This is a genomic window from Shewanella eurypsychrophilus (genome assembly GCF_007004545.3).
GTDB classification, from domain to species: domain Bacteria; phylum Pseudomonadota; class Gammaproteobacteria; order Enterobacterales; family Shewanellaceae; genus Shewanella; species Shewanella eurypsychrophilus.
On the sequence record NZ_CP045503.2, the window covers coordinates 5020172 to 5077842 of the forward strand.

Annotated in this window: 61 protein-coding genes (2 of these 61 running past the window's edge); 17 read left to right on the top strand and 44 right to left on the bottom strand. The window is 43.7% G+C overall.

The features are described from left to right. On the bottom strand, window positions 1–579 hold the 5' end (the start) of the coding sequence (locus FM038_RS21455) for a methyl-accepting chemotaxis protein (protein WP_142873930.1). It extends 999 nt beyond the left edge of the window; 579 of the gene's 1578 nt are visible here — the first part of the coding sequence; its start codon is at window positions 577–579; its stop codon lies beyond the left edge, outside the window. A 262-nt stretch (window positions 580–841) separates the two neighbouring features. On the opposite strand from FM038_RS21455, the gene FM038_RS21460 reads away from it, so the two are divergent. Then, window positions 842–1033 carry a bacterioferritin-associated ferredoxin gene (locus FM038_RS21460; protein ID WP_142873929.1) on the top strand — a complete coding sequence of 64 codons (192 nt, stop codon included), beginning with the start codon at window positions 842–844 and terminating at the stop codon, window positions 1031–1033. A 79-nt stretch (window positions 1034–1112) separates the two neighbouring features. On the opposite strand, the gene parC is transcribed toward FM038_RS21460, so the two are convergent. The 7 genes from parC to nudF form a co-directional block, all read right to left on the bottom strand. Then, window positions 1113–3386 carry a DNA topoisomerase IV subunit A gene (gene parC / locus FM038_RS21465; RefSeq protein WP_142873928.1) on the bottom strand — a complete coding sequence of 758 codons (2274 nt, stop codon included), beginning with the start codon at window positions 3384–3386 and terminating at the stop codon, window positions 1113–1115. Next, a complete protein-coding gene (locus tag FM038_RS21470; protein WP_223293109.1) occupies window positions 3383–4510 on the bottom strand; it encodes a PQQ-dependent sugar dehydrogenase in 1128 nt (375 codons plus the stop codon). Before FM038_RS21470 ends, parC begins: the two co-directional genes overlap by 4 nt. Window positions 4511–4593: 83 nt before the next feature. Next, window positions 4594–6480, bottom strand: coding sequence for a DNA topoisomerase IV subunit B (gene parE, locus FM038_RS21475; RefSeq protein ID WP_142873926.1), 1887 nt, complete (start codon window positions 6478–6480; stop codon window positions 4594–4596). Between the two features lie 55 nt (window positions 6481–6535). After that, on the bottom strand, window positions 6536–7108 hold the full coding sequence (locus FM038_RS21480; protein WP_142873925.1) for a YqiA/YcfP family alpha/beta fold hydrolase: 573 nt from the start codon (window positions 7106–7108) through the stop codon (window positions 6536–6538). A gap of 213 nt (window positions 7109–7321) precedes the next feature. Continuing rightward, window positions 7322–8161, bottom strand: coding sequence for a 3',5'-cyclic-AMP phosphodiesterase (cpdA, locus tag FM038_RS21485; protein WP_142873924.1), 840 nt, complete (start codon window positions 8159–8161; stop codon window positions 7322–7324). Between the two features lie 12 nt (window positions 8162–8173). Further along, the gene (locus FM038_RS21490) at window positions 8174–8620 is read right to left on the bottom strand and encodes a DUF1249 domain-containing protein (RefSeq protein WP_142873923.1); all 447 of its coding nucleotides are present in this window, start codon (window positions 8618–8620) and stop codon (window positions 8174–8176) included. Between the two features lie 237 nt (window positions 8621–8857). Continuing rightward, entirely contained in the window at window positions 8858–9466 is a 609-nt protein-coding gene (gene nudF / locus FM038_RS21495; RefSeq protein WP_142873922.1) for an ADP-ribose diphosphatase, read from the bottom strand. A gap of 333 nt (window positions 9467–9799) precedes the next feature. Here nudF and tolC point away from each other — a divergent pair, with 333 nt between their 5' ends. After that, complete coding sequence (gene tolC / locus FM038_RS21500; protein ID WP_142873921.1) at window positions 9800–11128, top strand: outer membrane channel protein TolC; 1329 nt, start codon at window positions 9800–9802, stop codon at window positions 11126–11128. A 142-nt stretch (window positions 11129–11270) separates the two neighbouring features. Here tolC and FM038_RS21505 read toward each other — a convergent pair whose 3' ends face one another. The 3 genes from FM038_RS21505 to FM038_RS21515 are packed head-to-tail and all read right to left on the bottom strand — an operon-like array spanning window position 11271 to window position 13509. Then, window positions 11271–12020 carry a TIGR04219 family outer membrane beta-barrel protein gene (locus FM038_RS21505; RefSeq protein ID WP_142873920.1) on the bottom strand — a complete coding sequence of 250 codons (750 nt, stop codon included), beginning with the start codon at window positions 12018–12020 and terminating at the stop codon, window positions 11271–11273. Window positions 12021–12027: 7 nt separating this feature from the next. Next, window positions 12028–12999 carry a DUF2333 family protein gene (locus FM038_RS21510; RefSeq protein WP_142873919.1) on the bottom strand — a complete coding sequence of 324 codons (972 nt, stop codon included), beginning with the start codon at window positions 12997–12999 and terminating at the stop codon, window positions 12028–12030. Between the two features lie 30 nt (window positions 13000–13029). Then, window positions 13030–13509 (bottom strand): copper chaperone PCu(A)C, encoded by a 480-nt coding sequence (locus FM038_RS21515; RefSeq protein WP_142873918.1) that lies wholly within the window; start codon window positions 13507–13509, stop codon window positions 13030–13032. 31 nt (window positions 13510–13540) lie between these two features. Between FM038_RS21515 and FM038_RS21520 the strand changes: the two genes are divergently transcribed. Next, complete coding sequence (locus FM038_RS21520; RefSeq protein WP_142873917.1) at window positions 13541–14278, top strand: enoyl-CoA hydratase-related protein; 738 nt, start codon at window positions 13541–13543, stop codon at window positions 14276–14278. 78 nt (window positions 14279–14356) lie between these two features. On the opposite strand, the gene FM038_RS21525 is transcribed toward FM038_RS21520, so the two are convergent. The 4 genes from FM038_RS21525 to dusA all read right to left on the bottom strand — a co-directional run bounded on the left by FM038_RS21525 (window position 14357) and on the right by dusA (window position 16685). Next, the gene (locus FM038_RS21525) at window positions 14357–14758 is read right to left on the bottom strand and encodes a hypothetical protein (protein ID WP_223292939.1); all 402 of its coding nucleotides are present in this window, start codon (window positions 14756–14758) and stop codon (window positions 14357–14359) included. Continuing rightward, window positions 14755–14967: a PspC domain-containing protein gene (locus FM038_RS21530; protein WP_142873916.1), complete on the bottom strand. Its 213-nt coding sequence runs from the start codon at window positions 14965–14967 to the stop codon at window positions 14755–14757. The genes FM038_RS21525 and FM038_RS21530 overlap by 4 nt, the downstream gene beginning before the upstream one ends. A gap of 144 nt (window positions 14968–15111) precedes the next feature. Beyond that, window positions 15112–15411: a hypothetical protein gene (locus FM038_RS21535; protein ID WP_142873915.1), complete on the bottom strand. Its 300-nt coding sequence runs from the start codon at window positions 15409–15411 to the stop codon at window positions 15112–15114. Between the two features lie 272 nt (window positions 15412–15683). Then, window positions 15684–16685, bottom strand: coding sequence for a tRNA dihydrouridine(20/20a) synthase DusA (dusA, locus tag FM038_RS21540; protein ID WP_142873914.1), 1002 nt, complete (start codon window positions 16683–16685; stop codon window positions 15684–15686). Window positions 16686–16937: 252 nt separating this feature from the next. On the opposite strand from dusA, the gene FM038_RS21545 reads away from it, so the two are divergent. Beyond that, window positions 16938–17402 carry a chemotaxis protein CheX gene (locus tag FM038_RS21545; protein WP_142873913.1) on the top strand — a complete coding sequence of 155 codons (465 nt, stop codon included), beginning with the start codon at window positions 16938–16940 and terminating at the stop codon, window positions 17400–17402. A gap of 59 nt (window positions 17403–17461) precedes the next feature. On the opposite strand, the gene FM038_RS21550 is transcribed toward FM038_RS21545, so the two are convergent. From FM038_RS21550 to dnaB, 3 genes are all read right to left on the bottom strand, one after another. Further along, entirely contained in the window at window positions 17462–18724 is a 1263-nt protein-coding gene (locus FM038_RS21550; RefSeq protein WP_142873912.1) for a BamA/TamA family outer membrane protein, read from the bottom strand. Window positions 18725–18886: 162 nt separating this feature from the next. After that, a complete protein-coding gene (alr, locus tag FM038_RS21555) occupies window positions 18887–19963 on the bottom strand; it encodes an alanine racemase (protein ID WP_142873911.1) in 1077 nt (358 codons plus the stop codon). Window positions 19964–20147: 184 nt separating this feature from the next. Continuing rightward, a complete protein-coding gene (gene dnaB / locus FM038_RS21560; RefSeq protein WP_142873910.1) occupies window positions 20148–21554 on the bottom strand; it encodes a replicative DNA helicase in 1407 nt (468 codons plus the stop codon). Window positions 21555–21692: 138 nt separating this feature from the next. Here dnaB and FM038_RS21565 point away from each other — a divergent pair, with 138 nt between their 5' ends. Further along, a complete protein-coding gene (locus FM038_RS21565) occupies window positions 21693–23888 on the top strand; it encodes a S46 family peptidase (protein ID WP_419555653.1) in 2196 nt (731 codons plus the stop codon). A 638-nt stretch (window positions 23889–24526) separates the two neighbouring features. Here the strand turns inward: FM038_RS21565 and rplI are convergent. Genes rplI through rpsF form a run of 4 tightly spaced genes read right to left on the bottom strand, consistent with a single transcriptional unit; the run spans window position 24527 to window position 25988 of the window. Further along, a complete protein-coding gene (gene rplI, locus FM038_RS21570) occupies window positions 24527–24979 on the bottom strand; it encodes a 50S ribosomal protein L9 (protein WP_142873908.1) in 453 nt (150 codons plus the stop codon). Window positions 24980–25006: 27 nt separating this feature from the next. Beyond that, a complete protein-coding gene (gene rpsR, locus FM038_RS21575; protein ID WP_142873907.1) occupies window positions 25007–25234 on the bottom strand; it encodes a 30S ribosomal protein S18 in 228 nt (75 codons plus the stop codon). Between the two features lie 11 nt (window positions 25235–25245). Then, window positions 25246–25551 carry a primosomal replication protein N gene (gene priB / locus FM038_RS21580; protein WP_142873906.1) on the bottom strand — a complete coding sequence of 102 codons (306 nt, stop codon included), beginning with the start codon at window positions 25549–25551 and terminating at the stop codon, window positions 25246–25248. 8 nt (window positions 25552–25559) lie between these two features. Next, window positions 25560–25988, bottom strand: a complete 429-nt coding sequence (gene rpsF, locus FM038_RS21585) for a 30S ribosomal protein S6 (RefSeq protein ID WP_142873905.1) — start codon at window positions 25986–25988, stop codon at window positions 25560–25562. A 380-nt stretch (window positions 25989–26368) separates the two neighbouring features. Here rpsF and FM038_RS21590 point away from each other — a divergent pair, with 380 nt between their 5' ends. Then, window positions 26369–27130, top strand: a complete 762-nt coding sequence (locus FM038_RS21590; RefSeq protein ID WP_142873904.1) for a DUF481 domain-containing protein — start codon at window positions 26369–26371, stop codon at window positions 27128–27130. Between the two features lie 121 nt (window positions 27131–27251). Continuing rightward, the gene (locus FM038_RS25340) at window positions 27252–27374 is read left to right on the top strand and encodes a hypothetical protein (RefSeq protein ID WP_272877519.1); all 123 of its coding nucleotides are present in this window, start codon (window positions 27252–27254) and stop codon (window positions 27372–27374) included. 551 nt (window positions 27375–27925) lie between these two features. Here the strand turns inward: FM038_RS25340 and FM038_RS21595 are convergent. The 11 genes from FM038_RS21595 to zapE all read right to left on the bottom strand — a co-directional run bounded on the left by FM038_RS21595 (window position 27926) and on the right by zapE (window position 38702). Continuing rightward, entirely contained in the window at window positions 27926–28216 is a 291-nt protein-coding gene (locus tag FM038_RS21595) for a hypothetical protein (RefSeq protein WP_142873903.1), read from the bottom strand. Window positions 28217–28413: 197 nt separating this feature from the next. Continuing rightward, the gene (locus tag FM038_RS21600) at window positions 28414–28641 is read right to left on the bottom strand and encodes a DUF7669 domain-containing protein (RefSeq protein WP_142873902.1); all 228 of its coding nucleotides are present in this window, start codon (window positions 28639–28641) and stop codon (window positions 28414–28416) included. 150 nt (window positions 28642–28791) lie between these two features. Next, a complete protein-coding gene (locus FM038_RS21605; protein WP_142873901.1) occupies window positions 28792–29649 on the bottom strand; it encodes a hypothetical protein in 858 nt (285 codons plus the stop codon). A 918-nt stretch (window positions 29650–30567) separates the two neighbouring features. Further along, on the bottom strand, window positions 30568–31317 hold the full coding sequence (gene rlmB, locus FM038_RS21610) for a 23S rRNA (guanosine(2251)-2'-O)-methyltransferase RlmB (RefSeq protein ID WP_142873900.1): 750 nt from the start codon (window positions 31315–31317) through the stop codon (window positions 30568–30570). Window positions 31318–31332: 15 nt separating this feature from the next. Continuing rightward, a complete protein-coding gene (gene rnr, locus FM038_RS21615; protein ID WP_142873899.1) occupies window positions 31333–33834 on the bottom strand; it encodes a ribonuclease R in 2502 nt (833 codons plus the stop codon). 68 nt (window positions 33835–33902) lie between these two features. Then, window positions 33903–34559, bottom strand: a complete 657-nt coding sequence (locus FM038_RS21620) for a tetratricopeptide repeat protein (RefSeq protein ID WP_142873898.1) — start codon at window positions 34557–34559, stop codon at window positions 33903–33905. Window positions 34560–34785: 226 nt separating this feature from the next. Further along, the gene (locus FM038_RS21625) at window positions 34786–36081 is read right to left on the bottom strand and encodes an adenylosuccinate synthase (RefSeq protein WP_142873897.1); all 1296 of its coding nucleotides are present in this window, start codon (window positions 36079–36081) and stop codon (window positions 34786–34788) included. A 66-nt stretch (window positions 36082–36147) separates the two neighbouring features. Next, window positions 36148–36336 (bottom strand): DUF2065 domain-containing protein, encoded by a 189-nt coding sequence (locus tag FM038_RS21630; protein WP_142873896.1) that lies wholly within the window; start codon window positions 36334–36336, stop codon window positions 36148–36150. Between the two features lie 168 nt (window positions 36337–36504). Further along, window positions 36505–36897: a 30S ribosomal protein S9 gene (gene rpsI / locus FM038_RS21635; protein WP_142873895.1), complete on the bottom strand. Its 393-nt coding sequence runs from the start codon at window positions 36895–36897 to the stop codon at window positions 36505–36507. Window positions 36898–36911: 14 nt separating this feature from the next. Then, the gene (rplM, locus tag FM038_RS21640; RefSeq protein ID WP_013049718.1) at window positions 36912–37343 is read right to left on the bottom strand and encodes a 50S ribosomal protein L13; all 432 of its coding nucleotides are present in this window, start codon (window positions 37341–37343) and stop codon (window positions 36912–36914) included. Window positions 37344–37595: 252 nt separating this feature from the next. After that, window positions 37596–38702, bottom strand: a complete 1107-nt coding sequence (gene zapE / locus FM038_RS21645; protein ID WP_142873894.1) for a cell division protein ZapE — start codon at window positions 38700–38702, stop codon at window positions 37596–37598. Window positions 38703–38803: 101 nt separating this feature from the next. Here zapE and FM038_RS21650 point away from each other — a divergent pair, with 101 nt between their 5' ends. From FM038_RS21650 to degS, 3 genes are all read left to right on the top strand, one after another. Next, window positions 38804–39178 carry a ZapG family protein gene (locus FM038_RS21650; protein WP_142873893.1) on the top strand — a complete coding sequence of 125 codons (375 nt, stop codon included), beginning with the start codon at window positions 38804–38806 and terminating at the stop codon, window positions 39176–39178. Between the two features lie 157 nt (window positions 39179–39335). Further along, window positions 39336–40688 carry a Do family serine endopeptidase DegQ gene (gene degQ / locus FM038_RS21655; RefSeq protein WP_142873892.1) on the top strand — a complete coding sequence of 451 codons (1353 nt, stop codon included), beginning with the start codon at window positions 39336–39338 and terminating at the stop codon, window positions 40686–40688. A gap of 172 nt (window positions 40689–40860) precedes the next feature. After that, window positions 40861–41943 (top strand): outer membrane-stress sensor serine endopeptidase DegS, encoded by a 1083-nt coding sequence (gene degS, locus FM038_RS21660; RefSeq protein WP_142873891.1) that lies wholly within the window; start codon window positions 40861–40863, stop codon window positions 41941–41943. Between the two features lie 381 nt (window positions 41944–42324). Here degS and FM038_RS21665 read toward each other — a convergent pair whose 3' ends face one another. From FM038_RS21665 to FM038_RS21715, 11 genes are all read right to left on the bottom strand, one after another. Continuing rightward, window positions 42325–44022: an Ig-like domain-containing protein gene (locus tag FM038_RS21665; RefSeq protein WP_142873890.1), complete on the bottom strand. Its 1698-nt coding sequence runs from the start codon at window positions 44020–44022 to the stop codon at window positions 42325–42327. A gap of 197 nt (window positions 44023–44219) precedes the next feature. After that, complete coding sequence (locus FM038_RS21670; RefSeq protein ID WP_142873889.1) at window positions 44220–44852, bottom strand: response regulator; 633 nt, start codon at window positions 44850–44852, stop codon at window positions 44220–44222. Continuing rightward, window positions 44845–46248, bottom strand: coding sequence for a sensor histidine kinase (locus FM038_RS21675; RefSeq protein ID WP_142873888.1), 1404 nt, complete (start codon window positions 46246–46248; stop codon window positions 44845–44847). Before FM038_RS21675 ends, FM038_RS21670 begins: the two co-directional genes overlap by 8 nt. Before the next feature lie 568 nt (window positions 46249–46816). After that, window positions 46817–47692: a DMT family transporter gene (locus tag FM038_RS21680; protein ID WP_185965831.1), complete on the bottom strand. Its 876-nt coding sequence runs from the start codon at window positions 47690–47692 to the stop codon at window positions 46817–46819. 343 nt (window positions 47693–48035) lie between these two features. Next, window positions 48036–49295 carry a UDP-N-acetylglucosamine 1-carboxyvinyltransferase gene (gene murA / locus FM038_RS21685; protein WP_142873887.1) on the bottom strand — a complete coding sequence of 420 codons (1260 nt, stop codon included), beginning with the start codon at window positions 49293–49295 and terminating at the stop codon, window positions 48036–48038. 13 nt (window positions 49296–49308) lie between these two features. Next, on the bottom strand, window positions 49309–49599 hold the full coding sequence (locus FM038_RS21690; RefSeq protein ID WP_142873886.1) for a BolA family protein: 291 nt from the start codon (window positions 49597–49599) through the stop codon (window positions 49309–49311). 4 nt (window positions 49600–49603) lie between these two features. Beyond that, window positions 49604–49906, bottom strand: a complete 303-nt coding sequence (locus FM038_RS21695) for an STAS domain-containing protein (RefSeq protein ID WP_142873885.1) — start codon at window positions 49904–49906, stop codon at window positions 49604–49606. Beyond that, complete coding sequence (locus tag FM038_RS21700) at window positions 49907–50569, bottom strand: MlaC/ttg2D family ABC transporter substrate-binding protein (protein WP_142873884.1); 663 nt, start codon at window positions 50567–50569, stop codon at window positions 49907–49909. Between the two features lie 71 nt (window positions 50570–50640). Continuing rightward, entirely contained in the window at window positions 50641–51105 is a 465-nt protein-coding gene (gene mlaD, locus FM038_RS21705) for an outer membrane lipid asymmetry maintenance protein MlaD (RefSeq protein ID WP_142873883.1), read from the bottom strand. Window positions 51106–51159: 54 nt separating this feature from the next. Then, the gene (gene mlaE / locus FM038_RS21710) at window positions 51160–51942 is read right to left on the bottom strand and encodes a lipid asymmetry maintenance ABC transporter permease subunit MlaE (protein ID WP_142873882.1); all 783 of its coding nucleotides are present in this window, start codon (window positions 51940–51942) and stop codon (window positions 51160–51162) included. A gap of 61 nt (window positions 51943–52003) precedes the next feature. Further along, entirely contained in the window at window positions 52004–52822 is an 819-nt protein-coding gene (locus FM038_RS21715; protein ID WP_142873881.1) for an ATP-binding cassette domain-containing protein, read from the bottom strand. Between the two features lie 170 nt (window positions 52823–52992). Between FM038_RS21715 and FM038_RS21720 the strand changes: the two genes are divergently transcribed. The 7 genes from FM038_RS21720 to FM038_RS21750 form a co-directional block, all read left to right on the top strand. After that, window positions 52993–53952: a calcium/sodium antiporter gene (locus FM038_RS21720; protein ID WP_142873880.1), complete on the top strand. Its 960-nt coding sequence runs from the start codon at window positions 52993–52995 to the stop codon at window positions 53950–53952. A 39-nt stretch (window positions 53953–53991) separates the two neighbouring features. Then, window positions 53992–54969 (top strand): KpsF/GutQ family sugar-phosphate isomerase, encoded by a 978-nt coding sequence (locus tag FM038_RS21725; RefSeq protein WP_142873879.1) that lies wholly within the window; start codon window positions 53992–53994, stop codon window positions 54967–54969. Between the two features lies 1 nt (window position 54970). Further along, window positions 54971–55528, top strand: coding sequence for a 3-deoxy-manno-octulosonate-8-phosphatase KdsC (kdsC, locus tag FM038_RS21730; RefSeq protein WP_142873878.1), 558 nt, complete (start codon window positions 54971–54973; stop codon window positions 55526–55528). Further along, window positions 55525–56112: an LPS export ABC transporter periplasmic protein LptC gene (gene lptC, locus FM038_RS21735; RefSeq protein ID WP_142873877.1), complete on the top strand. Its 588-nt coding sequence runs from the start codon at window positions 55525–55527 to the stop codon at window positions 56110–56112. Before kdsC ends, lptC begins: the two co-directional genes overlap by 4 nt. A gap of 98 nt (window positions 56113–56210) precedes the next feature. Next, window positions 56211–56789, top strand: coding sequence for a lipopolysaccharide transport periplasmic protein LptA (gene lptA / locus FM038_RS21740; RefSeq protein ID WP_142873876.1), 579 nt, complete (start codon window positions 56211–56213; stop codon window positions 56787–56789). Beyond that, entirely contained in the window at window positions 56786–57517 is a 732-nt protein-coding gene (gene lptB, locus FM038_RS21745) for an LPS export ABC transporter ATP-binding protein (protein WP_142873875.1), read from the top strand. Before lptA ends, lptB begins: the two co-directional genes overlap by 4 nt. 153 nt (window positions 57518–57670) lie before the next feature. After that, on the top strand, window position 57671 holds a 1-nt sliver of the coding sequence (locus FM038_RS21750; protein WP_142873874.1) for an RNA polymerase factor sigma-54. 1478 nt of this gene lie beyond the right edge of the window; only 1 of the gene's 1479 nt is visible here; only part of the start codon is in view: it crosses the right edge, with 1 base visible at window position 57671; its stop codon lies off the right edge, out of view.

Genomic DNA, 57671 nt, shown 5'->3' on the forward strand with positions numbered 1-57671 from the left:
AAAGAGCAGGTTACCACCGATAAATAACATGATTAAGGTGACAAACAGTAACCCAAAACCCACCACTCCAGCCTCCATGGCGAGATACAACATAGGCAACATAGAAAGACTAACCAAGAGCGCTAATTTAGCGGGTAGGCTTAACACTTGCTTAAGTTTGCTGATCCCTCCCTTATCATTAAGTTCCTTGTAAGCCTGTTCTGCCCTATGAATTTGCTCATTCTTAGGTTTAGTTCTAATAGATTGGTATTCCACCACCTTGCCATTTTCTGAAATCGGGGTAACAAATGCATCAACCCAGTAGTGATCACCATTTGCGCATCGATTCTTTACTAGCCCTTTCCAAGGGTGCCCAGCCTTTATTGTGGTCCAAAGATCCTCGAAAGCTTGTGGGGGCATATCAGGATGACGAACCACATTATGGGGCTCGTCTATAAGCTCATCTAGACTGTACCCTGCGACTTCACAGAAAGCATGGTTAGCATATTTAATCTGGCTTGAGGTATCGGTTGTCGATAACAAGATCCAATTTGAAGGGTAGTCATAGTTTTTTTGAGTTACTGGCAGGTTTTCTCTCATGCTCACTCCAATCATCGCTCGATGTGATTTGCTTCATCCTTGAGTCAATGTCGGTCACACCTTTTCATATAAAATCGTAAAAGGGCTATAACAAATTCTATATCTAATGGACAGAAGTGCCAGTTTTTACGGTTTTTAGAAGTGGTTCACATTTATTGATAACGCCCATCTAATAATCCCATTTGACTTATGCGCTTTTGTTATTAGCATTGAGAATCGTTTTCATTTATACTTCGGTCATCTATTTAGGGAGACCTATAAAATGTACGTTTGTCTTTGCTACGCTGTTACCGATACGCAAATTAAAGAAGCCGTTAGTCAGGGTGATATGTCACTTGCTGACGTAAAGAAACGTCTAGGCGTCGGCAGCCAATGCGGTAAATGTACAAAAATGGCCAGCCAAATTATTGAAAGACAACTCGACGTCGAGCCGAATTATTACGAAGTGGCTTAATACCATTCCGAGTTTTCCTATAAAAAAATCCCATAAAAAAAGCTGCCAATGGCAGCTTTTTTTATGCACGAGAGTTCAGCTAGTCAATCACTTCACTACTACCATCGCCTAACTCAACGCTATCGACACGCTGCAAACCTCTAGGGAGCTTAGCCCCCCTTCTGCCACGCTCGCCGCGGTAATGCTCTAAATCACTCGGTTTGAGTGTTAATTTACGTTTTCCAGCCCACAAGGTTACCGAGGTATCTTCGGGGATAACATGCAGATGGGTTAGCAACTCTTCACGATTTTTTGCCCTTTCGGTCGGAATGCCAATAATCTTGTTACCTTTGCCTTTTGATAGCTGAGGAAGTGCTTCTAAGGAAAACAGTAACATTCTGCCTTCGTTAGTGATCGCAAGAATCGATTCAGCTTTCGATTTATCTACCGTCTGAGGTCGAATGACCTTAGCGTTTGCGGGTAGGCTAAGCAGCGCTTTACCCGCCTTATTGCGAGACACCATGTCTTTGTAGGAACCAACAAACCCATAGCCAGCATCTGAAGCCAGCAAGTAAAATTTGTCATCGTCACTTAATATTACATGCTCTATCACCTCACCGGGTGATAAATTGAAGCGTGTGGTGATCGGCTCACCTTGACTTCGGGCCGACGGTAAAGTGTGGGTATCTGTCGCAAATGCGCGCCCCGTCGAACCAATAAATACCGTAGGCTGATTGCTTTTACCTGAGGTAGAACAAAGGAAACCGTCACCCGCTTTATAGGAGAGTCCACGACCGTCGATGTCAGTACCTTTAGCGCAACGCACCCAGCCTTTCTCTGACAAAACGACAGTCACGGCTTCTACTGGTGCTAGCTCTTGTTCTGTCAGCGCTTTCGACTCGCTACGCTCAATAAGAGGAGAGCGCCTATCATCACCATAGTTCTCAGCATCTTGCTTAAGCTCTTTTTTGATAAGGGTCTTCATGCGTCTATCTGAACTCAGTAACAACTGCAACTTATCTCGCTCAGTTTCCAATTCACCCTGCTCTGATTTGATTTTTACCTCTTCAAGTTTGGCTAAGTGACGCAATTTTAGATCTAAGATCGCATCCGCTTGAATATCAGTCAGGCTAAACCGAGACATCAACTCAGCCTTGGCATCTTCCTCATAACGAATAATCTCTATCACTTCATCAATATTGAGGAAGGCGACCATCAAGGCATCTAAGATATGCAACCTTGCTAAGATTTTATCAAGTCTATGGGTCACTCGTCGGGTCACAGTGTTGAAGCGGTATTCCAACCACTCAGTCAAGATCTGTTTCAGCCCTTTGACCTGAGGACGACCATTCAAGCCGAGAATATTCAGGTTTACACGGAAGCTTTTCTGGAGATCCGTTGTGGCAAAAAGGTGTGCCATAAGCTGGTCACAATCGACGCGGTTTGATTTTGGTACTACAACAATACGAACCGGGTTTTCATGGTCCGATTCATCTCTGAGATCGACCACCATTGGCAATTTTTTCGCCTGCATCTGCGCCGCGATTTGTTCTAGAATCTTGCCGCCACTTGCTTGATGAGGTAGAGCAGTGATGACGACCTCACCATTTTCAATGCTATACACCGCGCGAGCTTTTATTGAGCCACGACCCGTAGCGTAAATTTTAGCAATATCAGCCTTTGAGGTGATAATTTCAGCTTCTGTTGGGTAGTCGGGGCCAGGAACTATCTCCATCAATCGTTCAAGTTCTGTTTTAGGGTTTTCTAATAACTCAATACAAGCCGACACTAGCTCTCGAGTATTGTGCGGTGGCACATCTGTCGCCATACCAACAGCAATACCCGTAATACCATTAAGTAAAATATGAGGTAAACGAGCAGGTAGCACCAATGGCTCTTTCATGGTGCCATCGAAGTTAACGCCCCAATCGACAGTTCCCTGACCTAATTCACTGAGTAAAACCTCGGAGAATTTGGACAACCTTGCTTCGGTATATCGCATTGCAGCAAATGATTTGGGATCATCCGGAGCGCCCCAATTACCTTGACCATCAACTAATGGATAGCGATATGAAAAAGGCTGTGCCATCAATACCATGGCTTCATAACAGGCACTGTCACCATGAGGGTGATACTTACCCAACACATCACCTACAGTACGAGCGGATTTTTTATGCTTAGATTGAGCCGATAACCCAAGCTCACTCATGGCATAAATAATACGACGTTGAACCGGTTTTAAACCATCACCAATATGTGGCAAAGCTCGGTCCATAATCACGTACATGGAGTAGTTTAGATATGCGTCTTCCGTGAAGCGGCGCATAGGCATCTGCTCTACACCATCTAGACTTAAATCTATCGCATTACTCATTTTTCAATATCCTGTGCTTGAGCAGCTTGTTCTGGTTCTTTCTCAACAATATGTTTGTAATACAAACGATAAATATTGCCTTTAAGATCATCTGATATATACATGGCTCCATCGGGAGCCGTTAATAGGGCATAAGGTCTGGCCACTGGGAATTCACCATCCAAAAAGCTAACAACGGTACTGCGCTTAACAATTTGTTGGCCTTCTAGCTCCAACATCACCACCTGATAGCCAATCTTGCTAGAGCGGTTCCATGAACCGTTTTCTGCAACAAACATCTGATTATGGTATTTAGCAGGAAATTGCTGGCCTCGATAGAAGTGCAACCCCATAGGGGCTACGTGAGCAGGAAGCTCGAAGTTTGGCAGAGTAATTTTTAGATTTTTAGGCTTGTCGTATGCAGGCTCGATAACTGAAGCGGCATGAATATAGGGGAAGCCAAAGTGCTCACCCGTTCTCTCCACTCGGTTTATCTCATCAGGCGGTAGCCTATCTCCCATCCAATCGCGCCCCTGATCGGCAAACCATAATGCGCCATCAATGGGCGACCAATCTAACCCAGTGACACTGCGAACACCTAAAGCAACTTGCTCACTACTACCCGTTGCTATATCTATAGCGATAATACTGCCAAAAGGGGCTACAGGCTCACAGACATTGCATGGAGCACCGATCGAAACATACAGGCGCCCATCGGGTCCGAAATGCATGGCTCGACGGCTCTTGTTGGTTTTTCCCGGTAAGCGATCGTAGACCTCTTTACCTCGTCCAGGGCGACGAAGACGGTTTTCAATATCGACAAAGCGGATAATCCTTTCATCGACAGCCACGTAAAGATCACCACGATGAAATGCTAGCGCTTCAGGATGTTCCAATCCTTTTGCCACCACATAACGTTTATCGACTCGACCATCGGCATTACTGTCAACTAAGGCATAAATGGTGCCTTTCTTATGGGAGCCTACAAATAGGGTTCCTTTATCACCTAGCGCCATCTGTTTAGCATCACCGAGTTCAGATGCATAAAGGGTGATACCAAAGCCTTTGGTCACTGTGATCATCATCGGCTCAGATGCTGCTAGTAATTGCTGACTCCACAATATTACGCCACAAGTCAGCAGCATCTGCCACATTCGTTGATTTTTTTTCTGATTCAACAACATTATTATTATTTAAGCCTATTTATTCTAATAGTAGTGGCTGCCCACTAAAAATCGGCAAGATTGCCTTTAGTTTCAAGCCAGGTTTTCCGGTCACCAGAGCGCTTTTTCGCCAGCAACATATCCATGATTGCTATAGTTTCTTCAACATCATCAATAGTGAGCTGTACTAACCGACGAGTATTTGGATCCATAGTGGTTTCTCTTAGCTGAAGTGGATTCATCTCACCCAAGCCTTTAAATCGAGTTACCTGAACTTTTCCTCTCTTCTTTTCAGCGACAATACGATCGAGTATGCCTTGCTTCTCTGCTTCATCTAAAGCATAAAAAATCTCTTTGCCCACATCCACGCGAAACAGTGGCGGCATTGCCACATAGATATGACCTTTTTCCACCAGCACCCTGTAATGCTTCATAAATAGCGCGCATAACAAGGTTGCAATGTGCAGACCATCAGAATCTGCATCGGCTAAAATACAAATCTTACCGTATCTTAGCTCAGAAATATCTGAGCAATCAGGATCACAGCCTATCGCTACCGATATGTCATGAACTTCCTGAGAGGCTAATACCTGAGTGGCCTCGACTTCCCACGTATTCAGAATTTTGCCACGCAGCGGCATAATTGCCTGAAACTCACGATCTCGAGCCTGCTTAGCACTGCCACCAGCAGAGTCACCTTCCACTAAGAATAACTCTCCGCGCATAGGATCTTGACCACTACAATCAGTCAATTTACCCGGTAATGCGGGGCCTGAAGTGACTTTTTTACGCGCTACTTTCTTAGCCGATTTTAGGCGTTTATGCGCATTATTGATGCACATATCAGCCAGAGCCAGGGCCTGTTCGGTATTCGTGTTGAGCCACAGACTAAATGCATCTCTGACAATGCCGGAGACAAAGGCGGCACTCTGACGACTGGAGAGCTTTTCCTTAGTCTGACCGGAAAATTGCGGGTCAAGTAGCTTTATCGATAAGATAAAACTGCTGCGCTCCCAGATGTCCTCAGGGGTTAGCTTAACGCCTCTGGGCATAAGATGGCGGAACTCACAAAATTCACGCATAGATTCAAGCAGGCCTTGCCTGAAACCATTAACATGAGTGCCACCTAAAGGTGTCGGGATCAAGTTAACATAACTCTCGTTAAGGTAATCTCCTCCTTCAGGTAACCAGGTAATCGCCCAGTCCACCGCTTCATTATTACCTTGTAAGCTACCTATAAATGGCTCTTCAGGCAGCATTAGCGCATCTTTAGCAGAAGATTTGAGGTAATCGGTTAAACCACTTTCATAGAACCACTCGTGAACTTCATCCGTCAGCTTATTCGTAAACTTAATTTTAAGCCCTGGACAGAGGACTGCCTTAGCTTTTAACAAATATATCAGCTTTGATGCGGAAAAATTGGCGGAATCAAAATAACTTGGAATTGGCCAGAAATGAACTCTTGTACCGGTATTTCTTCGGCCACAAGTCCCCGTTTCTGTGAGTTCTTCAACCATGTCACCATGTTCAAAGGCAATATCATAGACAATACCGTTGCGTCTAACGGTGATCTCAACTCGACTCGATAATGCGTTAACAACAGAAATACCGACCCCATGCAAACCACCAGAGAACTGATAATTATCATTGGAGAACTTGCCCCCCGCATGAAGCTTCGTCAAGATAAGCTCTACACCGGATATCCCCTCTTCAGGATGAATATCCACAGGCATACCACGACCATCATCGGTAACTTCTAAAGAGTTATCTTTATGCAGGATAATTTCGATCTTACTGGCATGCCCAGCCAAGGCTTCATCGACACTGTTATCGATAACTTCTTGCCCTAAGTGATTTGGACGAGTGGTATCGGTATACATTCCAGGGCGACGTTTTACAGGGTCGAGTCCATTTAGGACTTCAATGGCATCTGAGGTGTATTGATTAGTCATGGCACACACAATTTATAGTTATTAAGACCATGTTGCGGTCCTATATGGTTACTTGTCAAGAAAACAGGAATTGGCAGATTGATTGCATCTGCTTATCATAGCCAACAAAGCTATGATCGCCACCAGGCTGAATAATAAGCTGGCAACAATGGTATTTCTTAACCGCTTGTCGATAATCGAGCACTTCATCACCTGATTGTAACAATACTAAAAAGCGGTCTGGATTAAGGATAACTTCAGTATTAAATGTTGCAACTTGCTCTTTATGCTCAGGTAACACCTGATAATGCTCATCGGTGTATGGGTTGTATTGCGGGCCGATAAAATCATCGAACAGCTCAAATGGTGTCACTGCAGGATTAATTAATACCGCTTTGCCACCATATGTCTCAGCAAGATAACTTGCAAAGTAGCCCCCGAGTGATGAACCGATATATGCAAGTTTCTCACCTGCTTTAATTGCAGACTCGACTTCAGCTGACAATAATGTCATCGCCTCTTTAGGATCCGATGGTAACTGTGGCTGATGAAAATTTAGTTCAGGATAATGCTTAGCTAAATATTGCGCCGTGACAACTCCCTTATCTGATAATGGGGAGCTATTAAACCCATGGATATAAAGCAGCATACTACCTCAAATAAGAGTTACCCTTCGATAAAGCACCATCTCGAGGATCGCATTGAGACAACTAAAAGATAATATTAAAAAAATGGTCAAGAAGATGTTAACACTTGCTAACACTTCTACCAAGCAGTTAGCTATTTAATAGGGAGGTTAACCGTTAAACTTTATGATGAATACTAAAAGTATTCATCTTTTCACTCACGCCAAGCTCAAAAATTAATAGCCCCTAGCACCTCTATCTGGAAAGAATTTATCACCAGGAACTCGATACACATTCGTCAACATACTGCCATCGGCTTTTAGCTCTAGCAATCTGTAACCAGGCTGTAGCGCATCCAACGAAAAATAGGAAGATAAAGGTTTAAATTGGATACACGTCGAAGGTGTAGCCATGAGGCTAATAGCACCATGTGGGCCAAGGTGTTTTTTATCCAGCTGCTGATGAACATGCCCCCACAACAAGCCTTTAACCTGTGGGATCTGAGAAACCTGCTCGATAAAGTCACTACCATTATCCATGCAATGCTGATCGAGCCATTGGCACTTAACTAAAATAGGATTGTGATGCATAACGAGTAAAGTATGACGATCTGGCTGATCTGCAACAGCACTTTTAATCAAATCAATCTCAGAATCAGCCATATGCCCACCAGGCTTACCTCTAACGGTAGAGTCCAACATAATGATCTGCCAGCTACCCGCTAAGATTCTTTGCTGACCATAGATATTAGGCCCTTGCATATTCAGACGCATAATCCGAGGATCATCATGATTGCCAGGTAAATAGTGGCAAGGAAAATCCAGAGGAGCGATGGCGCGTACAAAGTTATGATAAGACTCGCCCGAGTAGTCCTGACTAATATCACCGGTAGCCAACATAAAATCAGCTGGATATTGCACAGCCTTGATAGTATTAAGTACAGACTCTAGGCTCAGAGCGGTATTCACACCTAAAAGCTGCGCGCTCGGATCGGCAAAAAGATGAGGATCAGTAACTTGTACGATTCTCACACTTGCTCCCGCTGCAAGAGAATAAGAGATTGCCTCTTTTAACACTATAAATAGACCCTAAGATTCAGCCAAACAAACAGCACTCGTGTAGTTATCAATCCTTAATAACTCTTCAAGAAAAGCGTTAACTCGATACTTCTCGTCACGATGGTGCATACGTATATTTGGATAATCATATACTGGACTCAGTTGATAAATCTGTCGACTAGTTAACACTTCTGCTAATTTAGCATCATGATAAACACGAACAGTAATCTTGGGGCTATCAATATAATCATTTTGGCCAACATGTCTTGAAATCTCGATAAGCTGGGTATACCTAGTATTTTCAAGCAGCCGTATGAACAAACAACCATGTTCTCCTTCAACTTGCCAGGTCTCACCTTGCTGTACACCATCGGGCAGCCAACGAAGAATAAGAAAGTAATTACGCCCACAAAGCGCTAGAAACCGATTAATATTCGGCTGATATCTCTTTGGGTTTAAGCTACTTGCATTACTCACTTACCAATTCATCCTCAAATTTACTCTTTAGTTCCTAGGGTTTAGTTCCTAGGGTTTAGTTCCTAGGGTTTAGTTCCTAGGGTTTAGTTCCTAGGGTTTAGTTCCTAGGGTTTAGTTCCTAGGGTTTAGTTCCTAGGGTTTAGTTCCTAGGGTTTAGTTCCTAGGGTTTAGTTCCTAGGGTTTAGTTCCTAGGGTTTAGTTCCTAGGGTTTAGTTCCTAGGGTTTAGTTCCTAGGGTTTAGTTCCTAGGACCTAGGGTTTGATAATTCAGTTGTAACCACTGCAGTCCTATTACGGTAGATGCATTATTAATTGTACCATCATTTACTAATTTATAAGCTTGCTCTCGACTGAACACATGCACCTTGATATCTTCATCTTCATATTCAAGTCCATGTATTCCCTTGGCTTCACTGGCATCGACTTCGGCCCAAAAAAAATCAAATTTCTCACTTGTACCGCCAGGGCTAGAAAAAAAACTCGAAATTGACGATATATTGCGTGCCTTAACGCCAGCTTCCTCCAGCAGTTCTCGCTCAGCCACTCCCTCAGAGGTTTCCCCTTCCTCAACCATCCCAGCAACAAGTTCTAGCATCCATGGGCTATTCGTTTTACCTAAAACAGGAATTCGGATCTGTTCGATTAATACAACTTCATCCGTAACAGGATCATAGGGCAGCACAAGCACAGCATCGCCACGCTCAAATACCTCCCTGCTAACCTCGCCACTCCAACCACCTTTAAATAGCTTATGTTTGAATCGATAAACATCGATAGAGAAGAAGCCCTTAAAAACGGTTTCCTTACCTAACAAGTCCACATCTTGCTGTCCAAAACTTTGCTTCATACCCTTCCCTCAGCCAAAACAACCCAACATAAAATGGTTTTCAACGACGTATTAAAATCGAACTAAAACACAGTAATCTCAATTAAGATAGAAATAGCATAATTGAAATCAAAAACTGTTACACTTCCGAGTTGACTTAAAAACAAGTAATTTCTTAATATCTATGTCTTAATAGCTATGGAATATTTGGGCTAGCAGGCTCAGGCCATTAAGTTTTGATGTATCGGGAAGCGTCGGGAAGCGCAAACCGCCTCGTGATTTACACGAGGTATTACTTAACTCTAAAAGTTAAACGGCTCCTCCACTGGAGGATTTTGTCTAAAAGGACAACCAATGAAATTCAAGATCCGAACGATATGCGCAGCACTTACGCTTGCAGTTACCACATCAGCTGTGCAGGCCGACGATTTACTGCAGATATATCAACAAGCGCTAACCAGTGATCCTATTGCGCTTCAGGCTCAAGCTCAGCGTGATACTCTCTACCAGCAGATTGAAGAAAACCGTGCTCCACTACTACCAACGATTAGTGCAAGTGTTGGTTACGGTAAGAGCTGGCATAATGAGAGTTCAGCCGATACCGATTCAACAGGCTTAAATGCTGGTGTTACGTTAAATCAGGTTATTTATGATCATAGTGCCTGGGTTGGATTAAGCTTAGCCGAGCTAGCGGCCTCTCAAGCCGATGCTGCTTATGCTTCATCTCTACAGAATCTGATTATTCGTGTTACCAGCGCTTACTTCGAAGTACTATCTGCAAAAGATACCTTCGAATTTCAAGGCTCTGAAAAGCGTGCTATCGAACGTCAACTTGAACAGACAAAGCAACGTTTTGCAGTAGGTCTAACAGCAATTACAGACGTACATGAAGCTCAGGCACAGTACGATTTAGCACGAGCATCTGAAATTTTAGCTGAAAACCAGCTGATCAACAGCTATGAAGCACTGCGTGAAATAACAGGCATCGATCACAAGTCTATCAATATCTTAGATACTAACCGTTTCAGTGCAGTGACTCCGTCTCCTGCTAAGTCAAATGATTGGTTGAAGATGGCAGAAAGCAACAGTGTTGACTTGCTCACCACGCGTATCGGTAAAGATATCGCTCAAGAGACCATCAGCCTCTATAAAGCGGGCCATATGCCATCGCTTAACTTAAATGCTGGCTATAAAACTAATATTCAACAAGAAAATCAGAATGGTTCGCAGCCTGATTTTGATAATGCGAATATTGGAATTACACTGAGCGTGCCTATTTTCGAAGGCTTTAAAGTCAGCTCGAAAGTAAATCAAGCACAATACCAGTATGTTGAAGCCAGTGAGAAGATGGAACAGGCATACCGCAAAGTAGTTAAAGATGTTCGTAATAACTTCAACAACGTTGGCGCATCTATCAGTTCTATTCGCGCCTATGAGCAATCGGTTATCTCATCAGAGAGTGCGCTTAAAGCGACACAAGCTGGTTTTGAAGTGGGTACACGTACTATCGTTGATGTATTAAACCGTACACGTGATCTATATGATTCTAAGCGTCAACTATCTGATGCCCGTTATGGCTACATCAATTCAATCATGGCTCTTAAGCAGGCTGCTGGAACCTTGAATGAAGATGACGTTATTGCCATCAACAATGGTTTGATCGCTGAAGCTGTCACGCCATAAATTGAATCTACTGCAAAGTTAATCAATGACAAAACCGTCACCCTTGGGTCCGACGGTTTTTTTATAGATGTAAAATTCAAAATTTTTTAGCCAATAAAAAACCGCCTTTCGGCGGCTTTAGTCTTTTCATCTAGTCATCAAATTAGAAGACTAATTCAACACCAGCAAAATAGCCTTTAAACTGTGTATTCGTTGTCACGCCATCAAAGTCATTCACATCGAAGTTAAAGTCACGGTAACCAACACGTACCTTGGTATTGAGTGCTGTGCCATCGAACTGCCAACCTAGGCCAATTGAGTAGTCGTAGACACTCGTCTCATCAATACCGATCATCACGTCGGCAAAACCATAAAGCCCAAGCCCAGGAATACCCACTTGCGCGTCGGCATATGCCATAGCAATACCGCTATCTAGCTCTTTTTCAGAGTTCATACGACCATTGGTTACATTGTCATTCACGCGGAATGAACCATGCATTCTCTTATAAGCAGCACCTAGATCCAGTGCAACCATATCGTTATCTAATAACTCGTAGTAAAGAATAAAATCTGTATTACTCAAATCAGTATTAGTATTAATTGCGCCAGTATAAGTCTGCCCACCAAATTCAAAACCATCCGCAACGGCGCTGCCAGAAGCATCTAAACGGTTTTCTCTGATCTTCACATTGGGGATCAGTGGAATACCATGTTCCATAGCCACCCAAATACTGCCCTGTGAAGATGAGCTATAATTGAAATCTTGCTGTGATTGACCATTCTCAGCAAATGTTCCTGTGGTATCTGCTTGCCAATAATCTGCACCAACCTTAAAACCAATCAGTGAAGCTGCTTGTGCTGAAGTGCCTACAAGGGAGCCCAAAATCGCACATGCAATTAGTGTTTTTTTCATTACTCAATTAACCTTTAGTCAATAAATTTGTTAAATCGATCACCGCAGCATTTGCGCGGGAAATATAATTTGCCATCACCAAGGAGTGATTAGCGACTACGCCGAAGCCCGAACCATTTAAAATTATCGGACTCCAAATTGGTTGCTGTGTCTCTTCCAGTTCGCGAATAATCTGCTGCAAACTGACTTCGGCATTCTTTTTACGCAATACATCGGCAAAATCAACTTCAATCGCTTTCATAAAGTTAAGTAATGCCCACGTTGCACCCCGAGTTTCATAGAACACATCATCAATTTTCCACCAGCTTGTTTTGATCTGCTGGCTTGCCTGCTTAGGTGTAGACTGCGAAGCCTCACTATCGCCGGCTAAATCCGTGTTTAATCGTTCTTGGCCAACACTGGCTGACAAACGCTGTGACATGCTGCCTAAACGTTTCTGTATCTCTTTAAGCCATTCGTTAAGATTGTCTGCTCGTGCATAAAATTGCGCTTCTTGATTGTTAGTGTCAGCGATCTTAGCGCGATAAAGCTTCAGTAGTTTGATCGCATCTTTATATTCGCCTTCAGCGCTGGGGACTAACCAACTAGTATGCTCAATATTGAGCTTTGAATGGGCGGCTAAAAGATCTTTATCTGCTGTCGATTGCGATTGCGAACGACTGAATTCTTTACGCATAATTAATGCTAAGTCACGTGCCTGCTCTAATGCACCAAATTCAAATGCGGGCATATTATCCATAAATACCGATGGAGGAGTAACATCATTAGATAACCAACCGCCATTTTTACTCAACAGGGTTTCCATTGTGAGAATAAGCGAAGTTGTCGTGGCATAACCTACAACCTGTTTTCCTGTATCTACACTCAACTGCTGTGGCTGTATCACATCAGGTTCAATACTCCACCAAATACTGACGAAATAGCCAATTAAAAGGATAGCCGCAGCAACCCCTGTTACTTTTTTCCATGTTATTTGCATCTATTACACTCCTTTGACTGTCCCACTAAATTAATGGTGATGATGGTCATGACCTTCCGCTTTAGTCATAGCTTGCTTACTTACCATCAAACTCACTGGTAGCTCTGAACCATCATCAAACTTAAGCGTTAACTTGACGGACTCACCTGACACCAATGGCTGTTTTAGCCCTAACAGCATGATGTGCTGCCCGGATTCACTTAAGGTTAATGTGCCATGTTGTGGAATGGTGAAACTCTCCACTTCACGCATCTTAACCATGCCGTCCTCTTCAATAATCGTATGTAATTGAGCATCTTTGACAAAGTCAGCTTCAACGGCAATCAATTGAATTTCTGGGCCATGATTTTCTAGGCTTAAATAAGCGGCGCTATTGGGCACACTCGGTGGCATAGCCCTTACCTGACCGTCTACAAGCACAACATTAGCCATTGCCGAAAATGATGCACTACATAGCAGAACAAAATTAAACATGTGTTTGAATATTTGCTTCAATGTCTTAAACTCCATTTAATCCCATCCGTCTTAGAGGAAAAACGCAATGAGTACAATTCAGGTAAAGGATGAACAAGGCGTAAGAATTATCACAATTAATCGCCCTGAAAAGCGTAATGCTCTCAGCCTTGAGATGTATACTAGTCTCACAGAATACCTTATCCAAGGTGAGGCAGACAACGCAATTCATTCCTTTTTAATCAAAGGCCAACAGGATTGTTTTACCTCAGGCAATGATGTAGCAGACTTTTTAAAAAATAGTAACTTAGACAGCAATCATCCAGCATTCAACTTTCTATTTAACTTACTCGATCTAAATAAACCGCTGGTTGCAGCGGTCACAGGGGCTGCAGTAGGCATAGGGACTACCTTGTTACTCCATTGCGATCTGGTCTACGCCGATAACACTGCAAAGTTTCAGTTACCATTTGTTAACTTAGCCTTAGTGCCAGAGGCTGGCGCGAGTTTGTTACTCCCTCAACTCGTTGGACCACAAAAAGCCTCAGAATTACTGCTACTGGGTGAAAGTTTCGATGCAGAGACAGCAAAAACACTCAATATTATCAATGATGTTATCCCATCTGAGACCATTTTTGAGTTTGCCTTAGCCCAGGCAATTAAACTTGCAAAGCAACCCCCTCAAGCACTCAGAGCAACCCGAGCTTTAATTCGTGGCAACAAAGAGTCTATACGTCAACAGATGGAAAATGAGCTCGAGGAATTCGCTGTAAGATTGAAAAGCGATGAGGCAAAAGCTCGCTTTCAAGCCTTTCTCAGTAAGTAAATTTAAGATGAATATCAGAGTTCGAACATGAACTCTGAATTAAAAAATTTGTAGTAACACTATGATGGCGTAAGCCACTCAATCGAGCTGACTCGCCTTGCCTATTCCCCAGGCGGCCACAAGTAACAACAACACCGGCCAAAGAAGTGAAAATCCTGAGAATATCAAGGTCAGCGCTGCAATAATGCAGGTAGCCGATGTGAAGGCAATAAAACTAAACACCAAGGTTAACCAAAATAAAATAATAAGTAGCATCACCGAAGTCACCACTAGACTCCACAAACTAACATCCATCCAAAACACGGGTTCAACACTTAAAAATATGTCAGTGAAAAATTGTGACGTCCCCCATGTTTGCATGGCAACAATCAACAGTGTTATCACTAGAATTGTGGTGCTTACACCTAAAAATATATCTAATGTCCGCCCCGTACGGCTTTTAACTCTTTGATTAACATCCTGGCTTGTTTCAAACTTCAAAAGTTTGTTTCCCATTTAGGTAATACTAAGGCAAGAACAAAATAGATTAATAGCCCCATGCCAGGGTTCATCAAAATAACCAGAGCCCATACTAATCGAGTCCATAAACACGACCAGTTAAACTTATCGGCCATCATGGCTGCAACGCCGCATATTATCCGACTCGGTCGTTTCATTCTGCGTAGGTACTTATCGGTATAACTATCCATAATAACAATCCTTTATAACTATTCTGCAGAGCCCTTAATCTTGAACCTTGTGCCAACGTAAACTGCAAACTAATATGGCGCAAAGTGTAAAGCTCAATACTGGCATAAGCAGTAAGGCTGCAATATCAGAAGCAAACCACATACCTATTCCTTAACCATTGCGCTAGTGATCACTTTTTCAGATTGCTCTTGAGCAAGCTGGCTCACATCTTCATTACTGTTCATTTCAAACATGGCTTCTGAAAGCTGTGTTTGCAGTGATAAGCTCAGCTCAGTTTGAGCAACTTGCATCATATCTTGCATTTGAGCCGCTATGTTTTTCTCAATATTGCTGGTCAAGTCAGAAGGGATTAGTGAGTCTGCATGGGCTCCCATGCTCGCTCCCATTAATACCGCGATAACGAGAGCCGTTTTTGTAATTTTCTTAGCAGTTGAATTAAACATGGTGTCTTCCTTTTCGATTTGTCTTTCGACTTAAGTTAAATACACATTAGATAATGCGAGCGGCGTGCCAACTTTTAATTAATATTTAAACAAACTAAATAACAATGAGTTAACCTAATATTCGTAATTGAATATTGGAAGTGATGTAGGAAGAAAAATAATAAATTAGTCGTTTTAACCATGGGCTAGTGAAATTAACTAAATAAGGTAATTGTTCGGATAGCAGACAACAAAAAGCCGCCTAGTAGGCGGCTTCTTCATCAAAAAATAAGTTATAAAGTCATCATTTTTCTAGCTTGTTCAATGACTTCAATCCCAGCACCAGGCTTATGGGCATTTTCACTAATATAGCGTCTCCAGGCGCGTGAACCCGGCTCCCCCTGAAACATACCAGTCATATGACGGGTGATATGGTTTAAACGACCACCACTAATGAGATGTTTCTCTATATAAGGAATAAATTTCTCCAAAACAGCATCTCTGCTCAATACTGGCTTGTCGCTACCACAAAGCTGCTGGTCCACCTCAGCCAATAGATAAGGGTTTTGATAGGCTTCTCTACCAACCATCACGCCATCTAAGTGCAGAAGGTGCTCACGGCACTCACTTAATGTCTTAACCCCGCCATTAATTGAGATATTCAAACTCGGATGATCTTTCTTTAATCGATACACACGTTGATAATCTAATGGCGGGATCTCACGGTTCTGTTTAGGACTTAACCCTTGCAACCATGCTTTTCTTGCATGAACAATAAACGTATCACAGCCGACATGACTCACAGTCTCGACAAACTCGCTCAGAAATTCATAGCTATCTTGATCATCGATACCAATGCGGGTCTTAACCGTCACCGGAATATCGACAACCTGCTTCATCGCCGTCACACACTCAGCCACTAATTTAGGCTCAGCCATCAGACATGCACCGAAGCGACCACTTTGCACTCGATCCGATGGGCAGCCTACATTCAGATTTATCTCATCATAACCGCGATCGAAAGCTAACTTGGCGCACCTTGCTAAATCATGTGGATTTGACCCACCTAACTGAAGCGCCAACGGGTTTTCTTCGTCGTTATAGCCTAAGTAGTCACCTTTACCATGAATAATTGCCCCTGTGGTCACCATCTCCGTATAAAGAAGTAACTCGGCTGACATAACCCTCGCCAGATAGCGATAATGGCGATCGGTCCAATCGAGCATAGGCGCAATCGAGAAGGTGCGATTTATCTTGGTTAACTTAGCCAAGCTTGGAGTAACAATTGATGACATAAATGACTGAACCTAGTTAAGAACGAGCCTAAGCCCAAATTGAATACATCCCAGCAAACAAGAGCCGGGCGCGCATTTTACACCGACTCAGCTCCAGAGACAAACCAACTCCAGACAATTCACAAATATGAACCATCCACAATATAAAAATGAAGCTAAATCAAAAATAGCCTAAGCTTTATAAAGGTGTATATTCGTAAGGCAAACAAGCTTTCATTCTCGCGTAAAAAGCTGACTAATACGGAATTATTTATGAACGTTAATTTCATTAACCCATTTTTAGAGTCATTGCTTAACGTCATCTCAACCATGGCGAACATGCAACTGACTCCAGGAAAGCCCAAAATAAAGACTGATAACCTAGCTAAAGGAGATGTTTCGGGTCTTATTGGTATGGTGGGGCCTCAAACGAAAGGTTCTCTATCCATCACCTTCGAGCAATCGCTCATTTTAGAGATAATGCAAAATATGCTAGGTGAAAACCCTGGTGAAATAAATGATGAAATAACCGATCTCGTCGGTGAAATTACCAATATGGTAACCGGAGGGGCTAAGAATATTTTAGGAGAGAAAGGTTATGAATTCGAAATGGCGACTCCAGTTGTTGTTGCTGGCCTAGGTCATCGCATCTCACATAAAGCCGATGGAAAGAAGATCCTCATGCCATTTACCAGTCCTCACGGCTCGGCCTATATAGAGATCTGTTTCGAAAATTAACCTAATCTCACTTACCTAGATAGATTGAAAACCATACTATCTAGGTAAAGTAACTGGCGTTAGAAAGGTTGATTAACCATAATCCAAAACTGCTTCGAATCCTCGCCAAATGCCACTTCAGCTCTTACCACCACACTTTCAACTTCAAACCTTGCACCTGCACCTAGAGTCCATTTCATATCATCATGGAGCTCGCTAGCACTGAAGTTATCTGCCACTTGTCCAGCTTCTGCAAACATCACCCATTGCCACCAAGGTACGTCATAGAGATTAAATACCGGAAGGTTTTGTAGTGGTTGCCATTCCGGTTGTACTCGATACTCTGCAGAATAGAGCACGGCGCTTCGTCCAACAAACTGTCTACTGGAATAGCCTCTTAAGTGATCAAATCCTCCTAAGCTAACTCCCGCAAAAGAAGGTGGCCGCTGATACTGCTCTGTTCCAGAATCATATTCATTCCAAGTCGGCGTATCGGCAAGGTAGAAGTTCAATGCTAAGATTTGTTGTGGAAACCAAGCATTACCACCAAGCGAGAAGAAGGCACTCTGCTCAAACTCCCAAGTAGTCCAACTTTCGCGGTCATCATTAATATCACTATGACCACTAGAACCAAAATCGCGGCTAACAGTCAGACTTGTATGCCCACCTCTACTACTGTTCTTACCATTATCACGATTATCCCAATCAAGTTTTAATTCCAGCCCTTGTGCTCGACTGGGCAGGTCTTCATAGCCTAATAATTCCTGAGTCTTCACAAAAGGGGTGAGCTCAATACTCGTCACACCTGACTGTCTTGGATCCCAGCTAAAATCATCACCTTGCTTCGAAGGCATCAAACTTCTTGCCGCGCCATTTGTCCCCTTGCCCCATGGCAAGACATATTTGATATGAACTTTGGAATATGACTCATCACCCACGGTGACGATTCGATGAGTCGGTGATGACTCAGCCACGTTAGGGCCGCTGTTGATTGCACCTGACTCTCCAGGTACAAAATAGATCCCTTGCTTATAATTAGCCCTATAAAACTCACCTGAAAATAACCATTGATCAAGTTTTGGTAGCTGATAGCTATTTACACCAAGATAACTCACCCAGCTATCATTACTACTATAAAGTCCAATAGCGAATATGGAAGCTTGTGGCTGACCCGCATGCTTAACCACTACTGCACCGCCAACCGTAGTACTTAGCGTCTCGGTAGAGAAGATAAATGGAACGGCAGCAACTTCAGGCTCATATTGATGCTTGCTCTGGTTACTGATCTCTTCACTGCTCATCTCAGGTTTAACAAGATTACCACTCTGAGCATCAGAGCTCATTTCACTAGCCGGAAGCACGTCCGCACTAGCTGTGCCTATTACAGAAACACATAGAATGATAAATAGGAGACTAGATATTTTTTGATATTCCAAAAGGTATTCTCAATTCGATTCTGAACATCCTGCTCAACAATCGATACAACAAGAAAATATTTCTACGTGCTATTCCATGCACACAGCAACACGAGGGGTAAGCTTTGTCACTAATTCATAGGCAATGGTGCCAATATGCTCAGCAACTAACTCAACAGGGAGTGGCTCCCCCCACAATATAACTTCATCACCGATAGCATCAGAAGAGTCGATCCCTAGATCTACCGTCAGCATATCCATAGAGACTCTTCCTACAATCGGTACTAGGCGTCCATTAACCCAAACCGGGGTCCCCTCAGGAGCATTCCTCGGGTAGCCATCACCATAGCCAATAGCAACAACTCCCAATACCGTATCAGACTTCGCTTTCCAGAAGCTTCCATAGCCTACGGGCTCTCCCGCTTTATGATCACGCACCGCAATCAGCTGAGACACCAGTTTCATCGCTGGAATTAAGCCATGGTTAGCACCCAAATCCCCAATGACAGGAGATACACCGTAGAGCGCAATGCCTGGTCTGATCCAATCTCCATGGCTCTCTGGCCAATATAGAGTGCCAGCTGAATTAGCAAGGGTATACTCACCTGGTGAATTTTTTGTCAACTGATTGAAAAGCTTCATCTGTTTGCTAGTACAGGGATTAGCAGGTTCGTCGGCACAAGCGAAGTGGGACATTAAGTTGATGGGTTTGGCAACTTGAGGCATCGCCTCAAGGCGGGCATACACATCATTAAACTGTTCGGGAGTAAAGCCCAGTCGATGCATTCCTGTATCAATTTTCAACCATACTGAAATGGGATTAGACAATTCAGCTTGTTCTAGCATATCCAGTTGAACTTCATTATGAATAACCGTCTCAATACTGTTTTCAACCAGTGTTTGAAGATCCACACTCCTGAAGAAACCTTCGAGTAAAATTAGCTTGGCATCGATACCGCCATCACGTAATGCAATAGCCTCTTCTAGCCTAGCAAGGCCGAAACCATCGGCCTCTTCAATACAGTGGGCCACATTCAACAGCCCATGACCATAACCATTCGCTTTAACGACTGCCATCACTTTACTCGAGGGCGCGATTTGTCGCAGACGGGCTAAATTGTGCTTAAGTGCTTTAGCGCTGATCTCTGCACGTGGAAATGGTTTCAATGAATAACCTTATTTTTTAAAACAACTGATATTGTCTGCTTTAAATCAGTAATAAAAATATGAGCAATGAATCTATCTAGAGTGCAGCCAATGATCAATTAACTGCTCTCTATATGAATCACGTTTAATCTTGGTTTAATGTCAGTTCTATCAATTACCACACACCCAGATAATGGCTGGACGCTTAGTCTTCCTGGAACTGAGGACCCGCATAATTATCGAAACGTGAAAATTGCCCTTGGAAGGTCAAAGCGATACGCCCAATGGGTCCGTTACGCTGCTTACCAATAATGATCTCTGCCACACCTTTATGTTCAGAGTCATCGTTATATACCTCATCACGATAAATAAACATGATGAGGTCGGCATCTTGCTCAATCGCGCCTGATTCACGCAAATCCGAGTTTATTGGACGCTTGTCGGCACGTTGCTCCAATGAACGGTTAAGCTGAGACAGCGCAACGACCGGGATCTCTAACTCTTTAGCTAACGCCTTAAGTGAGCGTGATATCTCGGAAATTTCCAAGGTTCGGTTATCTTTCAGTGCTGGCACTTGCATTAGCTGAAGGTAATCGATCATGATCATCGACAATCCGCCGTGCTCGCGGGCTATTCGCCTAGCTCGGCTTCGAACATCCGTCGGTGTTAAACCTGAGCCATCATCGATATACATCTTACCTTGCTCTAGCATAATACCCATGGTTGATGAAACACGAGCCCAATCATCATCATCCAGCTGACCCGTACGTATCTTGGTCTGATCGACTCGGCCTAGCGATGCCAACATACGCATCATGATCTGTTCCGAAGGCATCTCCAAACTAAAAATAAGTACTGGCTTATCTTCGTTAAGCGCCGCCTGCTCACATAAGTTCATCGCAAATGTGGTCTTACCCATAGATGGACGCGCTGCAACAATGATCAAATCACCCGATTGAAAACCTGCGGTCATTTTATCTAGATCGCCAAAACCACTAGAAACCCCAGTCACACCATTGGTAGGGTTGTTATACAACTCTTCAATCTTATCGACGGTTTTCTCTAGGATCGTCTTGATCCCTTCAGGCCCTTCGTTAGCATTGGCACGAGATTCGGCAATCTTAAAGACTTTTGTCTCGGCGAAATCTAATAGTTCGCTGGAGTTACGCCCCTCAGGGTTAAAACCTGCATCGGCTATCTCATTAGCGACCTTAATCATCTCGCGTACAACCGCACGTTCTCGCACAATCCCCGCATAAGAGAGTATGTTGCCCGCACTCGGGGTATTCTTTGCTATTTCACCAATATATGCGAAGCCGCCGGCATCCTCTAACTGGTCTTCGACTTCTAACTGCTCAGAGACCGTGATCAGATCGATCGGATGACCACCACCGGTTAAGGTTGCCATCGCAGTAAAAATCATCTTATGCGAGCGAGAATAGAAATCTTCAGCAACTACCGCTTCTGAAACTCTATCCCAAGCATCTGAGTCCAGCATCAAGCCACCAAGTACTGATTGTTCAGCCTCTAAAGAGTGCGGTGGCATCTTGAGGGCATCCATCTGGATATCTCTAGGCTTTTGTTTAGCCTTAAACGGACCTTGCTGTGACATTTAATCTCCAAACTTCCAACGATTACACAAAAATATGATATAAAACTGGCTCAATAAAAACAGGAATTAAACAACTTCCTATTCTAACTATAAATAAAACAAGGAATCACTATGCGCAATGCATTGATCTCAGCATTTATGTTGTCATCTGTTGTCGTATTGGCATCGAGCCAAGTACTTGCAGATGAGGGACAATGGCAGCCTTATCAAATGCCATCGATTGCAGATAAGCTTAGCGAAAAAGGGATTGAGATCCCTGCGAAGCAATTGGCTGATCTCAGCCAATATCCGATGAATGCCGTTGTCGGACTCGGCTATTGTACTGCCAGTTTCGTATCTCCCCAAGGGTTAGTTGTCACAAACCATCACTGTGCGTACCGAGCCATTCAATACAACAGTAAAAAAGAGCATAATTATCTTGCCGATGGCTTCCTGGCAACAAGCAAAATCGATGAACCAACCGCTGGACCGAACGAAAGATTATACATCACAGAGGCGGTAACCGATGTCAGCGAACAAGTCACACAAAACTTAAGCCAAGACCCATTAATACGCTACGAAGAGATACAGTCAAATAGAAAGTCACTGATTAAAAAGTGTGAGAATGATGATAACTACCGTTGCTCAGTCAGAAGTTTTCACAACGGTTTAGAATACTATCTCATCAAGCAATTGATCATCCGTGACGTACGTTTAGTCTATGCACCACCTGAGAGTGCAGGTGCATTTGGCGGCGACATAGATAACTACGAATACCCGCGTCACTCTGCAGATTTTACTTTCTTACGTGCTTACGTTGGTAAAGATGGCAAACCTGCAGTGTTTAGCCAGGACAATGTACCTTATCAGCCCAAAAGCCACCTAAAGATAAACACTGACGGCGTAAAAGCCGGTGATGGTGTGTTTGTCGCAGGATATCCAGGCTCAACCAGTCGCTACCGCCTAACCAGTGAACTTAAATTTGCCAGCGATTGGTTATATCCGACATTAGCCGGTCGTTATCAACTGCGCATCGATACCATCGAAACCATGAGCGCTGCAGATAAGGCCGTGAAAATTAAATACGCTGGCACACTCGCGGGAATGGCTAACCGCATGAAAAAGTATAATGGCTTACTCGATGGCTTTAAGGCCACGGATATTGCAGGTATCAAGCAGAGCCGTGAAGATGATTTCAAACAATGGCTAGCGACCGATAAGACCTACCAGTCATATCAAGCTAAATTCGATAAGCTCGAGAGCCTACTCGCCAAGAAACGCATTGACAGCCAAACTCGTTACTATTTCGAGAATGCTCAATCTAGCGCCTTACTTGCAGCAGCAAATAAGCTGTATCGATTATCAAAAGAGAAGGCCAAAGCCGACAGTGATCGTGAAGAGGGTTATCAAGAGCGTGACATGAAGATGTTTAAGGCTCGTCTTAAGCGAATAGATTCTAGCTTCGATATTGCCGTGGATAAAACCTTATGGTTACAAGACCTAGAGGCATACAAGGCACAAGAAAATCGAGTTGCCGCTTTGGACGCTATGCTTATAGATAATAAGCAGTCCGCTTCTCTATCTGAAAAGCTTGATGGCCTCTACTCATTAACCTCCCTGACAGATCAGGATAAACGATTAGCCTGGATGGATGCCAAAGCCGAAGCGTTCGAGACCAGTGCCGATCCATTTATTCGCTTAGCTGTAGCGCTTTATGATACAAAAATGGCACAGGAGAAGGACAAGAAAACACTAGCAGGTGATCTTTCTCAAGCCCGCCCTGACTATATGAAAGCCATTATCAGCTACTACAAGGCTAATGACTGGCCTGTATACCCAGACGCCAATGGCACCTTGCGTATCAGCTATGGCATGGTCGACGGATATCAATCGACAGACGCCTTATATAAGCAACCTTTCACACGCCTCGAAGGCATAACGGCCAAACATACAGGCGTAGAGCCTTTCAACGCACCATCTAAGCTTCTTAAGGCCATTGAAGAGCAACGCTATGGCAGTCATAAGGTTGAAACGGTATACCAAGATCCTACATCTTGGATATGCCGTTTGTTTTCTTGTTTAGATAAGCCAGAAGAGTTTAATTCGGTGCCAGTTAACTTCCTATCGAGTGTCGATACCACAGGTGGAAACTCGGGGTCTCCCGTATTTAACGGCAAGGGAGAGTTAGTTGGCCTCAACTTCGATTCCACCTATGAAGCGATAACCAAGGACTGGTTCTTCAACCCAACGATCACTCGCGCCGTACATGTGGATTTCCGTTATATCCTCTGGATGATGGATGAAGTGGACCATGCGGATAACTTGATAGCCGAGTTGGATTTAGTTAGAAACTAAGTTGCAAAAGTTTCTAGGGCCTAGGTTTTAGGCCCTAGGCTTTTTAGGAATAGATGTAAAAGCTGAGACGACGGCCTTTGGCCTATCACTACGTGGACGGCTTCGCCTATTTGTAGGAGGGTCTTTAGCCCCGAGGTTCACAGGTTCATCCTTCCCGGCTAAAGCCGGTCCTACAACTCAACGTAATCTGACCGCCATGGATGATGGAAATGTCGGCTATGTAGGGAACAATAACCGACGCAGCCCTACCAGCGTAGCGTCTTCTTTTCTGTAGGAGGGGCTTTAGCCCCGAAGTTCACTGGTTCATCCTTCCCGGCTAAAGCCGGTCCTACAACTCAACGTAATCTGACCGCCATGGATGATGGAAATGTCGGCTATGTAGGGAACAATAACCGACGCAGCCCTACTAGCGTAGTGTCTTCTTTTCTGTAGGAGGGGCTTTAGCCCCGAGGTTCAAGGATTCATCCTCTCCCGGCTAAAGCCGGTCCTACAACTCAACATCTTCTTAGCCCTACCAGCACAGCATCTTCTTTTTTCCAGACATAAAAAAACACCGCCTAATAAATTAGTGCGGTGTTTTCTTTTAAAGCTATCCCCTTAATGCCAAAGCATTAAGTCATTCGCTTTAAACTAATGTATTAGTCTTCTGCAACAACAGAAATCTTAACAATAGCTTTAACTTCTGAGTGAACCTGAACTTCAACTTCGAATTCACCAGTAGTACGCAATGCGCCTAATGAAAGACGAACTTCGCTCTTAGCAAGTTCAACACCAGCAGCCGTAACTGCATCAGCGATGTCACGGTTACCAATTGAACCGAACAGCTTGCCTTCGTCACCAGCTTTAGAAGCGATAACAACAGACTCAAGAGCGTTGAGTTTCTCAGCGCGCTCGTTTGCAGCAGTAAGGGTCGCAGCTAACTTAGCTTCTAGCTCAGCACGACGTGCTTCAAAAACTTCAGTGTTAGCAGTATTAGCAACAACTGCTTTACCCTGTGGCAGAAGGTAGTTACGTGCGTAACCAGACTTAACTGCAACTTGGTCACCAAGATTTCCTAGGTTAGCAATTTTATCAAGTAAAATAACGTTCATTATTAATTCCTCTAAATGGTTGCGCTATTACTGATGTAGATCAGTATAAGGCAGTAGAGAAAGATAACGAGCACGCTTGATAGCGCGAGCTAGTTGACGTTGATATTTAGCATTTGTACCTGTGATACGACTAGGAACAATTTTGCCACTTTCAGTAACATAATTCTTCAGAGTAACGATATCTTTGTAATCAATCTCAATTACACCTTCTGCAGTAAAACGGCAGAACTTGCGACGACGGAAATAACGTGCCATGTGACAGTCTCCTAAGTTTTCAATTCGACATTTTCAGCGTGGACAACTAAACGGTTCTGGCCATTTCGACTCTGCTGGAGAGCGATAAAGCCTTGCACCTCGATATCCACACCAATTTTCAGCTTATCTGTCGCGCTTTCAAAGCGCTCACCACTAAATATCACTTGTATCTGACAGTATACGTTTCTCAGCATATCAGCTTCGAAACACTGGGATTTGTGTTCCAACATCACCACACAATGTGCGATACCTGCTGGGCTTTTAAAGCTTCTGGAACGCGTAATGGTTCCCGATAACACCAAGTGATTGGTGGCCACAGAAAAACTTACTCAGCTGCTTTTTCAGCGGCTTCTTTAACTTCAGCAGGTGCTTCTTTAGCTTCAACAGGCGCACTACGACGCTCGCCTTCGCTTGAACGACGTGAATCACGTTCGTCTTTAGCTTTAGCCATAGGAGATGCTTCAGTGATAGCAGCTTTAGTACGCATAACCATGTTACGCAATACAGCATCGTTGAAACGGAAAGCTGTCTCAAGTTCTTCAACCGACTCAGCAGATGCTTCTACGTTCATAAGAACATAGTGAGCTTTATGCAGTTCGATTATTGGGTAAGCCAGTTGACGACGGCCCCAATCTTCTAAACGATGAATTTGACCGCCAGCTTGGGTAATGATACCCGTGTAACGCTCAATCATACTAGGTACTTGTTCACTCTGATCAGGGTGAACCAAAAATACGATTTCATAATGACGCATATTTTTGCTCCTTACGGTTATCTAGCCTCGTTGTTGGCTCAGTCAAACCAAATAGAGGCAAGGAACTAATTAAAGTGACTGATTTAAGCCGCAAGATACTACACAAATCCGAATCTGAATTCAAGCAGTATCGACAGTTTTTGTCACGCTATGCGCTAACACTAATGTCTCTAGTTACATTCGCTCAGGACAAAGTACATTAAGCAGAGCCATTAGCCCGGCTCATTAATCGTCTCAGACTTATTACTGTGATAAATATGACAACAGATATTCGAATTTGTATCGTCATATTCACTTTACCGAGCGTCTACACAATAGGTATGATGCTAGCTTGCCACCATTGATCCTCATCACATTAAAATAATAGTAAGAATAAAATAATGTTTAGAGTTTTATCTGCCCTACTTTTATCAGCTCCTCTTTCAGCCTGGGCCTTAGTTCCACCTGACTATCAAGAGCTACCGAGTGATTTCACTGCTGAAATAGAAGCGGGCTTGCAACTCAATACCGGTAATACTGAATCCAGTAGCTTTAACGGTAGAACCAAACTTGTCTATGATACGGAGCAGTTTAGACAGGAAGGGACCTTTAAGCTCTATTACGCAGCCGATAATGAAAACACCACGGCCGAAAAATATGATGTGCAGTTGCAGTCCAGTTATAAACTAAACAATGATTTTTCATGGCTTGACGATGGCTACATATTTGGTCGAGGTGACTTCACCCTTGACCGCTTCGGTAGTTATACTCAAATATCTACGATTTCTACGGGTTATGGTTTCGATGCCGTATCAAATAGTGATACTAAACTCAGCTTAGAAATCGGTCCGGGTTACCGATATAACATGCCCATCGAAACAGAATCAGAGCCAGACCCTGCGCCCAATAAAGATATCATTATCCGTACCGCGGCCAAGTTTGAACAGAAATTACAAGAGTACACCAGCCTCAACGCCGACCTCACCGCGGAAGTAGGCGAAGACAACAGCACCCTCACATTAGATATGAACTACAAGAACACCCTCTTCCAAGACTGGGCCTTCAAGATAGGCGTCAACATCAAGTACACAGACGTGGTACCCGAAGGCACCGAGCAAACAGACACCATAACGACATTCAACTTACTGTATACGTTCCAGTAGAAGGTTCGAGGCCCTAGGTTAGAGAAACTAGGATTGAGGCTCAAAGAAGAGTCGTAAGCGATAAGTTTTAAGCTGTAAGTTTATAAAAACAAGCGGCTTTACTCTTCCCTATAGACTTTCTATGGCACGCCCAACATATAGCTCTTCAACGAGACATCATCGAGTTGAGCTTGTCGGATTACAAGTTGCTGAAATATCTTTTATGGGTTCATCTGGCTGGCTTGGTATTTGGTTAGTTGATTAAATACCAAAGCTTCATTGGTATTTATTGCTTGCAGCAGGCTTTAGTGCAAACGCTTCTGTGACACGCTGTAGACCCATCCCTGGGCGCTCTGCCGTGACATCCCTGTCACGGAAGGTCGCAGCTGCGTTTACACCTGAGTGTTTATCACTTCGATTTAAGCTTAAAATTTGCCTCTAACTCAATTCAGGACATACATGCACTGACCTGTCTGATAACCATTTATTGAAATGTTTTTTATTGGTTCATTAGGCTAGTTTTGTTATCAGGCAGCGACCTGCCAACCATCACTTCATAATTATCTATCACCCGCCGTGGGCTTAAGTGCAAACACTTCAGTGACACGCCGCAAGCACAATCCCCGTGGGCTCTACCGTGACATCCCTGTCACGGAAGGTCATAGCCGCGTTTACACCTGAATGTACTTAGTACTACAACACGTACACCCAAAGGGTTACGCCGCCGGGTGCGGGATTACAGCGAGGCAATGCCAGAAAACTACAGCACCGCATCCAGCTTGTGTTGGCCATCTCAGGCCATTTATTATGTTAGTTTTACATGGATAATTCTTTAACCACTTGAAATACTGGGTAATCCTCTAATAAATCTTGCACAAGAATATCACAATGAAAAGTATTACCATGATAGTAGAATTGGATATTCATTTCTTGTACTGCTTTCCATGATCCTGCAGTTCTTGCATCTCTCTTTATTTGTGCTTGAAAGTCTGTATTATTCTTGAATGTTCCTCCGTGAAGGTTGCCCATACTGTCAGTTTTGACGGAGTGTAATTCAACTTGATATTTAAATCCTGATTTTAAAGTTAACTCACCATCTGTGATCATATTATTCCCTATTGATTATTCTATTAATTAGTTTCGACTTGTAGTTATTTCATAATTGGTAAGGCTGCCCCATATCGCCGCAAACACTAGCGCGTAAGCTGGCGGTGTTTTTGCAGGCTTTTTTTAGCAAAAAACGCGACAGCCATAATATGTCCAGTACGTTGTTATCTTATGTGGTCAAACGATACAATTTTGATTTACAACACAATGTATATACCGCGACTTACCTTATTGAAAATATGGTAGTTACCCGAAAAAGGATCTTCATTGCTATGGTTATCACAAAAGTCACTCGGTAAAATACTGCCTTCAGGAATTTCAGGATATAGCCCCTGAACAGTAGTTATGATTGTTTTTGTTGTAATTCTTTCACCGGATTTGAAACTACGCTTAATCGCATCTGATATTTTGTCTTTTCTTTCCATAAATTCCACCTCTTAAATTATTGATAATTCCCAAAACTGAACAGCCACATCACGCCGTAAACAACAGCGCATAGGTTTGACGGTATTTTGCTGCGTTTTGTTTTAGCAAAAACAAGGACAAGCCGTAATGCATATGATTGATTTGTTTTGTTATATTTTTTCTGCTGTCATTTCTTTGTGACCACAAGCATTGCAACTAAGAACCATTTTTTCGGTATTGTCATGAGCAAATAACTCATAATCCATACTTTTACATTCAGGGCATTTAGGCTCATCATCAAAACCAAGATATTTTAAAAACAAATTTTGTATCACCGATACAGCAGAACAAGTAAATAGTAAGCAAATTTTAGCGTCAGGAATATTTTTGTTCGGTGAATGCACAACCTCAGACGAATGATCCCAAGCACCCTCAACTAAATCTCGACAGCGCTTTCGTAGCTTGCTATTACTTTTCCCGGGGGCATAAAGACTAATAACAGCCTTGGAAATCCCTTTAAAGTCAGCTGTTTTCAAATCGCTTTCTTTGAGAATATCTGGGTTATCTTGAGCTAACACTCCTGCTAACTCGATTAGACTTTCCCTACATGTTAAACCAATTGACTGAATGTCTTCTGGTCCCGACACATTATTTAGTTCAAGTGCGGCATTATTCAGCCTACGGCTAATAGATTTAATATGCTCAATATCAAGGGGAACTTCATCAATTACATGTTTAAAATCCTGATGATGTTGTGCTTGTCGTCTCTGCGTTATCCCCAAATGAAATGAATATGCCTCATCAGCAGAAAAATAAAACTCATTTTGAGTGTATAAATTCATGGGAACAGCTTCGCCTTCAACAACCCACCAATTACCATCGTTAGTTTTTATGTTCCAAACGTAGATTTCAATTCCGAGTTCATCAAAAGTCTGCTCAACTTGCATATATTTGATGCCATTAACATCATTGCCAGCTAAATATGATTCTATTCTTTGTTCTACATCGATTCGATATTCTGGTGTCATCTTAACCTTGTATGATTGAATGGATTAAAAATATAACGTCTTATTCAATAACAGCACAATAGCGCTCTTGGCTGCTTGTTAACTTAGGTAAAATCTACCACCTATAACTCATTGCTGCAAAAGTATTATTTCCCACTTCGTGAAGAAAAAAGGATAAAGGGGTCGGAGCGAATAAGGTCAAATTGTCTTATAGATCAACTAGTATAGATGCTGCTAGTTTCCAAGCAGGGACATTTTTGCAGAGCCTATAGGGATTGTACTCTTATGAAATCAAGAGCCAGCGGCTCGCAGAACCTTCTCAACTGAAAGAGTGCACATAAGGTCGTCCTTAGGAATCCTGCCTCCACGACATTGGTACATCTGACCTATAGGGATATAGGAAATGTCTTATGTATGTCTGGAACATACAAGACCCTGCACTGCACCGCCGCAGGCTATAAGTAACATTGAAAGTACGACCTTAATGATCAACCAAATGCCTATATTGCCTAGACCCAACAACAGAAAATGTATTCAAACTTACTCTTTGCAAGGGCTGTAGATTCCCGCCCACAAGCATTGCGGGAATGACAAATGTTGGACTGCGTTCCATCACAACAAAGACTAAATCGAAGAGATAGATAAACGGGTGTAGGTGCGGCTGCGAGCTTCCAAAACAGGGATGTTTTGGTAGAGCCCACATGGAAGTGTTCACGGCGTCTTGCAGAAGTATCTGCACATAAGCCCGCTGCAAGCGATAGATAACAATGAAGCTGAAAATTACAAACACACTATCCAATACCAACTTAGCCATAAACTAAACCATCAAGTGACAATAATCAGATACAAAAATGCCGATGAGGTCTAAACCACATCGGCATTCAATAACTCTGACTAACACCAGCTAGCCAAAGAAAATTAACCTAGTCGAATTCGCGACTATAGACGTTGTCTTACAGCTTCGAACATGCAAATTCCGCTGGCAACGGAGACGTTCAGGCTTGAAACCGATCCTGACATAGGAATCGATGCAATCGAATCACAACCTTCACGGGTTAAACGACGCAGACCTTTATCTTCGGCGCCCATAGCGATAGCCAGTGGACCTTTAAGATCTGTCTTGTATAAGTCGCTATCGGCTTCACCCGCTGCACCAACGATCCAGAGTCCTTTATCTTGTAGGCTCTTCATGGTGCGTGCTAAGTTGGTCACCTGAAACAAAGGCACCACTTCTGCCGCGCCACAAGCCACTTTACTCACCGTTGGCGTTAGACCAACTGAGTTATCACGAGGTACGATAACACCGTGTACACCTGCAGCATCTGCATTACGTAGGCAAGCGCCTAAGTTATGTGGGTCGGTAACACCATCTAAGATTAAAAAGAAAGGCGTTTCCGTCTTCTCTACTAGCTTATCAATCAGTGTCGATAGATCATTATCATTGAGCTGCTTAACGGCTTTTACACGGGCTAACACACCTTGGTGTTGTCCATTGTCAGCTTTCTCATCAAGGACTTTTCGCGCTGATGTTTGCACTGAAATTCCGTACTCAGCAGCTACCAGAAGTAGACTAGCTAATCTTTGATCATCACGGCCAGCCTGCACCCACATTTCGATCACTCGCTCCGGACTATGCTTGAGTACCGCTTCAACAGCGTGAATTCCGAAGGTGATATCTTGTTTTTTCATCTATTTCAGTCTCTATTACTTGCTTGCTTTAGCTTTACGCTTAGCTGGGTTTTTCTTTACCGAAGCCTTTTTTGCTGAAGACTTTTTAGCCTTCGACTTCTTAGCCGCCGTTTTTGTTTTAGTGCCGGACTTCTTAGCCCCATCACTGGTACTTGCTTTACCGGACCCAAAGCTCTTATCACCAGAGTCTTTGCCCGCCGCAGCTTTCGAACGAGAACCACGTCGTTTAGGCTTATCGCTCTTATCAGCTTTGCCTCGCTTAGCGCCTTCTGCATTGACTCGCTCTCTGGCGGTCATCGGCTTCTTGCCTCGGCTAGGACGCTTAGACTTAGCGTCATCACCTTCCATCATAAGATCGATTTGGCGATCATCTAAGTTTACACCGGCAACCTTAACCGTTATCGCATCACCAAGCTGATAAATTTGACCGGATGTCTCTCCAACCAAACGCTGACGCATATTATCATACTGGAAATAGTCACTGCCTAAGCTTGAGATATGCACTAAGCCATCGATAAATAGCTTGTCCAAGCGAACAAACATACCAAAGTGTGTCACTGACGCTATAACAGCCTCAAACGTGTCACCCACATGGTCTTGCATAAATTCACATTTGAGCCAATCACTCACATCACGGGTCGCCTCATCGGCACGGCGCTCAGTGGTAGAACACTCGACACCAAGAAGATCTAACTCTTCTAGCTGATAGTTATAACCACCATCCGTTGTCCATTTCTCTTTCCCCTCTCCCTTCTCTTTCGCTAACAAGTAGCGAATAACCCGGTGCAGGATCAGATCTGGGTAACGACGAATAGGCGAGGTAAAGTGAGAGTATGCCTCGAGTGCTAAACCAAAGTGACCTTCATTATCCGGCGTATAAGTTGCCTGACGCATAGAGCGCAGCAACATAATCTGAATCAACTCTGCGTCGGGTCTATCGGCAATCTGCTCCATCACAGCTTGGTAATCTTTAGGCGTCGGCTCAAGCCCACCCTCTATCGTTAAGCCGCGCTCTTTAAGGAAGTCCTTAAAGTTAGTCAGCTTCTGCTCTGATGGTGCCTCATGGACACGGTACAGTACTTCGCCTTTATGCTTCTTAACAAACTTAGCCGAGGCCACGTTGGCCAAAATCATACACTCTTCGATGATCTTATGAGCCTGATTACGATTGCGCGGTATTATGCTGTCGATCTTCCGATCATCATTGAAAACAAACTGAGTTTCAGTGGTTTCAAATGCAATGGCACCACGCTCGGCGCGAGTTTCATCTAGAGTAAGATACAGAGATTGCAACGTCTGCAGATGCGGGAATATTGGCTTAAGCTTATCGCTCACCTCACCGCCTTCAAGCATATCGGCAACCTGGGTATAAGTCAGACGCGCATGAGAATGCATAACAGCCGAATAGAATTTATATCCTGACAGCTTGCCCGCAGCAGAAATGGTCATTTCTGCCACCATACATAAGCGGTCAACCTCTGGCATCAAAGAACATAATCCATTAGAGATCTTCTCTGGCAGCATAGGGATCACTTGCGATGGGAAATAAACTGAATTTCCTCGACTACGTGCTTCCTTATCTAAAGCAGATTCGGTGCGCACATAATGGCTCACATCGGCAATCGCTACCCAAAGACGCCAGCCACCGCTCTTCTTCGATTCAGCATAAACGGCATCATCGAAATCTCGGGCATCTTCGCCATCTATGGTGACAAGAGGCAGATGACGTAAGTCGACACGGTCCACTTTGTCTGCTTCGGTCACTTCATCAGGAATAGCGCGCAGCTTCTTCTCAATTAAACTCGACCAGGTATGTGGCAGATCGTAATTACGCAGGGCAATTTCGATCTCCATGCCTGGAGCGAGTTGTTTACCTAGAACTTCGGTGACTTTACCTGCGGCCTTCACATAGCGGCCCGGACGACGGGTCAATTCGAGTACCACGACATCACCCTGGCGAGCACCATTACGGTCCTCATCGGCAATGAGTATCTCTTGACCTATGCGCCTGTCATCGGCAATGACGAAAGCCATGCCAGAATCTAAATGGAAACGCCCCACTAAAGCAGCGGCTCTCTGTTCAACTAAACGAACGATACGCGCTTCACGTCGGCCTTTACGGTCAACGCCGGCTTTTTGAGCCAGCACCTTATCACCGTGGAAATACATCAACATGTCACGGTTATTGATAAAGAGGTCATCGCCTCCCTCTTCCAGCTTCAAGAAGCCGAAACCATCTCTGTGACCTATGATAGTCCCAGTCAGTAGGTCCATGCGTTCAGGTAAGCCATAGGCTTGACCACGGGTAAATACCAGCTGCCCATCTCTCTCCATGGCACGTAAACGTCTGCGTAGCGCTTCGAGGTGTTCTTCACTTTCGAGTTTTAACGCCGTTGCGATTCGTTCACGGTTAAGAGGAGATTTTTCGGATCGCAAGTACTCTAAAATAAACTCGCGGCTTGGAATGGGGTTTTCGTATGTGTCTTGTTCACGCTTTAAATGCGGATCTTTGATCATTCAATATCTCAAATTTCTACCCGGTATATTCCGGGCCATACCAATTACTTACATATAAAAGGTATTATTTATCGGGATCTCAGGTGCTCCTGTTTTGCCCTAGCAACTGCGCTGGGCGGCATTTTCTGCTCTAGCACCTTCAATAATTCTAAGGCTTTCTCTTTTGTAGCCTCATCACTAAATACATCGTTATATAGCCAGTGGTAACCCATCTCAAAATCTCTGGGGCTACCATAGCCTTCACCAAATAGTCTTACTAACATCATACGAGACGGCAGGTCGCCATTGGCTGCCGCAGGCATGACAAACTGAATTGCTCTTTCACGATCTTGTATCACAAATTGTCCATCGTGATAATATTCCGCGATCCTCAGCATTGCTTCGGCGCTCCCTTGCTCTGCAGAGTCTCTCAATAAAGAGATCCCTCTTGGCGGGTTCGCCTTGACGCAAATACCATGGTTAAGCATTTCGGCCCACAAGTATTGATACAGAGGCTGCTTTAGCACCTCAGCTCTTGCTTCAACATCTTGCACAAGCTGGCAATCGTCACCACGAACTCGGGTTAAATATTGCTTAGTCCTGATCAGCTCAATTAACTGCTCCTGACTATATATATCGACGGCCTGAGTCTCAGCCCTAGTCATTGTAGGACTTAAGGCCACTATCGATAGCAATAGTAAACCTAGCGTAGTTTTCGATGTAATTTTTAGCACTTCTTGTAACATGAGCTCTCTCGCGAAAAAATCATAAATATAAGTAGTGATCAGACAAAATATTCGACTATCAGCTGACTGAGTGAATAACTTGTCTCATCAATACTCCCCTACTAACTATACATAATAGGTCATCGGCACCATGATGTTTTTCTTGAGCATTTGCTTCAACCTAAGCAAGTCTATTTAAACCTTCGCTTATGTCAATAAAAAGGCCGCTATATGCGGCCTCAATCTATTAACTAAACGGATTCACCAGAATCATGGTCTCGTTTCTATCGGGACCCGTAGAGATAATATCAATTGGCGTTTCTAACAAGTCTTCCAGACGCTTAATGTAGTTCAATGCCGCTTGTGGCAATTGCTCTATAGAAGTCGCACCGAAAGTTGTTTCACTCCAGCCTGGCATTGTTTCCAGTACCGGTGTCACCTTCTCGTAGCCTTCGGCTGCAAGTGGAGTCACTGTCGCTACAGTTCCATCTGGATACTGGTAACCGACACAGATCTTAACTTCTTTCAGACCATCTAGCACATCTAGCTTGGTCAGACAGAAACCGCTTACGCTGTTGATCTGTACTGCACGCTTCATTGCAACGACATCTAACCAACCTGGACGACGCTTACGACCTGTAGTCGCACCAAATTCGTGACCCTTAGTACCTAAGTAGTCACCAATTTCACAATCAAGCTCAGTTGGGAATGGTCCAGCTCCGACGCGAGTCGTGTAAGCCTTCATAATACCCAATACATAATCGAGATGACGTGGGCCAAATCCAGAACCTGTAGCAACACCACCTGCGGTAGTATTAGAAGAGGTTACAAATGGATAAGTACCATGGTCGATATCGAGTAATGTACCCTGCGCGCCTTCAAACAGAATTGGCTCACCCGCTTTACGAGCGGTATCAAGCAATTCAGTCACGTCAGTACACATACTCTTAAGGTAATCAGCGATTGCCAAAGCATCTTTCAATGTCTTTTCATAATCCACAGCTTCGCACTTGTAGTACTCAGTCAACATGAAGTTGTGATAACCCATCACTTCTTTTAGTTTCTCTGCGAAAAGCTCTGCATCAAACAGATCACCGACACGAAGACCACGGCGTGAAACCTTGTCTTCATAAGCAGGACCAATACCACGACCCGTAGTACCAATAGCATTATTACCACGCGCTTTTTCACGGGCAACATCTAGAGCACAATGGAAAGGAAGGATGAGTGGACACGCTTCGGAGATTAATAGACGTTCCTCTACAGGAACTCCACGCCCTTTAAGCATGTTGATCTCAGTCATCAGAGCGTCAGGTGCTAGCACCACGCCATTACCGATAATGCATTTTACATTATCACGTAAGATCCCTGATGGAATAAGATGAAGAACGGTTTTGTCACCATCGATAACGAGTGTGTGACCCGCATTGTGGCCACCTTGATATCGAACGACATATTTTGCCTGTTCGGTAAGTAGATCGACTATCTTACCCTTTCCTTCGTCACCCCATTGGGTGCCGAGAACTACGACGTTTTTGCCCATTATTTGCTGCACGGTAGTGGTTAAAACGGGATTTTAGCAGATCTATAGGGGCTATAGGCAAGTAATTTATGAAAAAATAATCAACAAAACAACTCCAGCGGTCACTAATGCACCACCTAAACGTTGTAGAAGTTGCTGATTTTGATTCGAAATTTCCTTTAAATATGCTTTCCAGCGATTAGGAAATAACAGTGGTCCGATCCCTTCGATAATAAGCACTATCCCTAGTGCAATCATGATTAGCTGTAGAGACATAATTTAGAATTCCGAGTAGCGTACAGTAAATAGTATTTGCTTAAGGTTAGATTAACAAAGTGATGCTTTCTCTGGGTACGTTTTGATTGAACAATATCAATTATAATAAATTTTAGACAATAAAAAACCCAGCAAAAGCTGGGTTTTTTGAGTTCTCGATAGCGAAAATTAACGCTTTGAGAATTGTGGCTTCTTACGTGATTTACGTAGACCAACTTTCTTACGCTCAACTTTACGAGCATCACGGGTAACGAAACCAGCGGCACGAAGAGAAGGACGTAGAGCTTCATCAAGCTCCAACAATGCACGGGTAATACCGTGACGAATTGCACCTGCTTGGCCAGTGATACCACCGCCCTTTACAGTTACATAGATATCTAGTTTTTCAGTCATTTCAACTAGCTCTAGTGGTTGACGAACAACCATACGAGCAGTTTCACGACCAAAATACTTATCTAGTGGAAGTTGATTGACAATTATGTTGCCAGTTCCTGCTTTCGCGAATACGCGTGCAGTAGATGTTTTTCGACGGCCAGTGCCGTAGTACTGAGTTGCAGCCATTTGCTTAATCCTGTTTAGATATCAAGAACTTGAGGTTGTTGTGCAGCGTGGTTATGTTCTGTACCAGCGTAAACTTTAAGTTTACGGAACATGGCACGTCCTAAAGGACCTTTAGGTAACATACCCTTAACCGCTTTCTCGATAATCATTTCAGGCTTATGAGCCTGCAGCTTTTCAAAGGTGATCTGCTTGATGCCACCGATGAAACCCGAATGCGAGTAGTACACTTTGCCTTTCGCTTTATTACCAGTAACAGTAACTTTCTCAGCGTTGATAACGATGATGTAGTCGCCGGTATCGACATGAGGTGTATACTCTGGCTTATGCTTACCACGTAAACGTGAAGCAATTTCAGTAGCGATACGACCCAAAGTTTTACCTTCGGCGTCAACAACAAACCACTCGCGAGTGACTGTCTCTGGTGTAGCAGTAAAAGTAGTCTTCATTTTACAAAAACCCAATGTTAAAATTCTGTCTCAAATGCTTTACCAAGTATTGGTAAAAACACAAATAGTGCCATTCCCCGCCCCTTCGAGCAAAGAATTAGGCTTTACAACTTCCATCTAATTGATGGAGTAACGAGGGCAGGTGGCGGATTATAGACAAAGATGAGCTAAAAATCACCTAATTTTTGATCTAAATAAACAGAGTTTTCGAATATCTCTTAATCTAGGTCCACAATCCATATCTTTATGGCTTTAAGGAAGGTGTTCTAACGCGAGATAATCATGGGACTGCATCTCGGTAAGCCGTGAACGACAACGTCTGAACTCGAAACTCAATAAGCCTTGGGTATAGATATCTTCTAGAGACACTTCCGCCGAAATAATCAATTTGACATTACGCTCGTAAAACTCATCAACCATAGCCAAGAAACGTCTGGCAATATCATCACCAGTTTCCTTATCGCCCATCTGCTTAACACCGCTGAGTAATACCGTGTGATAGAGACAGGCCAACTCCATATAATCTCTTTGGCTTCTAGGGCCATCGCACAGCGCAAGAAAATCCAGCAACAATACGCCCTGAGCCTGTTTGCGTATATTAATGTCACGTCCGTCAATATCGATATCATCAGTTGAGACTTCTGACTCTGGCGCCAACTTAGCAAAATACGTGAGTAAATTGCTGTCCGCCTTAACATCTAAAGGGAAGTGATAGATCTCCGCTTGCTCCAGAGTACGTAGGCGATAATCGATTCCTGAGTCCACATTGAGGATTTGACAATGTTGATTAATCAGAGCAATAGCTGGCAGAAAACGGGCTCGCTGTAAGCCGTTACGATAGAGTTCATCGGGAATGATGTTAGAGGTCGCGACTAAGGCAACCCCCTCTTTGAATAAAGCTTGGAACAAGGTACCGAGTAACATGGCATCGGTAATGTCCGACACAAAAAACTCATCGAAACAGATCACCTGATACTTACCAGCCATCTGCTTGGCGATGATCAACAGAGGATCCCTCTGCCCTTTCAAGTTATCGAGATCGATATGAACTTGATGCATAAAACGATGAAAGTGTGCCCTGAGTTTTCTCTCACCAGGCAGTGCGTCATAAAAGGTATCCATCAGATATGTCTTACCGCGGCCCACTCCGCCCCACAAATATAAGCCCTGCACACTTTGCTCTTTGGCGCCTAACATAGAAAACAGTTTTTTCAGCGGGCTCGGCTTACTATTAATAAGCTGGATCTCATCAAACACACGTTGCAAACTTTTTACCGCTTGCTCCTGCGCCGGATCATGTGAAAAGTCTGCTCGAGTCAAGTCTTGCTGGTAATGTTGCCACGGAGTTAGCTGGGACACGTAAAATTATCTCTTTTATGCTTAAATGAACGGCTAGATGGTATCATGCCAGCAGTAAATATTTATTCGAATTTTTAGTTCCTGATGTAAAGGAGTTTTATATGGAATGGCCCTTAGTCATTGCGACATTTATTCTTGGTATTGTATTAGGCTATGTCGGTAGAACGATTATCTCCCGTAACCATGAATCTAACGGTAAAGGAAAAGTCTTAGAACAAACAAAATTAGAGCTGAGTCAGCATAAGCAGGAAGTGACCGACCATTTCGAGCTGCATCATAAACAACTTGCTGAATTTACCGAGCAGTTAAGCAAGATCAATAAACAATGGAATGATGCCGCGAATACCTTAGCACCAAAAAGCAAGGCTAAGCCTCTGCCGACGTTAACAAGTCAGGCAAGCATTCAAGAGAGCGATAATACGCAAACTGACGAACTCGATAGTGAAAGCGTCATCATAGTGAATCAAAACAATTAACCTTTGTTAATAAAATGAACTTTCATCTTTAATCCCTTGTCGGATTCAGTAATAAAAGCTCACTCGCTATACCGATTGGTATCAGCCTTGATATAGATAAATACATCCCTATATCTATAAGTGATCCCATTGAATCCGATATTGGAGCTATCAATAGATGAAAACCAAATTAAGCCTACTCTCAGCAGCCTTACTTACTGCATCACTCTCTTTGGCACCTAGCCTATCTCAAGCTGCAATACCTATGGCTGTCGAGGGTCAAACCGTGCCCAGCCTAGCGCCTATGCTTGAACGAACCACTCCTGCTGTTGTTGCAGTGGCTGTAACGGGTACCCATGTATCAAAACAGAAGGTACCCGATGCCTTTCGTTATTTCTTTGGTCCTAATGCCCCACAAGAACAAGTGCAGGAACGTCCATTTAGAGGACTAGGTTCTGGCGTTATTATCGATGCAGAGAAAGGCTATATCGTCACCAACAACCATGTGATTGAAGGCGCTGACGAAATTCTTATTGGCCTTCACGACGGCCGCGAAGTCGAAGCTAAGTTAATCGGCACAGATCCAGAGTCTGATATCGCACTGCTGCAGATAAAAGCCGATAAACTAGTGGCACTCAAACGCGCAGATTCAGATGAGTTAAGAGTCGGTGACTTTGCCGTCGCTATTGGTAATCCTTTCGGTCTAGGGCAAACGGTGACTTCTGGCATTGTTAGTGCCATGGGTCGCTCGGGTCTAGGCATAGAGATGTTAGAGAACTTCATTCAAACCGATGCGGCAATCAATAGTGGTAACTCAGGTGGCGCTCTGGTCAACCTTAATGGTGACCTAATCGGTATCAATACCGCCATTGTCGCCCCAGGCGGCGGTAACGTAGGCATAGGTTTTGCTATCCCTGCCAATATGGTCAACAACCTAGTCGATCAGATCATCGAACATGGTGAAGTCCGCCGCGGCGTTCTCGGTGTTTCCGGACGCGACTTGACTAATGAACTGGCACAAGGCTTTGGTCTAGATACTCAACATGGCGGTTTTGTCGATCAGGTGATGACAGATAGCGCCGCCGATAAAGCCGGCATTCAAGCTGGTGATATTATCGTCAGCGTCAATGGCCGTAATATCAAGAGTTTCCAGGAGTTACGTGCAAAAGTTGCCACCATGGGAGCTGGAGCAAAAGTTGAATTTGGCTTAATTCGTGATGGTGATAAAGAAACGGTAACTGCCGTACTTGGCGAAGCGAGTCAAACAACAGAAACAGCTGCTGGAGCCATACATCCAATGCTAGCGGGTGCAGCGCTTGAAAACAGAAATTCTGGCGTTGAGCTCACCGATATTGCACAAAACTCTCCGGCGGCTGCGAGTGGTCTACAGAAAGGCGATCTCATCGTCGGCGTAAACCGCTCAGAGGTGAGCGATCTGAAATCACTCAAGACTATATTAGCCGATCAACAAGGAGCGGTAGCCTTGAAGATAAAGCGTGGCAAGACCAACTTATATCTTGTCTTAAGATAAAGCCTAAGCATTAGGGTCATTCTCTACTCGTTATATTCAATAGAGTATATCGAGTGAGGAGCAGATCAATAAAACGTGATTTTTATTGATATTCCTTGCTTTCGATTAGCTTCAAGCTTATTAACTGCAAACATGTTAATCTAGCATCACTTTTTTATTAACACTCTCTGACATGACCCTCAAAGACACTCTTTTATATCTCGGTAAAGCCGTCACTTTCGGTTTAGTAATGGCCGCAGTCTTTCTGATAGTGACTCCAATGATTTCAGGTAATGGTCAGAATAATCTATTTTTTCAAAAGCGCGGTGATAGTGGCTTAGAATTGTCCTTTTCTAAAGCAGTTAGACGCGCGGCTCCCGCAGTAGTCAATATTTACAGTTTGAGCATAAATCGTAATCAGCCGCTCAACTCAGGTTCACTACAAGGCCTTGGTTCTGGTGTTATTATGAGCGGTCAAGGCTATATATTGACGAACTATCACGTCGTTAAAAGGGCTGACGAAATTGTTGTCGCACTGCAAGACGGTCGAAAGTTTACCTCTGAAGTTGTCGGTACAGACCCGGTTACCGATCTCGCCGTATTAAAGATCGAAGGTGATAGCTTACCGATAGTCCCAATCAACCTTGCAGTACCAGCTCAAGTGGGTGATGTTGTTTTAGCCATTGGTAATCCCTATAACCTAGGCCAAACGATTACTCAAGGCATCATCAGTGCCACGGGACGTAATGGCTTGAGTTCAGGCTATTTAGATTTTCTGCAAACGGATGCTGCGATTAATGCGGGTAATTCTGGTGGCGCACTGATCGATACCAGTGGTCAGCTTATCGGCATAAATACCGCGGCATTCCAAGTCGGTGGTGAAGGTGGTGGACACGGTATTAATTTCGCGATTCCCATCAAACTCGCTCACAGCATCATGGGTAAGTTGATTAAAGATGGCCGAGTTATCCGTGGTGCTCTAGGGATCAGTGGTGAGCCTATTAGCCCTGTGATGGCGCAGATCTTAAACCTTCCAGATCTCACTGGTGTTGTGATCACTGATATAGACCCTAACGGCCCGGCAGCACAAGCTCAACTGCAACCAAGAGACGTTATCACCAAGTATGAAGATGAAGTCGTACCTGGTGTGGAAATGCTGATGGATAGAATAGCCGAAACACCGCCAGGAAAGCAGATAACGATGAGGATTATTCGCAAAGGTAATCCATATGATGTTCCTGTCACTATTGGTGAAAATAGTAATAATGTCGAGTAAAGCATAATAAGAAAAGCCAGCATTCGCTGGCTTTTTTGTTAACTCTTTATCTACTCAGCTCTTCCCTTGTCTGACTTACCCATATAATCATAAAGTCCAATCCAGAAGCCCAACTCCAGCACCATACCAAGCCCAATAAAAACAGCTAGCCCAGATGCAACAAGCGATTGGTATCATTATAAAAAGAAGCATTAACCCTAGCCTTTTAAGTTCCCCCTTCATCTCCATATCTATCACTCTATAAACTTACTGACTTACTGACTTACTGACTTATGACTTAACTATAAAAAAAGCCACCCCGATAATAAATTGGAGTGGCTTGAGGGGGTATGGAGCTAAATTAACAGACTAATTATAGTTATAGTCGTAATTATAATGAGCTTAATTATGTATCTTAGGTAGTGCTGCGGCTCTGTCAGTAAAGTCTGCATGACAGTTACCACAAGTGAACTCTGCAGTTGCCCAAGGCATTTGGAACTTACCGTCTTCAGTGAACTGCTTCGCTGCAGGGTCTAGGTCGATAGTGAACAAGTGAGACTTCACATCACCAAATACCACATCAGCTCCACCTTGTCTTGGCGCAGTCTTAACGGCACTCTTAGCCAATTTAGGCATATGACAGTCGGTACATACTGCTGCGGCATGTGGAGCTGCTGCATGAGTATTCTGAGCAAACTCTTTCTCACCAAGACCACTGGCATTGTGACAGTCAGTACATGCTTTTACTGCTCCAGTATGTAGACCATCGGCACTATCTTGATTCACTGTAGACTTGTGTGAATCATGACAAGAGGTACACGTCATGCCACTCTTAGGACCTATTTCGTCACCCGCTTTATAAGTACCATGATCTTCAGGAACAACTCCTAACATCTCATCGCCAGTTTGGTGGTGCTTTGATAACCTGCTGCTAGAGATGATACGGCCGCCAACTTTACTGCCGTTAGGGAATGCTTCGTTATAATGGCTAACAAATAATGGGTAATCTTTCTCACCATCACGAGTGTGACATTCGGCACAAGTAACAGCCTTACCATAAGCCATATCTTCAGCTAAGAAATCTTCCGTTGTACGCGCTGTAGCAATTTTAACTATGTTGTCTTTAGAAGGAGACTTAACATGGAAGCTACCCGCACCATGACAAGATTCACACTGAACACCTTGCTCTGCAAAGGTACCATTCATGCCTGGAAGGTCATCTTGGCGATCTGGGTTACGGGTATCGCCACCGGCGACATCAGTAGTGCGCTTCCAACCCGTTGTATGACAGTTACCACAACTATATTTGTAATCGAACTCAGTTGCCTTGTAATCACCCATCACATCGGCATCAGCTGGGTGATTATCAGGAATATTGAGCTCACCTTCCGCATTACGGATATTATATTGAACATTTTTACCAGTAACTATGTAACCATCAGCATCTAACCAGCGCATCTTCCAATGGTAACCACCGACAGTGTATGTAACTTCGTCATAACTGGTTGGTACACCTAAAGTATTGTTCGCTTCTGCATCGACTAATAGATCGATAGCACCTGTAATAGTGGCTTCAGGAGTGTATGGGAATGCAGGCTGCTCATTTCCCGGGTTTTTCATAATTTTGAAATTGTGACCCGTTTTAGCAAATGTTTCATGCTTACCACTATGGCACGTTGCACAAGCCGCCGAGCCGACATATGCGAGTACTTCAGGCTCGGGAATAACAGCGGCTTCAACCATCACAGTGACTTCACCCGTTGCCTCATCCGTGCCATCGGTGATGGTATAATTAAACTTCACTTCACCAGCAGTTGCACCAGCTGTGAAGTCAATTTTTCCAGCGTTAATAACGGCGCTATCTGAGTCAACAGATACAATGGTTAGGGCATCACCATCTGCATCGGTATCATTGGCTAATACATCTATGGTCACAACTTCTGATACTGTTACTGTAGCGGAGTCAGCAACAACAACTGGGGCATTATTTACTGGGGGTTCAGGTGTTGGAGTGGTGTCATCATTATCACTACCACAGGCTACCAACATGGTGATCATGCTGGCAAGCACTAGCTTTTTATAGGGAATTTGTACGTTCATAGGTTCATCCTCACTTGGCTTTTTTGATATCGCCAACATTGCAGGGAGGGCGATTAATATGTCTCTTTGGACATGTAGCCAGTATTGAGGAGTTACCCCTAAAGGAATAGATAAGCGGAGTTCACAACCTGATTGAAGTTGTGAACAATAGTTATCAGAAACTATCTATCAGACTGTTTATTAAGAATAAATAAAGTCTACGACAAGTTGTGATGTTGTAAAACAAATTGGCCTGTATTTGTCAAAATGTAGATCTTTCTCTCATTTTGCATAACCAGACCCGCTTTTTTAAGCTGGCGCAGATGAAAATTAAACTTAGTATGATCTTCTACTCCAACCAAACGGCACAGGTCCATAAATTTCAACTCTTTATGGCAACCCAGCGATTTCAATGTTTCACGTCGTAGCGGATTAGCTAACGCGGCATAGACGCTATCAGAGTCAATATCAGAGCTCGATTTCAGTAATTGCTTTTCAGCGATACTACGCCGTATGGTCATCACAAGATCGACGCTCTTAAACGGCTTAGTCAGCACACTGTCAGCCCCTTTCTTCATCGCATCAACCGCGGTGTCTACGGTGGCATAGGCAGTGACAATCACCACAGCCATAAAGGGATTTTCTTGCCTTAGGTTAGAAATGGCCTCGACACCTGTCATTCCGGACATGACTAGATCCATTAAAGCGATATCGAAAGAGTGTTTTTTGCAGACTGCAATGGCTTCCTCTGCACAGGGTACCGCAATCACATCGAAACCTTCAAGCTCGAGAATATCGACCATATTCATCCGAAGATCTTTATCATCCTCTGCAATTAAGACCTTAGTCATGGAGCAAACCTCTGTTATAAAATGTCATAGATACCTTAGTACCCTCACCTAATGTACTTTCAATATTCATCTTGCCCTGATGAGCGCTCAAAATTTGCTCACAAATTGCTAAGCCAAGCCCCGTCCCTTGCCCGATTGACTTGGTCGAATAAAATAGCTCAGTCGCTCGCTCTAAGGCTTTATTGTCCATTCCTTCACCCCAATCTCTGATTGAGAGGTAGAGATTGTCAGCCCCACCATGGGCAGTAATTTCAATATTTCCGCCAGATTCTGTCGCATCCATTGCATTATTGATCAGGTTTATCATCAACTCTTCGAGCTTAACCTTATGGCCATACAGGATTAACTCAGACCCACAGTTAATACTTAAATGGTAAGCTTTCGCTTTATGTGCAAGTAACTGAATTGCGCCATCGATAACTTGTTGAACCGACACAACCTCAGCCTTACCTTCATTAGGTCTGGCATACGTCAGTAACTCCTTACTGATCTCAGAGGCACGGTCAATTCCAAGGCGGGCTCTATCTAGGTACTCAACTAATGCCAGATTTTCCGCAGGCAGCTTACGTTCAAGCAGATCTAAGGCAAGATTAGAAGAGGCGAGTGGATTGTTGATCTCATGGGCTACACCCATGGCTAGGTGGCCAATGGCTTTATACTTATCAGCTTCAATGGCTCGCTTCAGCTTTGCCTCTGTAGCCAACTCCTTCTCAAGATCAAAAACTTTCAGTGCCCTATGTATGGTAAATAAAATTAAACCTGCTGCCAAAGTCCGCAGAACGGGCACACTATGGTGAAAATCGGTAGGTACTAGCCCCGACAAGATCCCATAAACCAATAGGCCTACGCCTGTTGCAACAAAGTAATGGCCATATTCATGATCAGCCTGTTGCAGCTGATATCCATAAAGAGAGATACCGATAGCCGCCAATGAAGCACTACCAAAGCCCAGCAACCAACGGGTATACAGGGCGGCTTCACTAAAGGTATCGGCAGATAGATAATATCCACTGGAGAAGAAAAACATCCCTAAGGTATAGATAATCACTATCACAGCAATTACCAACTGACCGAGCTTGGCACCAAGCCTATCGCTAATACCAAACAGCAACCATGCAAAAATCATTAAACCTGCATAGGAAAGTGAGAGTTTTATCAACCTTAACCACTGTATAAGAGTCTCATAATCTGGATAGATCTCATCGCTAAACAAGATGACATAAAGCTCTGACCACTCATGGAAGGCATGGGAGAAACTAAACAGTGCTAGCGCCCATAGAATCGGAGATATAGACAACTGGCTATATTTAAAATTTCGAAACACGACAACACAGCCTATAGAGAAAAATACCAGGCCATAAAATAGATAAATGTTAAATGTGATGAATGTCGGCATGAGCGGAAACTACCACTTTTGGCTAGATAGCTTGTTGATCTAGGCAACAAATGGACCACTGAGTCTCTGTGCATGTCACAGATATCAAAATAATCACTCACTCATGGTCCGCACGATGCTGGGGGAGCTAGCGCTTCCACAATACATTCACTAGAGCCCCGATCATAATAATGCTACCACCCACCCAACTTACAACAAGAAGGCGAGTTGCAGCGTTATCTACATCAGGAATAGGACAGCTTAATTCACTTGCTGTAACATTGATTAAAGTTAGCTACCGCTTCCACAATACATTCACTAGAGCCCCGATCATAATAATGCTACCGCCCACCCAACTAACAGAAAGAAGGCGAGTTGCAGCGTTATCTACATCAGGAATAGGTCAGCTTAATTCACTTGCTGTAACATTGATTAAAGTTAGCTACCACTTCCACAATACATTCACTAGAGCCCCGATCATAATAATGCTATCACCCACCCAGCTAACAACAAGAAGGCGAGTTGCAGCGTTATCAACATTAGGAATAGGTCAGCTTAATTCGCTTCGTATACATTAACTAAAGGCTAACTAGCGTTTCCACAATACATTCACTAGTGCTCCGAGCATGATGATGCTACCACCCACCCAACTCCAAATAGAGGGGAGTTCGCTAAAGATTATCCAGCCAAACAACATAGCAAAAATCACCTGAACATAGGCATATCCAGCAGCTTTTCCTGCAGACTCTGACTGCATCGCCTTGGTGAGCCCTATCTGACCGGCTTGGGTAAACACCCCCACAAAGAGCAGTAATAATAAGCCTTCAAAATTTGGCATAACAAAATCACTGCCTAATAGAAAGACTGACAAGGGTAAGGCTATGAGTGGAAAATAGAGAATAATAACCGAGGTATCTTCTACGTTGCTCAGCCTACGTACAATGACATAGGCGATAGAGCTACCCAGTGCCCCTAGTAAAGCGATGCCGATACTCGCCCAAGGAAGTGCAGCTTGCTGATCGACGCCTAACCCCGGCAGCACCATCACTAAAAGCCCTAAAATACTGAGCATGATACAGACTTTAGTTGAGTGCAGTACTCGCTCTCCCAGAAAGATAAAAGCCAGTAGCGCAGTAAACATTGGGTGTAGATACTGAAGTAAAGTAGCCTCAGCTAAAGGGAGAGTGATCACTGAATAGTAGACACAAAATAGTGCTAGAGTCCCTACAGTTCCTCGAGCTAAAAGTAGCTTCCTATTATGACCCCACATTGAGATCCCTTTGCGCTTAACATCAATATAGCTAAGCCCCAATGAGACCAACGCCCTAGCAGCAATAATCTCTAATACTGGAATACCATGAGCGCTGACGAGCTTGACGCAAGCCGACATTAAAGAGAAAGCGAGTGCCGACAGCAACATAAAGCGGACACTCAAAGGGATTTGAGAAAGGATAGCTGCGTTCATTAAGACTACTTGGTGAGGAAAATGAGGGCGATAATAACCTAAGAGACACGCTAACACCTAGTCACGTTACTGTTTGACCAAGCAGTCGGTGGTGTCGTGAATTTCTATTTCACACTTGAAGCTGTGGTCGCTGTTTTAATTTTTTTGCGGCCTTACGGCCGAGGTGGATCGCAGGGTTCCACTCTGCACTGACCAGATACTTATATGGAATGGTATAAGACAGTTAACAATCGAACTCAAGAAGTAACTGCACTGATTTAAGCCCAAACAAAAAAACCACCTCTGAGTTCTTCAGAAGTGGTTTTCAATAACAGTGGTAAAGCTACTGTTGAAGTTGGCTAATTTAGCTTACACGAACAACTTGTCCGCCAAGGCCCTTGAACTTCTCTTCTATATGCTCATAACCACGATCTAGATGGTAGATGCGATCGACAATGGTTGTACCATCTGCCACTAAACCTGCAATAACCAAACTGGCTGAGGCTCTAAGATCCGTTGCCATCACTTGAGCACCTTTGAGTCGCTCAATCCCTTGAATGATACAGGTATTACCTTCAAGTTCCATGTTAGCCCCCATACGAATAAGCTCTGGAACGTGCATGAAACGATTCTCAAAGATGGTTTCAGTGATCGTTGAAGTGCCTTCGGCTAACACATTCAGCAAACAAAACTGCGCCTGCATATCAGTAGGGAAACCTGGGTAGGGAACCGTTTTGATATTGACAGCTTTAGGCCGCTTGCCTTGCATATCTAGCTCAACCCAATCATCACCTGTAGTGATGTTAGCTCCAGCATCCTCAAGTTTAGCAAGCACAGCCTCAAGCGTTGATGGCTCAGCATTGACACAACGGATCTTGCCACGAGTCACAGCTGCTGCAACTAAGAAACTGCCGGTTTCGATTCTGTCTGGCATCACACGGTAGTGACATCCCTGCAGAGATTCGACACCTTGAATGCGAATTGAGTCGGTGCCAGCACCTTCAATTTTAGCTCCCATGGCAATCAGGCAGTTTGCTAAATCAATCACTTCTGGCTCACGTGCCGCATTCTCTATGATGGTCTCGCCATCTGCAAGTGATGCAGCCATCAACAAGTTTTCAGTCGCGCCAACACTGATCATATCCATAAAGATATGAGCGCCTTTTAAACGACCATCAACACGAGCCTTAATGTAGCCCTCTTCAACCTCAATCTTAGCGCCCATCTGCTCTAAGCCATGAAGATGTAGATTTACCGGACGCGCGCCGATTGCACAGCCGCCAGGTAATGACACATCCGCCGTACCAAAACGAGCGAGTAACGGACCAAGTATAAGGATTGATGCGCGCATGGTTTTAACTAGATCATAAGGAGCACAAAAATGGTCCAAAGATGTAGTTGAAATACGAACTTCACTATTATCATTACGAGTGACTTCTGCACCAAGACAACGCAGTAACTCACAGCTTGTATTTACATCTCTTAGGTTAGGCACATTACTGACAACAAAGTCAGTCTCAGCCAATACACCCGCCATTAAAATTGGCAGGGCTGCATTTTTAGCACCTGAGATCACCACTTCACCAGCTAGTGCTTCACTAGCCTGAATTTTTAATTTATCCAATTTAGATCTCAGCTTACATGTTGAAAACTTTTTCACGCTTCCATTGAGTCGGCGTAAAAGCATTGATAGTTAGGGCGTGAAGTTCACCACTGGTGATGCGATCCATCAGCGGACCATAAATAGTTTGCTGCTGCTTTACGCGCCCCATACCTTCGAAACATTCACCGATAGCAACAATCTTATAATGTGTACCAGCTTGGGTAACATGCACTTCTTCTAACGAGAGGGCTTGTAAAAGTAGCTGCTCTATCTCTTTTAGCTTCTCAGCTTCATTATTCGCTTGTTCTGTTTCATTGTTGTCCATGGATCTATTTACCTTGTTTTGCTTCTTCAATGAAGAAGAGTTCTAAGTCATATAATGCTATTAATTTCGATAATTGAATCGATGCCGAGGAAAGTGTCAACACTCTCCCCTGTTTTTTCGCTAGAGAAATCAGTTCTAATAAAAACGCAATCCCAGCACTATCGCTGTAAGTGAGCCCGGATAGGTCTAGCACCTTAGCGCCTTTATCTACAAGCCGCTTTCTTTCATCCCACAGCTTAACAACCTCTTGTTGAGAAAGGCTGCCAGTAATACGGCATATTGCTCCGTCACAGAGAAAGTCGGCCACTTAAACCTTTGTCCCTTGAGCCTTCGAACTGATGTGCCCTTTCGTTCGCTGCTCCAACTCTAAAATTACCGAGTCTATGCCTTTTTGGCGAATAAGATTTGAAATTTCTGAACTTTTTGACGCTAATAAACTCACGCCTTCGGCCACAAGGTCAAATGCCTTCCAGCTATTATCTTTAAGACGACGAACCTTAAAAGCCAGCTTAATCGGCGGACGCCCCGCCTCAAAAATTTCGATGTTCACATTGACCATTTTCTCCTGAGAAAAATCTTTAGCCGGAGAAAATTTAACTTGTTGATCTGTGTACTCAGTAAATGCCTGAGCATAGGTAGAAACTAAATAACCTTGGAACGCTTTTACAAAACGCTGCCTTTGTTCTTTGGTTGTCGCTTTAAGATGCGTGCCCATCACCTTGTATGAGGCGTACTTATAATCAATATAGGGCATCAACTCATCCGAGACTATCACCTTAAGGTGGTCAGGATTAGCCTTAATTATGTCAACATCCTGATGAAATCTGGCAAAAGTATTGTTAGCAACCGCTTCAACCATATCATAGGGATCCATGGTGTTAACCTCGGACTCTTCGCCGTGAGCGAACCAACTAAAAGCCACCAAAGTAAGTAGAACAGTATTCTTGAAAATGCGATTAAATAAACTCATTGTTAATCCTTGAGGCTATCAAACAATATGACACTAGTGAGCAATAATTTCTAAAATAGCGATCACAAAGGTTAATCTTTGACGCTATAGAGAAACTGGCCAATCAGCTCCTCGAGCACCAATGCTGAGTGCGTATCTTCCACTCGGTCACCGTCGACGAGCATGGCAATGTCATCATCAACAAAGCCCGGTGTTAATCCCAAAAACTGCTCACCCAACAAACCTGACGTTAAAATCGATAAGCTACTGGTCTCAGGAAATTGATTAAACTCTTTCTCCATCGACAGCTCTACCACAGGAACCAATTCTTCTGGATCAAGGGTAATTGCACTCACTCTGCCTACCACAACACCACCCACCTTAACTGGAGAACGCGGCTTCAGACCACCAATATTGCTAAATTTAGCATAGAGAGTGTAATTATTGGCACTGGACCTAACGTCGACATTGGCAACGTTAAACACTAAGACTAGAAAGGCAGCCAGACCAGATAAAATAAACAGCCCCACTAATACTTCAATTTTTCGAGTTAACATACTCAGCTCACCACTCTACTTCTTAAGCAGGCTCTGCCTGCTCAATCATATCCATTAACGACCAAACATTATCGCCGTAAGTAAAAAATCCAAAGCCAAAACTGCCAGGCTAGATTGCACCACAGTCTGTGTTGTTGCTTTACTAATCCCTTCCGGATTAGGGGTCACTTGATATCCCCGGTATAGGGCAATCCAAGTCACAACGACAGCAAACACTAAGCTCTTAATGATGCAATTGACGATATCTTGCCGCCACTCAACAGAGGCTTGTAAAATAGACCAAAAGCTACCGCTATCGATACCTTTCCACTCAACACCGACCAGATGTCCACCGTAAATACCTATGGCAGTAAACATCAAGGTTAGCAGGGGTAAACTCACCACTCCGGCCCAAAAGCGTGGTGCGATGATCTGCCTAAGCGGATCGATAGCCATCATCTCTAAACTTGAAAGCTGCTCAGTGCTCTTCATCAAGCCAATTTCAGCCGTTAAAGCAGAGCCTGCACGTCCGGCAAACAAAAGTGCCGTCACCACAGGGCCTAACTCGCGCAGCAAACTCAGTGCAACCATAGGGCCTAAGCTTTCTTCTGTGCCGAAACCAACAAGAATATGATATCCCTGCAGTGATAACACCATGCCAATAAACAGACCTGATACTAATATCAGCAGCATAGATTGCACACCAACAACATAAAGTTGCTTAACAAATAAAGGCCATCCCTTTAAGCGCGGTTTGCGTGCAATAGCGCCCCATAACATAAGACCGGCTCGACCAAGTCCTGTTACAAAACCAATGGCTGCTCGACCCATTGTTGCCAAGCTTTCAGTTATAATCATACGACTTTCCTCATACAGGTATAAGGAAAACCAGAGTATTGTTTAATCATTAACTTTTCTGTCACTGACCGACGAGCTCCTCAACATAATTAACTGCAGGAAAATGAAAAGGTACCGGACCATCAGGTGCACCGTCGATAAATTGTTTTAATTGAGCATTATCGGCATATTTTAATTCTGCTGGCGTTCCTTGGGCAATCACATGTCTATCTGCCATGACATAAACATAATCGGCGATACCTAACACTTCTTGTACATCATGAGAGATCACCACAGAAGTCAACTGTAATGCATCAGAAAGCTCTCTAATTAGCTTAACCAGCACTCCCATAGATACAGGGTCTTGTCCTGCAAATGGTTCATCATACATCACCATATCAGGCTCGAGTGCTATCGCTCGGGCCAAAGCGACTCTTCGCTGCATTCCGCCAGACAATTCTGTTGGCATCATCTTGGCCGTACCGCGCAAGCCAACCGCTTCTAGCTTCATCAGCACGATTCGGGCGATAATATCTTCTGCAAGCCCCGAATGCTCTCTAAGAGCAAAAGCCACATTATCGAACACATTCATGTCAGTAAAAAGCGCACCACTTTGAAATAGCATGCTCATGCGCTTACGCAAATTAAATAACTGATCTCGGCTACATTTATGGACATCATGGCCATCAAACAATATCGTCCCAGTATCAGGAGTCAGTTGACCTCCGATCAACTTAAGTAAAGTCGTTTTACCTATTCCACTGGGCCCCATGATGGCAGTCACTTTCCCTTTCGGGATAGATAAACTGATATCATCAAAAATCTGATGTTGACCACGACTAAAACCTAAATGGCTGATCTCAACCAATGATGCTGAAGTTGGTGATTTTTTATGATTCATATCGCATCCATACGCAACGGGAAAGGCTGATAGACCTTGCGAGAAAAAGGCAAATTGTACGAAATTGGGCTATCAGGCACAACTGAATCGGCACAATCTTGACGCAATACTTTCATTTTCTCTCAAATCCAGCGAAAATGCGCGGCAGACTTACTTTAGAATTGAATTTGATGTTATTTAATATATTTTTACTTATTGCGGGATTAGGGGCTTTAGTATGGAGCGCCGACAAGTTTGTTTACGGCGCTGCTGCATTTGCTCGTAACTTAGGACTCCCACCTATGCTGATTGGACTAACTATCGTCGCTATGGGAAGTTCTGCACCAGAAATGTTTGTCGCCGCAACAGCCTCAATGGACGGCATGACAGATACAGCAATAGGCAATGTATTAGGTTCTAACGTCGCCAACATTACTCTTATTCTAGGTATCACGGCCTTAATGGGGGCCATAGCTGTCCGCTCTCAAACTCTATTACGTGAAATACCTATGATGCTTGCCGCTACGGCTATAGCAGGATATTTTCTTCACGATGGATTTCTAACCCGCATGGAAGGCGTCATGCTGATGGGACTGTTCTTCATTCTCATGGGCTACTTAATCTGGCACGGTCTGACAAATAAGAATCCTGACCCTTTGGCTGATGAAGCTGATGAAGAGATCCCAACTGGCGTACCGACTCGCAAGGCAGTACTCTGGTTAGTAGTGGGTATTGTGCTATTACCTTTATCTGCAGATTGGATGGTACAGGGCGCCGTAGGGATCGCGAAAGCGTACCACCTATCAGATCTGGTTATCGGCTTAACGATTATAGCGATTGGTACTAGCTTGCCGGAGCTAGCAGCCTGTGTCGCTGGCGTATTGAAGAAAGAAGATGACTTAGCTATAGGCAATATCGTCGGATCAAATTTATTCAACATTCTTGCAGTCCTCGCCCTTCCAGCGTTGATTGCTCCCGGTGAAGTCGATGCCTCAGCCAGCACCCGTGATTTTTATATGGTAATGGCTACCAGTAGCGCCCTTGCCGTATTCATTTTATTAAGCGGCCGCGCTAGAGCATTAAAGCCTTGGCATGGTGGCGTGTTACTGTTCACTTTTATTGCGTACCAATTATTTCTTTTTCTTGCATAAAAAAGACGTAGATCGGCCTGAATATACAGAGAGATCAAAATGGTAGATGTAAACAAATTACGCCAGTGGGGCAAAAACGTTATCGATGTAGAGCGTAACGCACTCGATAACTTATACCAATACGTAGACTCGGTAGAGTTTGCGGCAGCATGTAAACTGATCCTTGACTGCACCGGAAAAGTTATCGTGATGGGCATGGGAAAATCTGGCCATATAGGCAATAAGATTTCGGCAACATTCGCCAGCACAGGTACTCCGGCCTTTTTTGTTCATCCAGGCGAAGCCAGCCATGGTGACCTTGGTGTGTTGAGCGAAAACGATATTATCTTAGCCATTTCTAACTCTGGCGAGGCCAGCGAGATTTTAACCTTAATGCCGGTCATTAAGCGTATGGGGCTGCCTATCATATCTGTCACAGGCAAACCAGAATCAACCATGGCAAAACATGCCATTGTTCACTTATGCATCGAAGTGCCTGAAGAGGCTTGTCCATTAGGGCTCGCACCGACATCGAGCACCACCGCCACTCTAGTGATGGGCGATGCGTTAGCCGTTGCCCTGCTCCAAGCTCGTGGCTTCACTAAAGATGACTTCGCCCTGTCTCATCCTGGTGGTATTTTAGGTCGTAAGTTATTGCTTAAAGTCAGCGATGTAATGCACAAAGGTAAAGAGTTGCCTCTTGTTAGTCATAATATCTGCATTACCGATGTCCTTTATGAAATATCTAAGAAAGGCTTAGGTATGACCGCCATTACAGATGACAACAACACCTTAGTGGGTATCTTTACCGATGGCGATCTTCGCAGAGTCATCGATGCTCAAGTCAACTTGAGAACAACCCCTATCGCCGACGTCATGTCTAAAGATTGTGTCACGGTATCGGACGGTATTCTTGCCGCTGAAGCATTGAAAGTGATGGATGAAAAAGACATTAATGGCCTCATTGTTGTCGATGAAAACAATACGCCCATAGGTGCGCTTAATATGTTAGACATGGTCAAAGCAGGAGTTATTTAATATGAGTCAATCACATCAAACTTTTTACGGTCCAGTTGAAGACAATATTTGGCAAAAAGCTAAACAGATCAAGTTACTCATTTGCGATGTCGATGGTGTATTTTCAGATGGTCTAGTTTATATGAGTAACGGTGGCGAGGAGCTTAAGACTTTTCACACCCGAGATGGCTACGGCGTTCGTTCCTTACTCACCAGCGGTCTGCCCGTTGCGATTATAACGGGTCGTCAATCTCAAATTGTCGAAGATAGAATGACAGCGCTAGGGATCACCCATATTTATCAAGGTGTTGATAATAAAATCGTCCCTTACGAAGAGCTACTCTCATTGTATAATGTCACACCCGATCAAGTCGCCTATATTGGGGATGATGTGGTTGATCTTCCTGTGATGAAACGAGTTGGTCTGTCAGTTTGTGTCGCCGATGGACATCCCTTTGTAAAACAACATTCTGACTTTGTTACCTCGATCAAAGGCGGTCATGGTGCACTGCGAGAACTGACCGACTTGCTATTACTCAGCCAAGACAAATTCGACTCAGCTCATGGAATGAGTATATGAATAGAGTGACGCTTGCCATTATTGCTTTCTTTGGCACTGCATTGATCTTGTATTGGCAAGTACAAACCAAAAAAAGTGATGAAGGAGCGGCAATCGATAGAAGTTTAAGCCCTGATTACATTGCTGATAATCTTCGTAGTGTAGATTATAATGAGTTAGGTATCGTCAGTAGTCGTGTCACTGCCACTCATATGGAACACTTTGAGGAAGCTGATATGACTTACTTCACTCAACCTATATATCTTGTGTATCCCAATGAAGGTCAAGCCCAATGGCGACTACAGTCGAGCACGGGCACACTCAACAAAAAGTCAGGAAAAGTTGTCCTTGAAAATAATGTTATTATCGATGCAATTAGTCCTAGAGAGCCTATTCAAACGATAAAAACCAGTTACCTTGAATTAGATCTTAATACCATGGTCATGACCTCAGATCGCCAAATCTATATCACAGGTAATGATTTTATTATTGAAGGCTTGGGGCTATTCGGCGATCTCAATGCTCAAAACGTGCAGCTTTTGAGCAAAGTTAAAGGCACTTATGCGACCCCCAGAGATCACATAGGTGATGTCATGCTAAAGTAAGATTAGTTAAGGCATCAACCTTGGCCAATACATGAATTCAAGCTCCCAAGGTTAGCTAACCTTGTGAGCAAAGTGACTTACACCATTTGAAGGAAGATATGAACAAACATAACTTAATCATTGCAGCCTTGCTATGCATCACAAGTTTTAGTGGTGTCGCAAAGCAAGATGATCTCTTACAAGAGGTTAAAATCTCTGCGGCAAGTCAAGAAGCCGATATAAAAAACAATCAAATGGTCTTTAATGGTCCAGTCGAAGTAACGCAAGGATCGATTAGAATCTTAGCCGATGAACTAAGAGCATCTTCTAAAGAAGATGGTGGCGGAAGAATATTGGTTGCCATTGGTAAGCCTGCAACCTATTCACAAATAATGGAAGATGGCCGTCCGGCTTCAGCAAGCGCTGAAGAGATTCGTTATGAGTTATCGAATCGAACATTAACCTTAATCGGCAATGCCACGCTTGAACAGGATGGTAGCCAAGTAAAAGGCAACATGATCCGTTATAACATTGCTGAGCAACGGCTTATTGCCGAGAGTAAAGGCAATGACAGGGTTATTACCATTATTCAACCTGAAAACTATCAAGAAAGCAGTCAGGAAGAAAGAAAAGACCCTGAGCCCAAACCAGACCCAATTCCAACTCAGTTACCAGAGATTGAGCAGGAAAAGCAATGAAGCAGAAGACACTAAAGGCTGTAAACCTTGCTAAGAGTTATAAAAACCGAGCCGTAGTACAAGATGTCAGTATCACAGTTAAAACCGGCCAAATTGTTGGCCTACTGGGACCCAATGGTGCAGGAAAAACAACAACCTTTTATATGGTTGTGGGCCTAGTACAAAGTGATAAGGGCAGGATTTTAATCGATGATGATGATCTGACACTCGATCCAATGCACCTTAGGGCAAGAAAAGGCATTGGTTATCTTCCACAAGAAGCGAGTATTTTCCGAAAACTATCAGTAAGAGATAACATCATGGCGGTGTTACAAACCCGCTCAGATCTCGATAGCAATGGCCGTGACGAACAGCTCGAAAGTTTACTCGAAGAGTTCCATATCACTCATATTCGAGATAGTCAGGGCATGGCTTTGTCTGGTGGAGAACGTCGCCGAGTTGAAATTGCCAGAGCGCTCGCAGCAAACCCGCAGTTTATTCTTCTCGATGAACCTTTCGCAGGTGTCGATCCTATTTCAGTTATCGACATCAAAAAAATCATCGAACAACTTAAAAGCCGAGGGCTTGGTGTGCTCATCACAGACCATAATGTGAGAGAAACATTGGATGTTTGTGAGCGAGCATACATAGTAAGTCACGGAAATTTGATCGCTGAAGGCACACCCGCTGAAATCTTGGACAATCAGCAAGTGAGAGCTGTGTACTTAGGTGAACAATTCAAGCTATAGTTAATCAATAAACTCTTTCTTCCTCGCGTATTAAGAGCAAAAAAAATTTACCAACGCTCAGCTTACTTACAGTGAGTTTAGGGGCCAGAGAAACCCCAGTTCAATTAAACAGGCTTTCTCATTTTATAATTACAATGAAGGGAATAGCGGTAAA

Coding starts and splice junctions, on each gene's coding strand:
- FM038_RS21460 (WP_142873929.1), top strand. CDS start 842: ATGTACGTTTGTCTTTGCTACGCTGTTACCGATACGCAAATTAAAGAA.
- parC (WP_142873928.1), bottom strand. CDS start 3,386: ATGAGTAATGCGATAGATTTAAGTCTAGATGGTGTAGAGCAGATGCCT.
- FM038_RS21470 (WP_223293109.1), bottom strand. CDS start 4,510: ATGCTGCTGACTTGTGGCGTAATATTGTGGAGTCAGCAATTACTAGCA.
- parE (WP_142873926.1), bottom strand. CDS start 6,480: ATGACTAATCAATACACCTCAGATGCCATTGAAGTCCTAAATGGACTC.
- FM038_RS21480 (WP_142873925.1), bottom strand. CDS start 7,108: ATGCTGCTTTATATCCATGGGTTTAATAGCTCCCCATTATCAGATAAG.
- nudF (WP_142873922.1), bottom strand. CDS start 9,466: ATGAAGCAAAGTTTTGGACAGCAAGATGTGGACTTGTTAGGTAAGGAA.
- tolC (WP_142873921.1), top strand. CDS start 9,800: ATGAAATTCAAGATCCGAACGATATGCGCAGCACTTACGCTTGCAGTT.
- FM038_RS21505 (WP_142873920.1), bottom strand. CDS start 12,020: ATGAAAAAAACACTAATTGCATGTGCGATTTTGGGCTCCCTTGTAGGC.
- FM038_RS21510 (WP_142873919.1), bottom strand. CDS start 12,999: ATGCAAATAACATGGAAAAAAGTAACAGGGGTTGCTGCGGCTATCCTT.
- FM038_RS21515 (WP_142873918.1), bottom strand. CDS start 13,509: ATGGAGTTTAAGACATTGAAGCAAATATTCAAACACATGTTTAATTTT.
- FM038_RS21520 (WP_142873917.1), top strand. CDS start 13,541: ATGAGTACAATTCAGGTAAAGGATGAACAAGGCGTAAGAATTATCACA.
- FM038_RS21530 (WP_142873916.1), bottom strand. CDS start 14,967: ATGGATAGTTATACCGATAAGTACCTACGCAGAATGAAACGACCGAGT.
- FM038_RS21535 (WP_142873915.1), bottom strand. CDS start 15,411: ATGTTTAATTCAACTGCTAAGAAAATTACAAAAACGGCTCTCGTTATC.
- dusA (WP_142873914.1), bottom strand. CDS start 16,685: ATGTCATCAATTGTTACTCCAAGCTTGGCTAAGTTAACCAAGATAAAT.
- FM038_RS21545 (WP_142873913.1), top strand. CDS start 16,938: ATGAACGTTAATTTCATTAACCCATTTTTAGAGTCATTGCTTAACGTC.
- FM038_RS21550 (WP_142873912.1), bottom strand. CDS start 18,724: ATGAGCTCTGATGCTCAGAGTGGTAATCTTGTTAAACCTGAGATGAGC.
- dnaB (WP_142873910.1), bottom strand. CDS start 21,554: ATGTCACAGCAAGGTCCGTTTAAGGCTAAACAAAAGCCTAGAGATATC.
- FM038_RS21565 (WP_419555653.1), top strand. CDS start 21,693: ATGTTGTCATCTGTTGTCGTATTGGCATCGAGCCAAGTACTTGCAGAT.
- rplI (WP_142873908.1), bottom strand. CDS start 24,979: ATGAACGTTATTTTACTTGATAAAATTGCTAACCTAGGAAATCTTGGT.
- rpsR (WP_142873907.1), bottom strand. CDS start 25,234: ATGGCACGTTATTTCCGTCGTCGCAAGTTCTGCCGTTTTACTGCAGAA.
- rpsF (WP_142873905.1), bottom strand. CDS start 25,988: ATGCGTCATTATGAAATCGTATTTTTGGTTCACCCTGATCAGAGTGAA.
- FM038_RS21590 (WP_142873904.1), top strand. CDS start 26,369: ATGTTTAGAGTTTTATCTGCCCTACTTTTATCAGCTCCTCTTTCAGCC.
- FM038_RS25340 (WP_272877519.1), top strand. CDS start 27,252: ATGGCACGCCCAACATATAGCTCTTCAACGAGACATCATCGAGTTGAG.
- FM038_RS21595 (WP_142873903.1), bottom strand. CDS start 28,216: ATGATCACAGATGGTGAGTTAACTTTAAAATCAGGATTTAAATATCAA.
- FM038_RS21600 (WP_142873902.1), bottom strand. CDS start 28,641: ATGGAAAGAAAAGACAAAATATCAGATGCGATTAAGCGTAGTTTCAAA.
- FM038_RS21605 (WP_142873901.1), bottom strand. CDS start 29,649: ATGACACCAGAATATCGAATCGATGTAGAACAAAGAATAGAATCATAT.
- rlmB (WP_142873900.1), bottom strand. CDS start 31,317: ATGAAAAAACAAGATATCACCTTCGGAATTCACGCTGTTGAAGCGGTA.
- rnr (WP_142873899.1), bottom strand. CDS start 33,834: ATGATCAAAGATCCGCATTTAAAGCGTGAACAAGACACATACGAAAAC.
- FM038_RS21620 (WP_142873898.1), bottom strand. CDS start 34,559: ATGTTACAAGAAGTGCTAAAAATTACATCGAAAACTACGCTAGGTTTA.
- FM038_RS21625 (WP_142873897.1), bottom strand. CDS start 36,081: ATGGGCAAAAACGTCGTAGTTCTCGGCACCCAATGGGGTGACGAAGGA.
- FM038_RS21630 (WP_142873896.1), bottom strand. CDS start 36,336: ATGTCTCTACAGCTAATCATGATTGCACTAGGGATAGTGCTTATTATC.
- rpsI (WP_142873895.1), bottom strand. CDS start 36,897: ATGGCTGCAACTCAGTACTACGGCACTGGCCGTCGAAAAACATCTACT.
- rplM (WP_013049718.1), bottom strand. CDS start 37,343: ATGAAGACTACTTTTACTGCTACACCAGAGACAGTCACTCGCGAGTGG.
- FM038_RS21650 (WP_142873893.1), top strand. CDS start 38,804: ATGGAATGGCCCTTAGTCATTGCGACATTTATTCTTGGTATTGTATTA.
- degQ (WP_142873892.1), top strand. CDS start 39,336: ATGAAAACCAAATTAAGCCTACTCTCAGCAGCCTTACTTACTGCATCA.
- degS (WP_142873891.1), top strand. CDS start 40,861: ATGACCCTCAAAGACACTCTTTTATATCTCGGTAAAGCCGTCACTTTC.
- FM038_RS21665 (WP_142873890.1), bottom strand. CDS start 44,022: ATGAACGTACAAATTCCCTATAAAAAGCTAGTGCTTGCCAGCATGATC.
- FM038_RS21670 (WP_142873889.1), bottom strand. CDS start 44,852: ATGACTAAGGTCTTAATTGCAGAGGATGATAAAGATCTTCGGATGAAT.
- FM038_RS21675 (WP_142873888.1), bottom strand. CDS start 46,248: ATGCCGACATTCATCACATTTAACATTTATCTATTTTATGGCCTGGTA.
- FM038_RS21680 (WP_185965831.1), bottom strand. CDS start 47,692: ATGAACGCAGCTATCCTTTCTCAAATCCCTTTGAGTGTCCGCTTTATG.
- FM038_RS21690 (WP_142873886.1), bottom strand. CDS start 49,599: ATGGACAACAATGAAACAGAACAAGCGAATAATGAAGCTGAGAAGCTA.
- FM038_RS21700 (WP_142873884.1), bottom strand. CDS start 50,569: ATGAGTTTATTTAATCGCATTTTCAAGAATACTGTTCTACTTACTTTG.
- mlaD (WP_142873883.1), bottom strand. CDS start 51,105: ATGTTAACTCGAAAAATTGAAGTATTAGTGGGGCTGTTTATTTTATCT.
- mlaE (WP_142873882.1), bottom strand. CDS start 51,942: ATGATTATAACTGAAAGCTTGGCAACAATGGGTCGAGCAGCCATTGGT.
- FM038_RS21715 (WP_142873881.1), bottom strand. CDS start 52,822: ATGAATCATAAAAAATCACCAACTTCAGCATCATTGGTTGAGATCAGC.
- FM038_RS21720 (WP_142873880.1), top strand. CDS start 52,993: ATGTTATTTAATATATTTTTACTTATTGCGGGATTAGGGGCTTTAGTA.
- FM038_RS21725 (WP_142873879.1), top strand. CDS start 53,992: ATGGTAGATGTAAACAAATTACGCCAGTGGGGCAAAAACGTTATCGAT.
- kdsC (WP_142873878.1), top strand. CDS start 54,971: ATGAGTCAATCACATCAAACTTTTTACGGTCCAGTTGAAGACAATATT.
- lptC (WP_142873877.1), top strand. CDS start 55,525: ATGAATAGAGTGACGCTTGCCATTATTGCTTTCTTTGGCACTGCATTG.
- lptA (WP_142873876.1), top strand. CDS start 56,211: ATGAACAAACATAACTTAATCATTGCAGCCTTGCTATGCATCACAAGT.
- lptB (WP_142873875.1), top strand. CDS start 56,786: ATGAAGCAGAAGACACTAAAGGCTGTAAACCTTGCTAAGAGTTATAAA.